The following is a 47293-nucleotide window of genomic DNA, read 5'->3' as shown; positions in this document are numbered from 1 at the left end:
GCTCACCGCCGGCTACTTCGTCTGCGGCTTCCAGGTCGCCTTCATTGGCGTGCACCTGCCCAGCTACCTGCGCGACCAGCGCATGGACCCCACCCTGGCCACCACCGCCCTGGCCCTGATCGGCCTCTTCAACGTGCTGGGCACCTACACGGCGGGCGTTCTGGGCCAGCGCATCAAGAAAAACTGGATCCTCTCGGGCATCTACGCCGCCCGCGCCGTGGTCATGACAGTCTTCCTCCTCAGCCCCATCACGCCCTTGAGCGTCGGCATCTTCGCCGCCGTCATGGGCTTCCTCTGGCTTTCCACCGTGCCGCCCACCAACGCCGTGGTCGCGCAGATGATGGGCATCAAGCACCTCTCCATGCTGGGCGCCGTGGTCTTTTTCTCCCACCAGATCGGCTCCTTCCTGGGCGTCTGGCTGGCGGGCCGCCTCTACGACGCCACCGGCAGCTACCAGCTCGTCTGGTGGATCGCCATCGCCCTGGGCGTGGCCGCCGCGCTCATCAACCTGCCTATCCGTGAGCACCAGCAGCCCGCCCGCCGCCTGCTGGGCACCACGCCCGTTCGCGCATGAGCCCGTGTCGCCGCCTCGCCCCTGTGCTGTGGCGCCTGGCCGCCGTGGCCGCGCTGGCAACAGTCTTCTCCTTATATTGGCGCCCCGGCCTCGTCGTCGACCTGGCCACCCGCATCTGGAGCTGTTTCTGACATGAGCGTGGTCATCCTCACTGGCGCCTCCGACGGCATTGGCGCCGAACTCGCCCGGCAACTCGCCCACCAAGAAGGCGCCAGCCTGCAGCTCGTGCTGGCCGCCCGCAGCGCCGACAAGCTCGAAGCCGTGGCCCAGGCCTGCCGCGCACAGGGCGCCACCGTGCTCGTGCGCCCCACCGACGTCGGGGTCGAAGCCGAATGCCGGGCCCTCGTCGCCGACACCCTCTCCCATTTCGGCCGGCTCGACACCCTGGTCAACAACGCGGGCATGTCGGCCCACGCCCTCCTGGAAGACGTGCCGGACATGGCCTGGTGCGAACAACTCATGCGCATCAACCTCTGGGGCAGCGCCTGGACCACCCACGCCGCCCTGCCCGCGCTCAAGGCCAGCCGCGGTCGCATCGTTGCCGTCTCCAGCCTGGCGGGCCTGGTCGGTGTGCCCGGACGCACCGCCTACAGCGCCACCAAATTCGCCATGAACGGCTTTTTCGAATCTTTACGGGTCGAAATGCAGCCCCACGGCGTCAGCGTCACGATCGCCTACCCAGGCGTGGTGGCCACCGACATCCGCTACCGCGGCTTCAACGCCCAGGGCCAGGCAGCCGGCCAGAGTGGCCTCGACGAACGCGGCGCCATGAGCGTCGAGACCTGCGCCCGACTCATCCGTGAAGGCATGGCCCGCCGCGATCGCGACATCGTCATGTCAGCCAAAGGCAAGCTCGGACGTTGGATGAAACTGATCGCCCCGAGCCTGGTCGACCGCCTCGCGCTGGCCGCCCTGCAGCGCGACGTCCGTCCCCATTGAAAGACGGCGACACCCCACCGTGATTCCCTTCGCGGCCCCTCCGGAGCCGGCCGCCCGCCTGATTAGAATGTCGAGATTGAAGGAACGAGCATGAAACCCATTTTTGGCAGCATCGTGGCCCTGGTCACGCCCTTGTTTGAAGACGGCAGCGTCGATTACGACAGCCTGCGCAAGCTCATCGACTGGCACATCGCCGAGGGCACGAACTGCATCGGCGTCGTCGGCACCACGGGCGAATCGCCCACGGTCTCGGTCGAAGAGCACCGCGAAATCATCCGCGTGGCGGTCGAACAGGCTGCGGGCCGCGTGCCCATCATGGCCGGCGCCGGTGCCAATTCCACCCGCGAAGCCATCGAGCTCTCCGAATACGCCAAGAAGGTCGGCGCCGACTGCACACTGCAGGTCGTGCCCTACTACAACAAGCCGACGCAAGAAGGCATCTACCAGCACTTCAAGGCCATCGTCGAAGCCGTCGACATCCCGGTGGTGCTCTACAACGTGCCCGGTCGCACCGTGGCCGACATGACCCCTGAAACCGCCCTGCGCCTGGCCCAGCTGCCTGGCGTCATCGGCATCAAGGAAGCCACCGGCAACATCGACCGCGCCGCCTGGTTGATCAAGCAGGCCCCCAAGGGCTTCTCCGTCTACTCCGGTGACGACCCAACCGCCTTCGCCCTCATGCTGCTGGGCGGCCACGGCAACATCAGCGTCACGGCCAACGTGGCCCCGCGCGACATGGCCGAACTGTGCAAGGCCGCCATGGCACAAGACGCCGCACGCGCCATCGCCCTGCACATGAAGTTGCTGCCCCTGCACAAGCAGCTGTTCTGCGAGCCCAACCCGATCCCGGTGAAATGGGCCATGGCGCGCATGGGCAAGGTTGGTGGTACGCTGCGCCTGCCCTTGACGCCGCTGTCGCCCGCCTCCGAGCCGCTCGTCGAAGCCGCCCTGCGCGACGCCGGGGTGCTGTAACCCCCTTGACCGGTGGGGCCAGCCTGTCTGAGCCCCCACCTGTCCGAACCTCATTACCCATGTCGATCAAACACCGTCACCCGACCACGCTCGCTCTGAGTGCTGCGCTGGCCACCACGCTCATCACCTCCGGTTGCTCGTCCATCGGCAACGCCCTCACGGGTGACAAGGTCGACTACCGCACCAGCGGCTCGCAGACCGTCAAGCTCGACGTGCCGCCCGACCTCAGCCAGTTGCCCGGCCAAACCAAGTACGGCGTGCAAAGCAGCGGCAGCATCAGCGCCAGCAGCCTGGGCCGCGACGCCGGTCAAGCGGCCGTCGCCACCGACCTGGTCGCGCCGCAAACCAGCGGTGCCGTCAAGCTCGAACGCCAAGGTCAGACCCGCTGGCTGTCGGTCGCCCTGCCACCGGAAAAGATCTGGGACGACGTCCGTCAGTTCTGGCTCGACTCGGGCTTTGAACTCGCCGTCGACAAGCGCGACATCGGTGTCATGGAAACCACCTGGGCGGAAAACCGCACCAAGGTCGGCCAGGACGGCGTGCGCGGCCTGATCAGCAAGGTGTTCGAATCTTTGTACGACAGCGGTGAGCGCGACAGCTACCGCATCCGCATCGAGCGCACCGCCACCGGCAGCGAAATCTACGTGAGCCACCGCGGCCTCGAAGAGGTCTACGAAGACGCCAAGAAAGAGCGCACCACCTGGCGCGCCCGCCCCAGCGACGCGGGCCTGGAAGCCGAGATGCTCTCGCGCCTGATGGCCCGCCTGGGTGCCCCGAAGGACGCCGTCGCCGCCGCCAAGGCCGACAAGGCACCGGCTGCTGCCGGCACGGCCGCCGCCCTGCCCGGCATCGCCCACCTGGGCAGCAACGCCACCTCGCTGACCGTGGACACCGACTTCGACACCGCCTGGCGCCGTGTGGGCCTGGCCCTGGACCGCAGCGGCTTCACGGTCGAGAACCGCGACCGCAAGCAGGCCTTCTATGAAGTGCGCCTGTCGGACACCGATCCGGAAGCCAGCAAGCCGGGCTTCTTTGCCCGCCTGTTCGGCAGCGCCCCGGCCGCCACCGATGGCCTGAGCCGCTACCGCGTGGTGCTCAGCGGCCAAAGCCGCAACAGCACCCAGATCAATGTGCTGGACGACAAGGGCCAAGCCAGCGGCAGCGCCACCGCCAAACGCATCACCAAGCAACTGGTCGACGAACTCAACTGAGTCCGCAGTCCGGCTGAGCCGGCCACCATTGCCGCTCACGCACCATCCCGGTCACCCACAAGGTGGTCGGGATTTTTTTCGCCTGCAGCATCCGACGGAGAAGCGGATCATCCCGACACGCAAATCCTGAACCGGCACCTGGGGGGCGCCCAGTACCACAAATGATCCACAAATGGCCCACAAATGGGCCGCATCACAACCCGATCAGGCCACATCAGGGCAGACCCTGAATCCTCGGCCCTGCGGATCGCCTGATTTTTCGCCCTTGCGCTGTTTTGAGCGACATATGGACGAAAAAAAGCCGCTCCGAAGAGCGGCTCTTTTGGACAATCGAACTACTGATTAGTTCGAAGCAGCGCTGGCGGCTTCAGAAGCGGCCGAAGCGGCTTCAACAGCGGCGGAAGCGGCTTCCGAAGCGGCGGAAGCGACTTCAACGGCAGCGGAAGCAACTTCCGAAGCGGCGGAAGCGGCGTCAGCGGCAGCGGTTTCTTCTTTCTTGCCGCAGGCGGCCAGGGCGATGGCGGCGATCAGCGAAGCCAGCAGGAGCGACTTTTTCATGCTTGTGTCCTCAAAAAGGAATGTCAATTAAACCGGTGTAATGGAACTATGTGCTGAGCCCACAGTCCCATCACAGACAGGACAAGGGCAAAGGATGCGTCGCAACTGACGTTGCATCACATTCAGCCTCGAATTATACGTTGCATCGGGCCTTTCCCTATAGACCCAATGGGCTCGATGATGGGGCCTCTTCCGAGCGTTGCAAAATTGCGTCAATTTCAGCACGCCAATTGGCAATGCGCGCCGATTCTCTCGTCCACCACCCTGTGCCCATTCTCGGCTCTGCCACGCGCAAGGCGAGGCTTTGCCCCAGGATCAGGGTCGGCTTCAGGTCTGCAGCACATTCGGCCGGGGCCTGCCAGCAGCGCACGCGGTGTCCCCAGGTGCGCTGCCAGGCCACCCAGCGCGGGTGGCAGCGGGCGACGCCGTCGTAGCCGCCCGCCAGCACCGTGATCCGATGCCGGGAAGGCGCCACCGCCCACCGGTGCAGGGCCTCCATCACGCTGCGCCGCCCGAGAGGCCACTGCGCAAAGTCGGCATCCACCAGCCAGAGGTCGGCAGGCTCGGCGGCCAGCACGGCCATGGCGGCCTCCACCCGGCTGTGGAAATCGCGCCAACTGCTGACCGGCCCCGACTCGGCCAGGGCATCGTGCGGGGCAGGCTCGGGCGTGTCGTGCATGGCAGAAGACTCCATCAGGGCAGATCGGGGCTGGACGCGATGGCGTGATGAGGTGCGACCTGGGGCCCGGAACTCAGGACTGGGGGTGCAGCCAGCCGTCTTCGGCCCACTGGTCGAGCAACTCGCGCAGGGCCTCGCTGGCCTGGGCCACGGCAGCGGCGTCGAGTGTGCGGGCGTTGGCCAGCTGCTGCAAGTGGCGGGCATCCTTGCCGGCGGCGCGCCAGGATTCGCCATTGACGTAGACACTGCGCTCGTCGTAGACCATGCGGGTGCGGGCATCGAGCACCACGCCCACGCCATCGGGCAGGGGCTCGCCGGCCTGGAACCACACGCGGGGCTTGGGCTCGGTGAGGATCTCGCCCAGCGCGGTGTTCAGCGCAGCCGGGTCTTTCAGCACGCGCGCGACGGCATCGGCCGCAAAGTCTTGCAAAGCCGCAGGCATCTGGCCGGGGGTGCCGGTGGCGGGCTGGCGGGGGTCTTCGTAGAGGCGGCGCTTCTCGGGGCTCTCCATGTTCTCCATCCAGCGGATCAGCAGCTCGCGGGCCAGCTCGGTGCCTTCGGGCACGCGGAAGCCGATGGAGCAGGTCATGCAGTCGTTGCCCACAGCCACACCATCATGGGCCCAGCGCGGCGGCAGGTAGAGCATGTCGCCCGGCTCCAGCACCCACTCCTCGGTGGGCTCGAAGTTCGAGAGGATCTTCAAGGGCACGTCGGGCTGCAGGCTCGTGTCCTTCAGCTCGCCGATGCGCCAGCGGCGGCGGCCATTCACCTGCAGCAGGAAGACATCGTAGGAATCGTAGTGCGGGCCCACGCCACCGCCATCGCTGGCGTAGGAGATCATCAGGTCGTCCATGCGGGCATCGGGCACGAAGCGGAACTGCTTGAGCAGCGCATGGGCCGCCGGCACGTGCAGGTCAAGGCCCTGCACCAGCAGTGTCCAGCCGGGCTTGTTCAGGCCAGGCAGCTGGCGACGGGTGAAGGGGCCGTGGCTGAGTTTCCATCCGGCTTCGCCGGAGGCGCTGGCGCCGGTCTGCACGATGAGGCGGGACTCCACCTCTTCTTCGGCGGCCAGTGCGAAGAGCTTGCTGCGGTCCAGCGGAGGCTGCGCGCCGGGCACGGCCTGGCGGATCAGCAGCGGCTTTTTCTGCCAGTAGCGCGACATGAAAGTTTGCGGCGAAATGCCGCCGAGCAGGGCCGTGGCCTGGTCGATGGCAATGCCGGAGGCGGTGACGGGTGCCGCAGCGGGCGCGGCCTTGGCGGCCCGGGGGGCCTTGGCAGGCTTGGGTGTCTTGGTGGAGCTCATGCCGGCATTGTGCTTGCGCCAGGCAAGGTCTGGGGCTGAGGCAGGACAAGGCGAGCCGGGGCGGCGTGAGATGATCGGGGGATGATCATCACCTCTCCCTGTGTCGTGAGCCTGATGTGGCGTCTGGAAGACGCCCAAGGCCAACTGATTGACGAACTCACCCAGCCGATGGAATTCCTGGTCGGCGGCGAAGACCTGCTGGCCAAGGTGGAGCAGGCGCTGATCGGCCAGACGACCGGTTTCGAGGCCCATCTGCACCTGGAGCCCGAACAGGCTTTCGGCGACTACAACGCCAACCTGGTGTTCTTCGAAACGCGCGACATCTTCCCCAAGGAAGTGGCCGAAGGCATGCAGTTCGACGGTCCGCCCGAGGGCGCCACCACCCCGGACCTGTCCAAGGAAGCCATCTACACCGTGACCGAGGTCTACGACACCCACGTGGTGCTCGACGGCAACCACCCGCTGGCAGGCGTCGCCATCCGCATCAACCTGCAGGTGTGCGACGTGCGCCCGGCCACCGAAGAGGAAGTGGAGCAAGGCTCCGTGGCCGAAACGGCCTTCTTCCTGGCACCGCAGCAGGTGCCGCCGGACGAAACCATCCACTGACGGGATGGCGGGCGGGCTCAGCCTCGCCCGGTCGAACCGAAACCGCCCTCGCCTCGCGCGCTGGCGTCGTCGAACGAATCGACCACCCGGAATGCGGCCTGCACCACGGGCACGATGACCAGTTGCGCGATGCGCTCCATCGGTTGCACGGTGAAGGCCGTGTCGCCGCGGTTCCAGCAGCTGACCATGAGCGGGCCCTGGTAGTCGGAATCGATCAGCCCCACCAGGTTGCCCAGCACGATGCCATGCTTATGGCCCAGGCCCGAGCGGGGCAGGATCATGGCCGCGAGGCCCGGGTCGCCCAGGTGCATCGACAGGCCTGTGGGGATCAGCTGGGTCTGCCCCGGTTCGAGCACGATGGGTGCATCCAGCGCGGCACGCAGGTCGAGGCCCGCACTGCCCGGTGTGGCGTAGGCGGGCAGGCTGTCGGCCATGCGGGGATCGAGGATGCGGATGTCGACGGTGGTCATGCGGGTGCGTGTCTGCAAAGGGGAAAGGTGATCAGCGGGCAGCCAGCCGCGTGGCCAGCTCCTGCATCAGGATGCGGGCCAGGGTGAGCTTGTCGGTGGCTCGGCCATCGGCTGGGAGGGCGTGCTCGGTCTGGGCGTCCACCACCAGCAGGCTGTTGTCGTCGCGGCCAAAGGTGGCCGGGCCCAGGTTGCCGATGATCAGCGGGATGCGCTTGCGCAGCAGCTTGGCGCGGGCGTGGGCCAGCAGGTTCTCGCTCTCGGCGGCAAAGCCCACGCAGTAGGGTGCATCGGGCAAGGCGGCCACGGCGGCGAGGATGTCGGGGTTCTCGGTCAGCTCGAAGGTGGGCGCGACCTTCTTGCCTTCCTTCTTGATCTTGTGCGCGCTCAGCGATGCGGGACGCCAGTCGGCCACGGCCGCGGTCGCGATGAAGACCTCGTGCTGCGGGGCCACCGGCACCACGGCATCGAACATCTGCTGGGCACTCATCACATCCAGACGGCGCACGCCACGGGGCGTGGGCAGGTGAACAGGGCCCGCCACCAGCGTGACCTCGGCGCCGGCCTCCTGGGCCGCGCGTGCCAGGGCAAAGCCCATCTTGCCGCTGGAGTGGTTGGTGATGCCGCGCACCGGGTCGATGGCCTCGAAAGTGGGGCCGGCGGTGATCAACAGCTTGCGACCCGCCAGCAGCTTGGGCTGAAAGAAGGCGACGAGGTCGTCGCACAGCTCCTGGGCTTCGAGCATGCGGCCATCGCCGGTTTCGCCGCAAGCCTGGTCGCCATGACCTGGGCCGAGGAGGGTGGCGCCATCGGCCCGCAGGGTGGCCACGTTGCGCAGGGTGGCAGGGTGCGACCACATCTCGCGGTTCATGGCCGGGGCGATCAGCAGGGGGCAGCGCTCGCGCGGGCGGGCCAGGCACATCAGGCTGAGCAGCTCGTCGGCCCGGCCCGTGGCCAGCTTGGCCATGAAGTCGGCGCTGGCTGGCGCGATGAGGATGGCGTCGGCCTCGCGACCGAGGTTGATGTGCGCCATGTTGTTGGGCTCGCGCGCGTCCCACTGGCTGGTGACCACAGGTCGGCCCGACAGGGCCTGCATGGTCACGGCGGTGATGAAGGCTTCGGCGGCCTCGGTCATCACCACCTGCACGGTGGCGCCGGCCTTGGTGAGCAGGCGAACCAGCTCGGCCGATTTGTAGCAGGCGATCCCGCCCGTCAGGCCCAGCACGATGTGCCGGCCTTGGAGGTCTGTGCGTTCTGACATGGGCGGGACTCTAGCAGGCTATGGCCCCGGCAAGGCCCCGCCCTGCGCAGGCTGCGACAGCGCGCTCAGGAGGCCACCGGCACGCGGGGCGCCATGCTGGGCGAGACGCCCAGGCCCAGCTGGTTGCGCCAGGCGCTGGGGGACAGGCCCGTCCAGCGCTTGAAGGCAAAGGTGAAGGCACGGCGATCGGAGAATCCCAGCTCGTCGCTGATGGACTCCATGCTGATGGCGCGGCGGCGCAGCATCACACGGGCGCGGTGCAGCTTGGCCTCGGACTGGATGTCGACGTACTTGACGCCCTCTCCCTGCAGGCGGCGCTGCAGGGTGCGGGGGTGCAGGCCCAGGGCCTCGGCGGTGGCATCCAGGCCTTCGCGCAGCAGCTCGGGGCGTCGCTCCAGGGCCCAGCGCACTTCGTCGACCACGCGGCGTTCGCCGCCCTCCTGGCTGAGGCGGCGCTCGATCATCTGGCGGGCGCGGCTGAGCACCTGGGGCACGGGCGTGCGCAGGGGGGCATCGAGCCAGCGGCGGTCCATCACCAGTGCGTCCATGCCTTCTTCGAAGAAGACGGGCACGCCGAAGTGGTCGTTGAACTCCTGGTGGTAGTCGGTCTTGGGGCTGGAGACGCGCACGGACAGCAACCACTGCGGTTCACGCGTGGCGCGGCTGATGAGCTGGTGCAGCACGGCCAGCATGACCTCGCGCACCGGCGCCAGCTTGCGGCTCTCCGACTTGGGCACGGTCATCTCGACGCGCAGATGGGCCTCTGCGTTGAACTCGTCGAGTCGCAAATTCATCCACGGCGCGAGCAGTTCGCGGGCCCAACCGGCCACCTCGAGGATGTCGCGGACGGTGGCGCAGGAGGCGATGAAGGCATCGAACTCGGCAAAGTGCTCGAACACGAAACAGTCACCCAGCACGAAGGGGAAATGGCGCCCCTTGGCGCTCTCGACACAGCGAGAAAAGGCCTTGAGCAAGGCATCTGGGGTGACCCTCAGCGGCAGGTGTGACTTCTCCTGTAACCCGATTCCGACATCATGGAGGACGGGCTCGAAGGGGAAACCGCAGACGCTGGCGGCCTGCTTCCAGCTGCCCAAAGCGGGCATCGGGACGGACGACATGGGGGACTGGGTGGCGTGCATGGTGTTCCAGAGAAGTCAGTGAATCGGCGGGACTGCCTCTTTTTTGAACACAAACGTGTTCATGTTCGAGGCCCAATTCAGATCGGCTTTCAAACGGTCGTCTGAATGTCTTAATTTAGACCCGGGGGCGGCGACCGGCAAGGCGAGACAAGCCGGTCACCGGCAGAAAAACCACCACTCCCCCCAAGCAAGTGGGTTCCTCAAGGCCCTTCGCCCCCCGCACTTACCCGAAGTCACCCCAAGGGTGACAAGGTGTAATTCCACGACAGCGTCCTGCCTTTCATTAATTTTCAGTAATTCCTGAAACTTCGATACATACTTGAGCCTGATCAAACCAGCCCCCTCCTCGTCATGACCAGCATGAGCCCCCTCGTCCAGCGTTTCGTCTCGCATTTCGGTGAAATGGGCAGCCGCTGGGGCATCAACCGCACCGTCGGCCAGATCTATGCGCTGATTTTTGTGTCACCCCGGCCGCTGAACGCCGACGAGATCGCAGAAAGCCTGTCCTTCAGCCGCTCGAACGTGAGCATGGGCCTGAAGGAGCTGCAGGCCTGGCGACTGGTCAAGCTGCTGCACCAGCCCGGCGACCGCCGGGAGTACTTCGAGGCGCCATCGGACGCCTGGGAGATCTTCCGCACCCTGGCCGAGGAGCGGCGCCGCCGCGAGGTGGAGCCCACCCTGTCGATGCTGCGCGGCGCCTTGCTGGAGCACCCCAGCAGCGAGGAAGACCGCGTCGCCCAGGAACGCATGCGCGGCATGCACGAGCTGATCGAGATGCTCACGCACTGGTTTGACGAGGTGCAGCACCTCGATCCCAAGACCCTCTCCCAGCTGATGACGCTGGGCTCCAAGGTGGGCAAGTTGCTCGAGTTCACCGGCCAGCTCAAGGTCGTCGGCAGCCGAAAGCCTCGCCCCGATTCACAGGAGTGATGATCCATGTCTCCCTCAGACGCCCTCGACCCTCTGGTGCTGTCGCGCATGCAGTTCGCGGCCAACATCACCTTCCACATCCTTTTCCCCACGATCAGCATCGCCATGGGCTGGATGCTGCTGTTCATGCGCTGGCGCTGGCTGCGCACCCAGGCCCCGGCCTGGCTGGGTGCCTACCGCTTCTGGACCAAGGTGTTCGCGCTGACCTTTGCCCTGGGCGTGGTCAGCGGCCTGACCATGAGCTTCCAGTTCGGCACCAACTGGCCCGGCTTCATGGAAAAGGTCGGCAACATCGCCGGGCCCTTGCTGGGCTATGAGGTGCTCACGGCCTTCTTCCTTGAGGCCACCTTCCTGGGCGTGATGCTCTATGGCCATGGCCGCGTGAGCGAGCGCGTGCACCTGGCTGCCACCTTCCTGGTCGCCTTCGGCACGACCATGAGCGCCTTCTGGATCCTGAGCCTGAACTCCTGGCTGCAGACGCCTGCCGGCCACGAGGTGGTCAATGGCGAGTTCTTTGCGGTCGACTGGTGGGCCATCGTGTTCAACCCCAGCTTCCCTTACCGGCTGGTGCACATGCTGCTGGCCTCTGGCCTGACCGTGTGCTTCCTGATGGCGGGCGTGAGCGCCTGGCAGATCCTGCGGGGCCACGCCAACGTCAGCACACCCAAGGTGATGCGCCTGGCGCTCACGGCGGCGGCCATCCTGATCCCACTGCAGATCGTGGCGGGCGACATGCATGGCCTGAACACCCGCGAGCACCAGCCAGCCAAGATCGCCGCCATGGAGGGCGTGTGGCACACCGAAAAGGGTGCGCCCCTGCTGCTGTTCGCGTGGCCAGACGAGGCCACGCAGCGCAACCATTTCGCCATCGAGATCCCCAAGCTGGCCAGCCTCATCCTGACCCACGATCCGGACGGCGAGATCCAGGGCCTGAGCGAGTTCGCAGGCGCCCATCCCCCGGTCAAGCCGCTGTTCTTCGGCTTTCGCATCATGGTGGGCGTCGGCGTGCTGATGCTGGCGGCCAGCTGGCTGGGCTGCTGGCTGTTGCGGCGCGCCGGCTGGCAGGCCAGCGCCCTGCCCCGCCCCATGCTGTGGTGGCTGCTGGGCATGACCTTCTCGGGCTGGGTGGCCACCGTGGCCGGCTGGTACGTGACCGAAATCGGTCGCCAGCCCTACATGGTCTACGGCCTGCTGCGCACGGCCGACGTGGCCTCTGCCGTGCCCGCCCCCCACATCGCCCTGACGCTGGCCTTGTATGTGAGCACCTACGTGGCCCTGCTGCTGGCCTACCTGGGCGTGCTGCGTTACATGGCGGCCAAGCCCCTGCCCCTGCCCAGCGACATGCTCCCTGGCGCGCCAGCCATAGCGGCCACAGCGGCCTCCCCTGCCTTGCCCGCCACCGGAGCCTGAACCATGACCTTCGACCAATTCCTGCCCGTGCTGTTCTGGCTACTGATGGGCCTGGCCATGCTGGTCTACGTCGTGCTCGACGGCTACGACCTGGGCGTGGGCATGCTGCTCCCCCTCGGCCAGGGTGACGCCGAGCGCGACACCATGGTCTCGTCCATCGGGCCTTTCTGGGATGCCAACGAGACCTGGCTGGTGCTGGGCGTGGGTCTGCTGCTGGTGGCCTTCCCCAAGGCCCAGGGGGTGATCCTGGGGGCACTGTACCTGCCGGTGACGCTGATGCTGCTGGGCCTGATCCTGCGCGGCGTGGCCTTCGACTTCCGCGTCAAGGCGCGGGCAGACCACAAACCGCTGTGGAACCGGCTGTTCTTCGTGGGCTCGGTGCTGGCCTCGGTGGCCCAGGGCTGGATGCTGGGCCGATACGTCATGGGCCTGGGCGAGAGCGCGGCGGACTACGCCTTCTCCACCCTCATCGCGCTGACCCTGCCTGTGAGCTACGTGCTGCTGGGCGCCTGCTGGCTGATCCTCAAGACGGAAGGCGGGCTGCAGCGCCGCGCCGTGGTCTGGGCCAAACGGGCCTGGCCTGCGATGCTGCTGGGCCTGGCGCTGGTCTCGGTGGCCACACCGCTGATCAGCACCACGGTGCGTGAACGCTGGTTCAGCTTCCCCAACATCCTGGCGCTGCTGCCGGTGCCGCTGATGTCGGGCCTGGCCCTGGTCGCGCTGCGCGGGCTCCTGAACTCGCACCGCATCGTGGGCGCGGCACCTGGAGAGGGCAAGCTGTGCTGGCTGCCGCTGACGCTGGCCATCAGCGTGATGCTGGTCGGCGGACTGGGCCTGGCCTATAGCCTGTACCCGTATGTGCTGCTCGACCGGCTCGATGTATGGCAGACCGCCGCCGCACCCGGCTCGCTGAAGATCCTGCTGGCCGGAGCGGCCGTCAGCCTGCCGGCCATCGGGCTCTACACGGTGTTCGTGTACCGGGTGTTTGGCGGCAAGGCCAAGGCGCTCAGCTACGCCTGAAGCGCCATCTCAGAGCAGCTTGTCGCGCCAGGCGGAGGGCGTGCAGCCCTCCCAGCGCTTGAAGGCCGCCGTGAAGGCGCGGCGGTCGGAGAAGCCCAGGCGCACGCTGATGTCGTCGATCGACACCTTGCCTTCCTTCAGCCACTCGCAGGCCAGGCGATGCCGCATGCGGGCCTGCACGTGCAGGTAGCTGTCGTTCTCGTCCTTGAGGCGCCGCTGCAGGGTGCGGGGGTGGAGGTTGAGGCGATCGGCCATTTCCTCCACGCCCAGGGCCAGCAGGGTCGGGTCGCGGGCGATGAGGTCCTCCACCTCGGCGGCCACGCCCTGGCGGCGGGTCTCCTTGCCCAGGCGCTGTTCGGCCAGGAAATGGGCCTGCTCGTGCAGCGCCGGGAAGGCGCCCTCCAGGGGCAGATCAAGGGCGGCGCGGTCGAACACCAGGGCGTCTTCCCGCTGGCCGAACTTCACCGGCACGGGAAAGAAGGCACGGATCTGCTCGGCATACGGCGTGCGGACCTCTTCGATCATGAAGTGGACCTCGCGGAAGCTGTCTTCGTTGCCCGTGAGGTTGCGGCCGAACTTGCGCACACAGGCCATGATGGCGTGGGTGACCAGGTGCAGGGGCAGCCCAAAACCGGCCAGGTTGGGCACCGGCACATCAAAGCCCAACAGCACACGGGCCTCGTCGCCCTGCTCTGCCAGCTCGATGGTGATCCACGGCAACACGACCTTGCGCGCCATCTTGGCCACCTTGAGCGCATCGCGCAGCGTCGGGCTGGTGGTCAGCAGCGTTTCGAACTCGGGCAGGGACTCGAAGGCGAAGGTGTCCCCCAGGATCAGCGGGAAGTACTTCTCCGGCGACATCGCCACGCACTGCTCCAGCACCGAGACGAGCTGCAGCGGCGAAACCCGGGCTTCTTCGAGCCGGATGATGTCGATGGTGATGCCCGCCTCTTTGAAGAGGGGCTGGACATTGAAGCCGCACTTGGCGGCCGCCTTGACCCAGCTGGACAGCATGAACATGGGGATGGGCTTGATGCCCAGCGCCTCCAGCATGGCTGGCGGAAGTGGAATACGCATAAACGAAATCGGCACACTCCCAATGAGTGTGCCGAAGTCTAACCAACTCGGGTGGGCTTGGTGGGGAAATGTGTCCGAGCGGCGCCGCGCATTCAGCGGGCCATGGCGGCGCGCATGAGTTCGCTCGCCTCGATCGGGTCACGGTGCAGGTTGAAGGCCTCGACCCACTGCTCGTATCCCGGTTGATCCGCCTCCTGCCAGGGGTGGAAGTTGCGGCGGTAATAGGTGAAATACGGCATCACCATGGGGGCGACGAGGCCACCACGCGGCTTGAGCGTCCACCACAGGCCTTTGAGGTGCATCTTGCGACGTTGCCACCAGCTGAAGCCGTCCATCTTCAGCATCTCGTCGCAGAAGTAATGGATGGTCAGCGGGAACATCACGCTGGTGTGCAGCATGGCGGCGATGCGCTTGACATAGCCAACCTTGGCATAGTCGTTCATCACGTCGTAGGCCACGCCCTTGTGCTCGACCTCTTCGATGGCATGCCAGGAGTACATGGCGCGCAGGCGGTGGTCGGCGTGCTTCATCACGTCGCGCTCGTCGAACAGGGAGTGCGCGCCGATGGAGGTGAAATGCTCCAGCGCACAGGTGATGGCCAGGGTGTATTCGCGGCTGAAGCGGCCCCGGTAGTTCTTGAAGAGCAGGTCGTCGAGCCACCGGGTCAGGCGGTCGACATCGATGCCTTGCTGGCGCAGGCGCTGGTTGTACTGCTCGTGCACCATGCTGTGCTGGGCTTCCTGGCGGTTGAAGCCCTTGATTTCGTCCAGCAGCTTCGGGTCGGTGATGCGGTCACGGAAATCCCGCACGCTGACCATGAAGAACTTCTCGCCGGGCGGGAAGATGATGGACATGGCGTCGAACAGGCGCGTCTTGAAGGGGTCGCCTTCGAACCAGTATTTGGGGATGTCCTGGTCGTTGAGGTTGAAGTCCAGGCGCTCTCTGGGGACGATGGGATGTTGGGCCGGATGGTGCTGGGTCATGGTGCGTGCCTCTTCGGTTTTGTGATCCACGTCCTGATCGGGTGCCCACGGCAGGCAGCTTGTCCGATCAGTGCATGCATTGTTGAAAATCGAAGGCGTTCACCACAGGATGAACGGTGACAGCAAGGTTTCGCTGGCGACAGCCACGCCCCGGTACTTTCCCTAGGCCGCACCGGGCCCCGCCACAACGCACAAAGCCCCCGGAGGGGCTTTGCGAAGCGCAAGAAGCAAAAAGGCTGGGCTCAGACCAGGGCCATGGCCGAGCGGGTCTGCTCGCTCGCCTTGAGCGGATCGCCGCTGGCGTTGAAGGCGGCCAGCCAGTGCTCGTAGCCAGGCTGCTCGGTTTCCTGCCAGGGGTGGTAGCCGGGCTTGTAGTAAGTCCAATAGGCCTTGAGCATGGGCTGCAGCAGGCCGCCCGGCTTGAACAGCCAGACCATGCCCTTGGCCATGAGCTTGGCGCGCTGCCAGGCGCTGAAGCCATCGTGGATGAACAGCGCACGCTGGATCGTGAAGATCGTGGCCGGGAACATGAAGGTCGCGTGGACCAGGGCCCAGACGCGCATCAGGTAGCCCACCTTGGCGTAGTCCTCCATCACGTCGTAGGCCACTCCCTTGTGCTCGACCTCTTCGATGGCGTGCCAGGCGTACATGGCGCGCACATGGGGGTGCGCCGCCTTCATCACGTCCCGCTTGTCGAACAGGCTGTGCGCGATGATGGAAGTGAAGTGCTCCAGCGCCGAGGTCACGGCCAGGTTGTAGGCCTTGCTGTACTTGCCACGGTATTCCTTGTTCAGCATGTTGTCGACGTAGGCGCCCCAGCGGTCCACATCGACACCCTGCTTGCGCAGCCGGTCGTTGTCCTGGCGGTGCACCATGCTGTGCTGTGCTTCCTGGCGGTTGAAGTCCTTGATGTCCTGCAGCAGCTTGGGGTCGGTGATCTGGTCGCGGTAGTCCCGCACGCAGTTCATGAAGTACTTTTCGCCGGGCGGGAAGATGATGGAGAGGGCATCCCAGAAACGGCTCTGGAAGGCGTCGCCGCCCATCCAGTAGGTGGGGATGTCGTCGGCGTCGAGCTTGAACTGCAGTCGCTCGCGCGGGATGATCGGGTGCTGCGCCACATGGGCGGCAGACGCCTGGGTCTGTTCGCGTCCGTGTTGATGCGTGTTCTGGCTCAGGTTCTCGGGCATGGACATCACCTTCTGTTTGACTTCCTCGGTGTCTGTACTTTAGGGAGGCGAAGTCAAGCCAAACAGGATGTTGCGCGTCACAAAGGATGCGTGCCTGACATTCTGAACACCCTCCCGGCGCTGCGCCAACGAAAAAGGCGCCCGAAGGCGCCTGGTGCGTGAGCAATGCACGCCGATGCGGCGTGCCGTGGTGAACAGGCTCAGAGGCGCTCGGCCACCCAGGCCTGCACGCCGGCCAGTGCCGCGGGCAGACCCGAGGCATCGGTGCCGCCGGCCATGGCCATGTCGGGCTTGCCGCCACCCTTGCCACCGACCTGCTGGGCCACGAAGTTGACCAGCTCGCCCGCCTTGACCTTGGCGGTGGTGTCGGCGGTCACGCCTGCGGCGATCTGCACTTTGCCACCCTCGACCGCGGCCAGCACGATGGCGGCGGTCTTGAGCTTGTCTTTCAGCTTGTCCATGGTCTCGCGCAGGGTCTTGGCGTCGGCGCCTTCCAGCGTCGCGGCCAGCACCTTCACACCCTTGACCTCGACGGCCTGGGCCATGAGCTCGTCACCCTGGGCCGATGCCAGCTTGCCCTTGAGCGCGGCGATTTCCTTCTCCAGGGCACGGATCTGGTCCTGGGCCGAGGCCACACGGGCCGGCACCTCGTGGGGGGCAGCCTTGAGCAAGGCGGCCACGCCCTGCACGGTGGCTTCCAGGTTCTGGGTGTAGGCCAGAGCGGCCTCACCGGTCACGGCCTCGATGCGGCGCACGCCTGCGGCCACACCGCCTTCGGAGACGACCTTGAACAGGCCGATGTCACCCGTGCGGTGCACGTGGGTGCCCCCGCAGAGTTCCTTGGTGTTGCCGATGGTCAGCACGCGCACGACCTCGCCGTACTTCTCGCCGAACAGCATCTGGGCGCCGGTCTTCTGGGCGTCTTCCAGGGCCATCAGCTGCGCCGAGGTGTCGGCGTTGAGCAGCACCTCGGCGTTGACCAGCTGCTCGATCTCGCGGATTTCTTCGGCCGTGAGCGGGGCACCATGCGCGAAGTCGAAACGGGTGCGCTCGGCCGTGACCTGCGAGCCCTTCTGCTGGACGTGCTCACCCAGCACGGTGCGCAGGGCTTCGTGCAGCAGGTGGGTGGCGCTGTGGTTGCGGGTGGTGCGGGCACGCTGCTCGGCATCGACCTTGGCGTTGAGCACGTCGCCGACCTTGAGCGAACCCTCGACCACGCGGCCGTGGTGACCGAACACGTCGGCCTGGATCTTCAGGGTGTCTTCCACCACGAAGCGGCTGGTGGCGTTGCGCAGGTCACCGGCATCACCAGCCTGGCCGCCGGACTCGGCGTAGAACGGGGTGTGGTCGAGCACGACCACGGCGTCGTCGCCGGCCGAAGCCTGCTGCACCGGGGCGCCGTCCACGTAGATGGCGGTGACGGTGCTGCCGTCCACGGTCAGGTGCTCGTAGCCCTGGAAGCCGGTGGGCACGCCGGTGTATTCCAGGCCGGCGGCCATCTTGAACTTGCCGGCGGCACGGGCCTGCTCGCGCTGGCGGGCCATGGCGGCGTCAAAGCCTGCCTGGTCGACGGTGACATCGCGCTCGCGGCAGACGTCGGCGGTCAGGTCGACGGGGAAGCCATAGGTGTCGTGCAGCTTGAAGGCGGTTTCGCCGTCGATCTGCTTTGTGCCAGCCGTTTCGACAGCAGCCAGGGCGCCCTCCAGGATTTCCATGCCGTTGGCAATGGTCTGGAAGAAGCGCTCTTCTTCGGTCTTGAGCACCTCGGTGATGCGCTTCTCGTTGGTGCGCAGCTCAGGGTAGGCCTCGCCCATCTCGGCCACCAGGGCCGCGACCAGCTTGTGGAAGAAGGGGGTGCGGGCGCCCAGCTTGTAGCCGTGGCGGATGGCGCGGCGCGTGATGCGGCGCAGCACATAGCCCCGGCCTTCGTTGCTGGGGATGACGCCATCGGCCACCGTGAAGGAGCAGGCGCGGATGTGGTCGGCAATGACCTTCAGCGAGGGGCTGTCGGCCGGAACGCCCCCTTCCACCGAGGCGCCGCCCGCGGCTTCCACGGCCGCCTTGGCCGCAGACAACAGGGCCACAAACAGGTCGATCTCGTAGTTGCTGTGCTTGCCTTGCAGCACCGTGGCGATGCGCTCCAGGCCCATGCCGGTGTCGACCGAGGGCTTGGGCAGCGGGTGCATCACGCCGTCTTCGGTGCGGTTGAACTGCATGAAGACGTTGTTCCAGATCTCGATGTAGCGGTCGCCGTCTTCATCGGGGCTGCCCGGAGGGCCGCCGGCGATCTCGGGGCCGTGGTCGTAGAAGATCTCGGTGCAGGGGCCGCAGGGGCCGGTGTCGCCCATCATCCAGAAGTTGTCGGACATGTAGCGGCCGCCCTTGTTGTCACCGATGCGCACGATGCGCTCGGCGGGCACGCCCACGACCTTGTTCCAGATCTCGTAGGCCTCGTCGTCTTCGGAATAGACGGTGACCCAGAGCTTCTCCTTCGGCAGCTTGAACTGCTCGGTCAGCAGCTCCCAGGCGAAGGAGATGGCGTCGTGCTTGAAATAGTCCCCGAAGCTGAAGTTGCCCAGCATTTCGAAGAAGGTGTGATGGCGCGCGGTGTAGCCGACGTTGTCCAGGTCGTTGTGCTTGCCGCCGGCGCGGATGCACTTCTGCGAGGTGGTGGCGCGGCTGTAGGGGCGCTTGTCGAAGCCCAGGAACACGTCCTTGAACTGGTTCATGCCCGCGTTGGTGAACAGCAGCGTGGGGTCGTCGCCAGGCACAACGGGGCTGGAGGACACGATGGCGTGCCCCTTGGACTCGAAGTACTTCAGGAACGTGGAGCGGATCTGGGCGGCTTTCATCCGGGGTCTTTCTCGTTGTGTCGAGGTGATCTGGGCTGCGCGGGCCGGGGAGCCAGGCGACAGCGAAGCTTCTGATTATAGATTTCGGGGGGCGACGGCGGGCAGAGCCCTGCCTTGTGAACGTTTTCACACGCCTGCGACAAGGCTGACACACCGGCGCGTCAACCGAACGCTGTGTTGCCACGTTGTAAACCCCATGCGGCCTGCTGTTCAGGCCGACATGGAGCCAAACGATGATGGACAAGGCCGTTGAACGACAACTGTTGCGCTTTTGTGCTGCCCAGCAGGCCGACTTCAACCCGGGCGCCTGGCGCGCCCTTCAGGCACAACGCCCTCAGGAAACCCTCTGCGCCATGCTGATGCTGTCGAAGGCACGCTGGTATGGCCGCCTCAAAGAGCTGGGTGCCCTGGTGCAGAGCAGCCTGCCCGCCGAGCCGGCCCCGAGCCAGGCCGTGGCACTGGCCCAGCAATGCGGGTTCGACCGAGCCCGCTTTGCCGAGCGCCTGCGCGAGCAGATGTGGTTCAGCCAGGAACCGAAACGCTGAGCGACGCCCGGCCCTGGCGGTGCGCCCAGCCATAAAGCAGGGGCAGCACGAACAGGGTCAGCACGGTGGACGACAGGATGCCACCGATCACCACCGTGGCCAGGGGGCGCTGCACCTCGGCGCCCGTGCCGATGGCCAGGGCCATGGGCACAAAACCCAGGCTGGCGACCAGCGCGGTCATCAACACGGGGCGAAGGCGGGTCAAGGCCCCTTCCCGGATCGCCGGGGCCAGGGCCATGCCGCCCTCGCGCAGGCTGCGGATGAAGGCGATCATCACCAGGCCATTGAGCACCGCAACCCCCGACAGGGCAATGAAGCCCACCCCCGCCGAAATGGACAGGGGGATGTCGCGCAGCCACAGCGCGGCCACCCCACCCGTGAGGGCGAAGGGCACGCCGGTGAAGACCAGCAGGCCGTCCTTCAGGTTGCCGAACATGGCGTAGAGCAGCACGAACACCAGCAACAGGGCCGCGGGCACGACGATGGCCAGCCGCTGTGAGGCCGATTGCAGCTGCTCGAAGGTGCCTCCCCAGGTGGTCCAGTAGCCGCTCGGGACCTTGACACTCGCCTCGATGCGCGCCTGGGCCTCGCCCACGAAGCTGCCGATGTCGCGGCCACGCACGTTGGCGGTCACCACCACGCGGCGCTTGCCCGCTTCCCGGCTGATCTGGTTGGGACCGGGGTTGAGGTCGAAGCTGGCCACATCGGACAGGCGCACGAAGAGGGCATGCCCCACCGTGCCGCCGGCCGGCAGGCGCAAGGGCAGCTGCCCCAGTGCGTCCAGGTCCTGACGCAGGGCCTCGGGCAGGCGCACCAGGATCTCGAAGCGGCGGTCGCCCTCGAACACGGCGCCCGCCTCGCGCCCACCCAGGGCGGTGGCCAGGGTGTCCTGGATGTCGGCCACATTCAGGCCCAGACGGGCGGCCTTTTCGCGGTCGATCTGCACCGTGAGCATGGGCAGACCCGTGGTGGCCTCCACCTTCACATCTTCGGCCCCCGGCACGCCTTCCAGCACCTCGGCGATCTCGGTGGCCGTGGCGTTGAGCGTGGCCATGTCGTCGCCAAAGACCTTCACGGCCACGTCGCTGCGCACCCCCGAGATCAGCTCGTTGAAGCGCATCTGGATGGGCTGGGTGAACTCGTAGTTGCTGCCCGGCACCGCCATCACGGCGGCCTGCATGGCCTCGATCAGCTCGGCCTTGGGCCGTTTGGGGTCGGGCCATTGAGAACGCGGCTTGAGCATCACGAAGGTGTCGGCCACGCTGGGGGGCATGGGATCGGTGGCGATGTCGGCGGTGCCCAGCTTGGCGAACACGGCCTGCACCTCGGGGAAGGCCTTGATGGTGCGCTCCAGCTGGGCCTGCATCGCGACCGACTGGCTCAGGCTGGTGCCGGGGATGCGCAGCGCGTGCAGGGCGATGTCGTGCTCGTCCAGGCTGGGAATGAACTCGCTGCCCATGCGCGTGGCCATCAGACCGGCCAGGGCCACCGACACGGCCGTGGCGGCCAGCACCACGGCCGGTTTCGCCAGCACCTTGTCCAGCACGGCGGCGTAGGCCCGACGGGCCCAGCCCATCAGGCGGTTTTCGCGCTCGCTGACCGGGCCGGTGAGGCACAGGGCCAGTGCCGCCGGCACAAAGGTCATCGACAGCACCATGGCGCCCAGCAGCGCGGCCACAACGGTGAAGGCCATGGGATGGAACATCTTGCCCTCGACGCCCGTGAGGGCAAAGATGGGCAGATAGACCACCATGATGATGAGCTGCCCATACAGCAGGGGCCGACGCGACTCGCGGGCCGCGGCAAACACCTCGTGAAAGCGCTCGCTGCGCGTCAGCGGCCGCCCAAGCATCGCCTGGGCGTGGGCCAGGCGGCGCACGCCGTTTTCGACGATGACCACCGCGCCGTCGATGATGATGCCGAAGTCGAGTGCACCCAGGCTCATCAGGTTGGCGCTCACCTTCTGGCTGACCATGCCGGTGAAGGTGAACAGCATCGACAGCGGGATCACCATGGCCGTGATCAGCGCCGCCCGCACGTTGCCCAGGAAGGCAAACAGGATGACGACGACCAGCACGGCCCCCTCGAAGAGGTTCTTCTTCACGGTGGCGATGGCCTTGTCGACCAGCACGGTGCGGTCGTAGACCGTCTTGGCGACCACACCGGCCGGCAGCGACTTGTTGACCTGCCGGAGGCGTTCGTCCACGGCGCGCGAGACGTCGCGGCTGTTTTCACCGATCAGCATGAAGACCGTGCCGAGCACGACTTCGCGGCCGTCTTCGGTGGCTGCGCCGGTGCGCAGGTCCTGGCCCAGCAGCACCTGGGCCACGTCGCGGATGCGCACGCTCACGCCGTCGGCCTGCTTGACCACGATGGCACCGATGTCGCCCAGGCCCTGCACCTGGCCCGGTGCACGGATCAGGTACTGCTCACCGCGGCGCTCGATGTAGCCGGCGCCCACGTTGGCGTTGTTGCGCTCCAGGGCCTCGACCAGGTCGGCCAGGCTCAGCCCATGCGCGACCAGCCGGGCCGGATCGGGCGCGACCTGGAAGGCCTTGCTTTCGCCACCGATGGTGTTGATCTCGGTGACGCCGGGCACGTTGCGCAACTGCGGCTTGATGATCCAGTCCTGGATTTCGCGCAGGTCCATGGGGGTGTAGGCGCTGCCATCGGCCTTGCGGGCGCCCGGCAGGGTCTCGACCGTCCACATGTAGATCTCGCCCAGGCCGGTGGCGATGGGGCCCAGCGCCGGGGCCAAGCCCGCGGGCAGGCGACCGCGGGCCTCCTGGATGCGCTCGTTGACCAGCTGGCGGGCGAAGTAGATGTCGGTGCCATCCTGGAACACCACCGTGACCTGAGACAGGCCATAGCGCGACAGGGAGCGCACCTCTTTCAAACCCGGCAACCCCGCCATGGTCGCCTCGATGGGCACGGTGACGCGCTGCTCGGCCTCCAGCGGCGAGTAGCCCGAGGCTTCGGTGTTGACCTGGACCTGGACGTTGGTGATGTCGGGCACGGCGTCGATCGGCAGCTTCTGGTAGCTGTAGACGCCGATGGCCGCCATCACCAGGGTGGCCAGCAACACCAGCCAGCGCTGGGCCAGCACGCCTTGCAGCACGCGTTCGAAGACGGTGGGGGTCTCAGTGGTCATGGCTGGCTCCTGCCTTGCCGAGCTCGGCCTTGATCACGAAGCTGTTGCCGACGGCGTAACGCTCACCGGCGTTGAGGCCCTCGCGCACCTCGACCAGGCGGCCGTCGCTGCGCCCCAGCGTCAAGGGGCGGGCTTCGAGTTGCTGCCCATATCGGCCGAAGACGACCTGCCAATCGCGCAGCCCCTGGATGGCAGCGGCCTCCACGGCCACCGGCACCTCGGCCTCGCCGGCCGAGACGGCCACGCTCACCGGCAGGCCTGGTCGCCACAGGCCCTTGGGGTTGGCCAGCACCACACGCGCCGTGGCGCTGCGGCTCTGCTCGCCCACCATGGCGCTCACGTGGGCGATGGTGCCCGAGGCCTGCCCTTCGATGCCCGCGGCCTTGACCTGCACGGGCTGGCCGGGGCGCACCGCGGCCAGGTCCTGCGTGGCCACGGGAAGCTCGACCCACACCGACGACAGGTCAGACACGGTGAACACCGCTTCGTTCTCGGCCAGCGACTGGCCCACGGTGATGCGCTGCTCGGTGACGATGCCGTCGATCGGCGAGCGCAGCGCAAAACGCGTCAGTGCACCCGAGCCGCCGGGCTGCACGCCCAGGTTGGCGAGCTTCTGGCGGATGGCCTGCTCGGCGATCTCGGCTTCCTGCAAGGCGGCGCGTGCCTGCAGGTAGTCCTGCTCGGGCGAGATCTTGTCCTGCCAGAGCTGCTTTTCGCGATCGTGGGTGCTGCGCGCCAGGGCCAGGCGGCGCTGGGCGGCCAGGGCTTCGGCGCGCTGGTCGGCCAGAGCGGGGCTCGACAGCACCGCCAGCACCTGCCCCTTGCGCACGCGGGCCCCTGCCGAGACCTCCACCGCCTCGACCAGGCCGGCCACACGGGGCACGACCTGCACGGTGCGGTCGCCGTTGTAACGCACCTCGCCCAGCAGCTCCAGCTGGCTCTGGATGCGTGCGGGGCCAGCCACGGCGAACGTCACACCCGCCTGCTGGAGTTGGGCGTCGCTCATGGTGACGCGGGCTTCTTCCTGCTCGTAGGCAAAGCGGTGGGTCTGCCCGCCTTGCACGGCGGCCAGGGTGACCTTGAAGGAATGGGGCTCGCTCACCTCCGCATCGCCGCGGAGGAAATCACCCTGAGGCTGGAAGCGGATCAGCTGGGGCGCACGGCCCAGGCGCTCCAGCGTGACGGTGGCCGTGAGCCCGCCAGGGGCCACGGGCTTGCCATCCTGCGTGGCATAGAGCCTGAACTCGGGCGGCACGCCCGTTTCAAAAATGACCAGCTCAAAACGGGTGGCCCCGGCCTGAAAAAGACGGCCGCCGTGAGGCCCCTTGTCCGAAGGGGCCTGCTCGTCCGCATGGTCCTTCTCATCGGCATGGTCGCCATGAGCGTGTTCACCGCCGGCCTGAGACGGACCTTTTTGCAGCACGGCCCAGCCCAGGGCCGCGCCCAGCGCGAGCACGGCCGCCACGGCCAGCCAGGAAGAGGTTTTCTTGGGGGTGTTCATGGTGTCAGTCTTTCGTCGGGGTGGGCTCACCCAGCAGCGCATGCAGGTGGGCATCGGCCTCGAAGGCCTGGGCGGCGGCGCTCAGCGCCTGGGTCTCGGCCTCGAACAGCGTGCGCTGGGCATCGAGCACATCGAGGAAACCGAACTTGCCCAGCTCGAAGCCACGGGTGCTGGCCGCAAAGGCCTGGCGCGCGGCGGGCAACACCCGCTCGCGCAGGGTCTGCGCCTGCACCAGGGCCGAGGAGAGCTGCGACAAGGCCTGCTCCGCCTGCGCGCCGATCCGGGCCCGCAAGGCCTCGCTGTCGATGCGGGCCTTGTCCTCCCGGCGGCTGGCCTCCACGATCGCGCCCTGGTTGCGGTCGAACAGGGGCAGCACCCAGCTGACGCCGAGGATGGCCTGGTTGCGGCCCGCCTCGGCATCGCGCCTGGCCCCGAGCGAGACCGTCAGGTCCGGCGTGCGCCGGGCGCGCTCCACCTCGGCCAGGGCCTGCCTGCGGCTCACTTCCTGCTGGGCCTGGGCCACCAGCGGCGAGGCCGACAGCTGCAGGGGCAGCGGCCTCCATCGGTCGGCAGAAGGCAGGCGGGCCAGATCGGCCTCCACCACCAGCGCCTTGGTGCTCGTGGCCAGCTCGGTCGGCTCGCCCATGGCCTGCCGCAGCCGTGCCACGGTGGCGCGCTGCTCGCCTTGCGCCACGGCCACCGCCGACAGCGCCTGGGCCTCGGCCACCTGGGCCTTCAGCGCCTCCACCGGCGAGACCTTGCCGGCCTGCACACGCCGGTCGGCCCCTTCCCGCGCCTGGGTGGCCAGGCGGGCCAGCTCTTCCGACAGGCGCACCCGCTCCTGGGCCACCGCCGCAGCGTGAAAGGCCAGGCGCAGGTCGGCGCCCACCTGGGCCCGCCGCACGGCCGCCTCCACATCGGCCGCCCCTTCTGCGGCCCGGGCCACGCCCAGCCGCGCTTCGCGCTTGCCACCCAGCTCCACCGGCTGGTTCAGCTGGATGGTGGTGCTGCGTGTGGCACGCCGGGTGTCTTCCACCAGCGTGGCAAGCTCGGGGTTTTGCCAGGCCGCAGCCTGCTGGGTGGCCGCCCCAGCGGCCTCACTCTCCATCTGGGACGCGCGCAAATCGGGGTGCTGGGCCAGCGCCGCAGCCAGGGCCTGATCCAGGCTCAAGCCCTGGGCCCAGGCCACCTGGGCGCCCAACACCATCATGGGACCACACAGGGTCAGGCACGCCCGGCGCGCCGCCCTGGAAACATCAAACCTTCGCATCGAATTCTCCGCAATCAGCAGGGGACATTCGGCGAACAGGTCGGGCGCCCTCGCAGGGCTCCCGCATCACTCAGGCATGCGTGTGGCGAGCGGTCGCTCCCGCGCCTCGCAAACCAGGCCTCGCATCACCCGATGCAGGCCACCCGTTTCGCCGGCTCAGTGCGAGCGCGGCCAGTTGGGCCGATCGATGCGGGTCGCGTCGACAGAGGCGTAAGCGGCCAGAGGCGATGCCACAGCGACGTGTGGCGGCATGGTGCCAGGCCAGGGCAGGCTGGCCGGCAGGAGCGATGCCGTCCCACAGCAGTGGTGATCGTGGTCGGCCATGGCATCGGCCTGGCTCAGATCGGCATCGGCCGAGTGCCCAGCCTGGTCGGCTTTGACCTCGGCATGGTGGCGGTGCTCGTGATGGCCCAGATGATGGGACGCACTGGGTGCGCGTTCGTGCAGGCAGTACGGTTCCACGGCAGCCCAGAGGGCCTGGAACGGCAGCAAAGCCAGCAGGAACATGGCGATCCAACGACGCATGCCGCGCAGTATATCGACCTGCCCTCTCCCTGGCGCGCCGCTCACCGTGCACCCGTCACGCGCAAGAGTCGCAGGCCGTTGCCCACCACCAGCAAACTGGCGCCCACGTCGGCGAACACCGCCATCCACATCGTGCCCAGCCCCATCACGGTCAGCACCAGGAACACGAGCTTGATGCCCAGCGCCAGAACGATGTTCTGCACCAGCAGCGCATGGGTGCGCCGCGACAGCCGCACAAACCGAGGCAGCTTGCGCAGGTCGTCGTCCATCAGGGCCACATCGGCGGTGTCGATGGCCGTGCCCGTGCCGGCGGCCCCCATGGCAAAGCCAATGTCGGCCCGGGCCAGTGCCGGCGCATCGTTGATGCCATCGCCCACCATGCCGACGCCGCCCGATCTGCCCAGCCTTGCCTCGATGGAACGCAGCTTGTCGTCGGGCAGCAGGCCGCCCTGCACCTCGACGATGCCCAGCTCGGCCCCGATCGCCCGGGCCACCGCCACGTTGTCACCCGTGAGCATCACGGTGCGCACACCCAGGGCATGGAGTTCGGCCACGGCCTCGCGGCTGCTCTCCTTCAGGGTGTCGGCCACGCCAAACAGGGCCAGCACGCGCCCCTCAACCGTCAGCACCACCACGGTCTTGCCCTGGGCCTCCAGGTCCTGCACGCGGGCGGCCAGTTCGGGCGAATCGACCCCTTGTTCGCCAGCCAGCCGGTGGTTGCCCAGCCAGTAAGTCTGGCCGGCGATGTCGCCGCGCACGCCGCGCCCGGCCAAGGCTTCGAAATGCATCACCTCGTGCAAGGGCAGGCCCGCCACCTCCGCCGCCGCGGCAATGGCGCGGGAAACCGGGTGGTCGGAGCGCGCGGCCAGGCTGGCGGCCAGGCTGCACACGCGGGCCTCCTCCTGGCCCGCCCAGGCCAGCACATCCGTCTGCTCGGGGCGCCCCCGGGTGAGCGTGCCGGTCTTGTCCAGCGCCATCCAGCGCAGGCTGCGGCCCGCTTCGAGGTAGGCCCCGCCCTTGACGAGGATGCCCTGGCGTGCCGCCGCCGCCAGCCCGCTCACGATGGTCACCGGCGTGGAGATCACCAGCGCACAGGGGCAGGCGATCACCAGCAGCACCAGGGCCTTGTAGACCCAATCCAGCCAGCCTCCCCCCATCCACCAGGGCGGCAGCACCGCCACGCCCACGGCCACGGCCAGCACGGCCGGCGTGTAGACCTTGGCAAAGCGGTCGACGAAACGCTGCGTGGGCGCACGCGCGCCCTGCGCCGTCGACACGGCATGGACGATGCGCGCCAGGGTGCTGCCATCCAAGGTGGCCGTCACCGTCAGCTCAAAGGCCCCCGCCCCGTTGACGGTGCCCGCGTAGACCTCGTCCCCCGGGGCCTTGTCGACCGGCATGCCCTCCCCCGTGATCGGCGCCTGGTTCACCACCGAGCGCCCGCTCACCACGGTGCCGTCCAGGGCAATGCGTTCACCGGGCCGGACGCGCACGCGCGCCCCGATGGGCACCTCGCTGGCCGCCACCTCCTGCCACCTGCCATCGGCCTGCCTCACGGTGACCCGCTCTGGCGCCAACTGCAGCAGGCCCTGGATGGCATCGCGGGCACGGTCCAGCGAGCGGGCCTCGATCAGCTCGGCCAGCGTGAACAGCACCATCACCATGGCGGCCTCCGGCCACTGACCCAGCACCATCGCGCCAGTCACGGCCAGGCTCATCAACGCATTGATGTTGAAGTTGCCATGGCGCAGCGCCAAGCAGCCCTTGCGAAAGGTGGTGGTGCCGCAGGCCATCACCGCGGCCACGGCCAGCAGGGCTGCCACCCAGCCAGGTGCACCCCACCCATGCGCCAGTTCGGCCCCCAGCGCGGCCCCGGCACCCAGGGCCAGTGGCCACCAGCGCGGCGGCGCCTGAACCGATGCCTCCACCCGCGTGGGCGCTTCGTCGAGCAGCTCGGGCGTGAAGTCCAGCGAGCGGATGGCCGCCAGCACCTCGCCCACCAGAGCGGGCTGGTGCGACACAGTCAGCACGCGCTGCATCAGGTTGAAATCCATGCCGTGCACACCGGGCATCCCACCCAGCTTGCGGCGCAGCAAGCCCTCCTCGGTCGGGCAGTCCATCTGCATGATGCGGATGGTGGTGCGCACCGCTGTGGCGGGCACAGGCGATGCAGCCTGGGCATCGGGACGACCTTGGGAATCTGGGTGTGTGGACATGTTGGGTGGCCGGGTTGAATCCCGTGCACCCATTACACAAGCTGAAGCTGCTATAGAGTCAAGGGGTTTCTGGAGGCCCCATGAAAATCGGCGAACTCGCTCAGATCGCGCAGTGCACGGTGGAGACCATCCGCTATTACGAGAAAGAAGGCCTGCTGCCCGAGCCCGGGCGCACCGCAGGCAACTTCCGCGTCTATGGCCCGGCGCACACCGAACGCCTGCGCTTCATCCGCAACTGCCGTGCGCTCGACATGAGCCACCACGAGATCCACACCCTGCTGGCCCTTGCCAACCAGCCCGAACAGGGTTGCCATGCGGTGAACGAGGTGCTGGACGCACACATTGCCCACGTGGACGAACGGATCAGGGAACTGGAACAACTCCGCCAACAGCTCACCGCCTTGCGCGGGCGCTGCCGGGACGAACAGGCGATGCCGGCCTGCGGCATCCTGCAGGGTCTGGCCGAGATGGAGACCGAGCCCAAAGCCGGACGTCACACCCACCTGGGTTGACGCGGGACTTGAATGCTGGAGCGGGTGATGGGAATCGAACCCACGTTATTTGCTTGGGAAGCAAGAGTCCTACCATTGAACGACACCCGCAGCATCTGAGATTCTAGCCCAGCTCCCGCCACTTGCAGCCCCGGCTTGCCGCACTGAGGCCCCTGCCCCACACAAGATGAGGCACACTCTCGCCTTCGTTTTGATCCCACCCCAGCCGCATGTCCAGCAGCGAGTCCACCCCGCCCGAGCACCCCACCGGCGCCGATGACGCCACCGAACCGCTCACCGAGCAGCCCCAGGAACACGGCGGCCCGGCCTTCCCGCGCGCCATCCGCAGCTATGTGATGCGCGCTGGCCGCACGACCGAGGGCCAGGCCCGCGCCCTGGCCGAGCTGGGCCCGCGCTTCGTCCTGCCCTTTGCAGAGCAGGCACTCGACTACCCCACCGTCTTCGGCCGCCAGGCTCCGGTGGTGTTCGAGATCGGTTTCGGCATGGGCGACGCCACCGCCAAGATCGCCGAGGCGCTGCCCGATGTCGACTTCATCGGCTGCGAGGTGCACGAACCCGGCGTGGGCGCCCTGCTCAAGCAGATCGGCGAACGTGGCCTGAGCAACCTGCGCATCTGCCAGCACGATGCGGTCGAGGTGCTGGCCCACATGGTGCCCCTGGCTTCGCTGTCGGGCATCCACATCTACTTCCCCGACCCTTGGCACAAGAAGCGCCACCACAAGCGCCGCCTGATCCAGCCCGAATTCGTGGCCAAGCTCTGCGCCCACCTGGCACCCGGCGGCTACATGCACCTGGCCACCGACTGGGAGCCCTATGCCCAGCAGATGCTGGAAGTGCTGAGCGCCGAGCCCTCGCTGCAAAACACCGCCGAGGGCTATGCCGAGAAGCCCGCCTACCGCCCGCTGACCAAGTTCGAGAACCGCGGCCTGCGTCTGGGCCATGGCGTGTGGGACCTCGTCTTCCGCAAAAAGGCCTGAAAGGCCATGAAAAAGGGCGCTGCCTCGAGAGAAGCAGCGCCCTTTTTGTTGCCCCGGGGCCGACGAGACGTCAGCCCGGCAGCCCAGCTCAGTTGCTGAACTTGTAGTCGGTCTTGGCCTTGGCCTTGAGGTCGTCGCGGAACTTGGCCAGCTTGGTTTGCGTCTGGCGCTGCAGGATCTGGCCCTTCACTTCGTCGTAGCTCGGGAAGGAGGCGGTGCGCACGTCTTCCAGCTTGATGATGTGGAAGCCGAACTGCGACTTCACGGGCGCATCGGTGATCTGGCCCTTTTGCAGCTTGGTCAGGGCTTGCGAGAACTCGGGCACGTAGTTGCCGGGATTGGCCCAGTCGAGGTCGCCACCGTTTTCGGCAGAGCCCGGGTCCTTCGAATTCTTCTTGGCCAGGTCTTCGAACTTGGCGCCGGCCTTGAGTTGCGAGATCAGGGCCTTGGCCTGGTCTTCCGACTCGACCAGGATGTGGCGGGCACGGTATTCCTGGCCACCGTTGGCGGCCTTGATCTTGTCGTACTCGGCCTTGGCTTCGGCTTCGTCAGGCGGGTTCTTCTTTTCGAAGTCCTGGAACAGGGCGCGGATCAGGATCGACTGACGCGCGAACTCCATCTGGGTCTTGTAATCGGCGGTGGCCTGCAGGCCGCGCTTCTCGGCTTCCTGCAGGAAGATTTCGCGCAGCACGATTTCGTCCTTGACCTTCTGCTCCAGGTCCGGCGTGCGGGTCTGGGGCGGCTGGCCGGGTTGCTGCTGCTTGAGGATCTGGTCGATCATCGCCTCGGCGCGGGCCTTGGGCACAGCCTTGCCGTTGACGATGGTGATGTTCTGCGCGAACACCAGCGGAGCGGCCAGCGTGAGCGAAGCAGCCAGCAAGGCAGCCTGAGCGATACGGGAGGTCTTCATGATGAGCGAAAAGTCTTTCTTGGATTGTTCAGACAGGCTCGGCTTTGATCACCAGGGCATGGATGCCTTGGGCGATCAAATCGCGCAGGGCATCATACACAAGGCGATGCCGCTGAACGTGTGTCAAACCGTTGAAGCAGCGACCCTTGATCTGCACTGTAAAGTGGGTGCCATGGTCGGCGCCACTGTGGCCCGCATGGCCAGCGTGCTCATGGCTGTCGTCGGTGACGACCAGGGTTTCCGGTTGCAAAGTAGCGTGAAGCACTTGCTCCAGCTTGGCGGCGGTCACGGCGTTGTCGCTCATGGTGGGATCCCTTCGAGGCAATGTGAGGTGCGGGGTCAGGCGGACTTGTCGGCGGCGGGCTCGGCCGGGCTCATGTGCTTGCCCAGGTAGAGGCCTTGCGCGAGCGTGAAGACCAGGGTGAGACCCAGGCTACCCCACATCTTGAAGTTGACCCAGACGTCGGTCGGGTAGTTGAACGCCACGTACAGGTTCAGCACGCCCATGCCGGCAAAGAAGGCCACCCAGGCCCAGCCCAGCTGGCGCCACACGGCATCCGGCACATCGACCTGGCCGCCCATCATCTGGCGCAGCATCTTCTTGCCCAGCAGCACCTCGCTCACAAAGAGGCCGCCGCCCATGAGCCAGTAAATGGCGGTGGGCTTCCACTTGATGAAGGTCTCGTCGTGGAACCACAGGGTGAGCCCGCCCAGCACGACCACGATCACCAGACCGGCCCAGAGCATCTTGTCGACGGGCTTGCGCAGGGCCTTGAGCACGATCACCTGCAGCAGGGTCACGGCCACCACCACCAGCGTGGCCAGCAGCGTGGGCGCTTCGGTCGGGCCCACCACGCCGCCCGAGACGGCAAAGCCCAGGTAGTGGGTCATCCACTGCGCGGCCTGTTCCCGGTGCCCCTCACCCCACTTGAAGGCGGTGAAGAACAGGATGATGGGCAGCAGGTCGAAAAAGATCTTCATGTGAAAGCGGGCCCCGTGGGGCCCGTGGTTGGCACGCTCACTCCGGGCGCGGCTCGAAGTCTAGCGCGGCGGAGTTGATGCAGAAGCGCTCACCCGTGGGGGCGGGGCCGTCGTCGAACACATGGCCCAGGTGGGCGCCGCAGTTCTGGCAGCGCACCTCCACGCGGGTCATGCCGTGGCTGTGGTCCATCACCCGCTCGACCAGGGCCTGCTCGGTGGGCTGGTAATACGAGGGCCAGCCACAGCCGGCATCGAACTTGGTCTCCGACTCGAAGAGCTTCACGCCGCAGCAGATGCACTTGTAGTCGCCCTGGGCGAAGTGGTCCCAGTAGCGGCCGGTGAAGGCGCGCTCGGTGGCGGCGCGGCGGGTGACTTCGTAGTCGATGGGCGCCAGCTGGGCGCGCCACTCGGCGTCGGTCTTCTTGATCTTGTAGTCGCTCATGATGAACAGGACACCTCGATGGATGTGGCCCAGTCGGGCGGGAAGCCGGCATCGGCCTCGGCCCCGGGCTGTTCGTCGAAGGGGTTTTGCAGGAGGCGGTGCAGGCGCTGGACCTCACTGTAATCGCCCGCCTGCGCCTGCTTGATGGCCACTTCGGCCATGTGGTTGCGCAGCACGTAGACGGGGTTGACGCGGCGCATGCGCTCGGCGCGTTCGGCGTCGATGCTGCCCTCGGCCTGCAGGCGGGCGTTGTAGCGCAAGGCCCAGGCGTCGAAGGCGGCGCGGTCGAGGAAGAGGTCGCGCACCGGGGCGTTTTCGGGGGCCTCGGGCGGCAGGTCGCTGCGCCAGCCAGCCAGGCGGCGGAAGGCGATGGTGAAGTCCACCGCCCCCTGGGCCATCACCTCCAGCAGGGCCACGGCCAGCTTGCCGTCGTCATCCTGGTCGGTGGCCAGGCCCAGCTTGGCCCGCCAGCGCGCGCGCATGGCCGCCGGGAAGTGCGTCTCGTAGCCCTTGAGCACGTTGACCACCACCGGGTTGTCGCCCTTGGCCTCGGGGATCAGGGGCAGCAGGGCCTGGGCCAGAGCGCGCAGGTTCCAGTAGCCGATCTGGGGCTGGTTGTTCCAGCTGTAGCGGCCCTGGGTGTCGGAGTGGTTGCAGATGTGGTCGGGGTTGAAGCCATCGAGGAAGCCGAAGGGGCCGTAGTCGATGGTCAGGCCCAGGATGGACATGTTGTCGGTGTTCATCACCCCGTGGCAGAAGCCCACCGATTGCCAGGCGGCCATCAGCGAGGCGGTGCGCTGTAGCACGGCCTCGAGCAAAGCCAGGGCGCGGTTGGGGGCATCGAGCAGCTCGGGGTAGTGGTGGGTGACCACGAAATCGACCAGGGCCTGCAGGGCTTCGCGCTCTGCCGGGTTCTGCGTGTACGAGAAATGCTCGAAGTGGCCGAAGCGGATGAAGCTGGGGGCCACACGGGTGACCACGGCGGCGGTCTCGACGGTCTCGCGCATCACCGGCTTGGGCGAGGCGCTGAGGGTCAGCGCCCGCGTGGTCGGGATGCCCAGGCCGTGCATGGCCTCGCTGCACAGGAACTCGCGGATCGACGAGCGCAGCACGGCCCGGCCATCGGCACGGCGTGAATACGGCGTGCTACCCGCCCCCTTGAGCTGGATCTCCTGCGGGCCCAGCGGGGTGTCGAGCTCGCCCAGCAAGAGCGCGCGGCCATCGCCCAACTGGCCGGCCCAAACGCCGAACTGGTGGCCGCTGTAGACCGTGGCCATCGGCGCCATGCCAGGCCACTGGGCGTTGCCGCTCAGCACCTTCAAGGCGGAAGCGCCCTGCCCTGCCTCGGCATGGTCCCAGTGCTCAGGCCAGCCCAGCTCGCGGGCCAGGTTGGCGTTGGTCGCGACCCAGCTGGGGCGGGGCAGCGGGTCGCCCTCCCAGGGGGTGCCCAGGGGCACGGACAGGCGTTCGCCCAGCTCGCGGCTCAGGCCGGCAAAACGGTTGAGCCAGAGGGCCGGTTCTGGGGCCCAGGAGGCGGGCGCGGCGGAGGGAGGGGTGTCAGCGGGCATGTGGCGCAGTGTAGACAAGCCCCCCTGTCCCTGGGGCAGGGTCGGGCAATGGCGTCATGGGGGGTGACCTAAGATGCGCGTTTGCCAAGCTGTCGGAAAGCACGCCGTGGAAGTCATCCTGTTCGTGAAAGCGGCCCTCATGGGCATCGTGGAAGGGCTCACCGAGTTCCTCCCCATCTCCTCCACCGGTCACCTCATCCTGGCGGGATCCCTGCTGGATTTCGGGCAGAGCGTGGGCGCCGACAAGGCCAAGGTCTTCGACATCGCCATCCAGACCGGCGCCATCTTCGCCGTGATCCTGGTGTACTGGCAGCGCATCCGTGACACCGTCACCGGCCTGGGCTCCGACCCCAAGGCCCAGCGCTTCACCCTGAACGTGATCCTGGGCTTCATCCCCGCGGTCATCCTGGGCCTGCTGTTCGGCAAGGCCGTCAAGGCGCACCTGTTCACGCCCACCGTCGTGGCCACCACCTTCATCCTGGGCGGCGTGATCATCCTGATCGCCGAGAAGCTGGCCGCCAAGCGCCCCGCCCCCCGCGTGCAGACCGTCGACGACCTCACGCTGATGGACGCGCTCAAGGTGGGCCTGGTGCAGTGCCTGGCCCTGGTGCCCGGCACCAGCCGTTCGGGCGCCACCATTATTGGCGGCATGATGCTGGGCCTGTCGCGCAAGGCCGCGACCGACTTCAGCTTCTTCCTCGGCATCCCCACCCTGGTGGGCGCGGGCGCCTACAGCCTCTACAAGGAACGCGCACTGCTGAGCCTGGCCGACCTGCCCCTCTTCAGCGTGGGCCTGGTGTTCGCCTTCCTCTCGGCCTGGGTGTGCGTGCGCTGGCTGATCAAGTACGTGTCCAGCCACAACTTCGTGCCCTTCGCCTGGTACCGCATCGCCTTCGGCCTGGTGATCCTGGCCACGGCCCACTTTGGCATCGTCACCTGGGCAGAATGAGCCTTCGCCGCCGAGCCCTTGACATCCTGCTGATAGCGTCGCCTGCCGACAAGGCCCAGGCCGCCAGGGCCTTGTTGGACGCCGCGGGGGCCACCGCGACCCTGCATTCAGAAGACCTGGGGGCGGTGATCGCCCCCACTGAGGCCGAGCAGGCCCTCATGCCAGGCCGGCCCGAACGCCCTGCCCTGGTCTCGGCCACCCAGGTGCCTTCGCGCTCGCCCTTCACGCAAGAGGGCCGCGCCGCCCTGCTGCACGCCATCTGCCACATCGAGTTCAATGCCATCAACCTGGCGCTGGACGCCGTCTGGCGCTTTCCCGGCATGCCCCAGGCCTATTACCTCGACTGGCTGCGCGTGGCCGCCGAAGAGGCCCTGCACTTCAGCCTGCTGCGCAGCCACCTGCAGACCCTGGGCCACGACTACGGCGATTTCGACGCCCACGACGGCCTGTGGACCATGTGCGAAAAGACCCAGGACGACATCCTGGCCCGCATGGCCCTGGTGCCACGCACGCTCGAAGCCCGGGGCCTGGACGCCACCCCGCTGATCCAGGACAAGCTGCGCCGCGCTGGCGACCTGCGCGCCGTCGAGATCCTCGATGTGATCCTGCGCGACGAGGTGGGCCATGTCGCGATCGGCAACCACTGGTTCCGCCACCTGTGCGACGCCCGCGGGCTGGAAGCCACCGCGATCTACCCCGGCCTGGTGAAGCAATACGAGGCGCCACGCCTGAAGCCGCCCTTCAACGAGGCCGCTCGGCGCGCCGCCGGTTTCACCGAAGCCGAAATGGCCTGGCTGCTGGGGCTGGACTGAACCAGCCACCCCAGCGACCCCATCAGCCAACACCTCAGCCCCGCGGGTGGTGCTTTGCGTGCAGTTGGCGCAAGCGCTCGCGCGCCACGTGGGTGTAGACCTGGGTGGTGGAAATGTCGGCATGGCCCAGCAGCATCTGCACCACGCGCAAATCGGCGCCATGGTTGAGCAGGTGCGTGGCAAAGGCGTGCCGCAAGGTGTGGGGTGACAAGGCCTGGGTGATGCCCGCGTGCATCGCGTGCTTGCGGATCAGCTTCCAGAACATCTGCCGCGTCATGGGTCCACCCCGGGCGGTGACGAACAGCGCATCGCTCACCTGCCCGCCCAGGATGGGGCCCCGCGCCTCGGCCAGGTAGCGGGCCAACCAGTTGCCAGCCTCTTCGCCAAAGGGCACCAGGCGCTCCTTGCTGCCCTTGCCCGTGACGCGCAAGACCCCATCGCTCTGGCTCACGTGCACCGATTTGAGCTCCACCAGCTCGCTCACCCGCAGGCCGCTGGCGTACATCAGCTCGAGCATGGCGCGGTCGCGCAGGCCCAGGGGCTCGTAGACATCGGGCGCGGCCAGCAGGGCCTCGACCTGGTCTTCGGTCAGGGTGCCAGGCAGACGGGCGTGCTGGCGGGGGGCGTCCATGCGCAAGGTGGGGTCGGTGGCACTCAGGCCCTCGCGCACCGCCCAACGGAAAAAACGCCTGAACACGCTCAGGCGCCGCCCCACCGACGAGGGCTTGGACTCGGCATGGCGGGCCGCGGTGAAACCGTGGAGATCGAGTTCGGTCGCCTGCACCAGCCCGTGGCCCGAGCCGCTCTGCTTCAACCACTGCGCCAGGCCTTGCAGGTCGCGCCGGTAGGCGGCCAGGGTGTTGCTGCTCAGGCCGTCTTCGAGCCAGAGGGCATCGATGAAACGGTCGAGGTGCGGGTCCAGCACGGGGGCCAAGGCCAGGGTGTCGGCCACTCAGGCGCCCCCTTTGAGCAGGCCCTGCTTCATGCGGCGGTCGACCGGGTGCTCGCCCACGAAGATCTTGAGCACCGTGCGGTAGAGGTCTTCACCCGGCACGGCCTCGCCCACCGGCTTGTCATTCAGGCGCAGGTGGGTGCCCTTGTCGGGCAGGAAATCGAGGTCGATGCTGTCGCCGGTTTTCAGTTCACCCAGGCTGTCGATCTGGGATGCGAGTTCGTTCAGCCGAGGTGCCAGCTGTTCGCGCACGGTTTGGGGTTCGTGGTCTTCCACCCGGCCGGTGAGCGATTTGCTGAGCTCGTGGCTGGGCGCATCGATCATGATGCGCAGCCTCAGGCGCTTGGGGCCTGGCATGGCAAGCACCTGAGCCGCATCTTTGGTGGGCGCGCTGAGGTAAAGCCCCGCCACAAAGGCCTTCACCCAGGCCACGCCGCGCAGCCCCAGGCCATTGAGCCGCAGGGCACGGCCCCCCAGCTGGGCGCTGTCGTCGAAACGCTGGCCTTCGAGGGTGGCGGCTTGCGCCTCGCCCGCGCCCAGCAAGCCCCCCACGGGCAGCAGGGCGCCCCCCAGGCAGGCGCACAGCGCGAGAGAGCGGGCCAGGCCGTGGCGCCACAAGAGGAATGAAGACTTCATGCGAGGTGTTTCCCTGGGATGACTGGCAAATGGGGCCCCGTGGCCGGAAAACAAGCCTGACCGGGCTCACACCACCAACGCGGCAGGCGCGCAATTGGCCGACAGCCTGCTGCATCGGGTTCACAGCATGTCGAGCGGGCTCTGCACACCGCCACCACCCAGTTTGAGGATGTGGGTGTAGACCATGGTGGTACTGACGTCACTGTGCCCCAGCTAGTTACTGGACCGTGCGGATGTCGTAACGGGCCTGGAGCAGATGGGTTGCAAAAGAGTGCCGCAGGGTGTGGGGCGTGGCAATCAATCCTTCCATCGGGCGAAGACCGGTGCCGTAAAGCAACTGCCCCAAGAGACGATGGGGCGCATCGAGCGCAGGCAAGACCTGCTGGACCTCCTGCTGCGACAGGACCACCGGCAGGCGCTTGACCACCTTGGGCCGCCCAATGTTGGCCAGCCAAGGCACCTCCAGGCCCAGAACACGCTCATACATGAACGTGATGGCGGCCAGCGCTTGTTTGTGGGTGGACGGGGCAACCTGCCGATCAACCGCCAGGTGAATGAGGAAACGCTCCAGCTCGGAAAACCCCACCTCGCGAGGATGCTTGAGGCCGACAAACCGCACAAAAGCCTTGACCCAATACACATAGGCCTGTTCGGTACGCAGGCTGTAGTGCATGAAGCGCAAACGTTCACGCAACTGATCGAGCAGGCGCGTGGACTGCAGAGGGGGAAGGCTTGTGTCCACCATGTTCACTGTGTTTATCCACAGCATGGTGGCAGATTGGCCTCACCACGGCTACCCGCTTCGGGGGGAGCCCACGCGATCCGTTTGACCGCTTCCTGGCCGCCCCGCATACTGAAACAAATGACACAGGCAGCCTAACCTTGTGCATAACCTCGCGCGATGTACGACGTAGAACTTGGCTGCACAACGAGGGAGCTACGAAGTTATGCGTCAGTGTGCGCCGCGAACGCCGGACAGATGCCCACAGGTTCGGCATCACCTGTGCCGAAGCCCTGGCCAGACACCAACAGACGAAGAAGGCCGGAGAGACGCAACTCGACAGAAAAGACGGCACAGATGACGTCGAAATTACAGTTAGGCTTCTAAGAAACGCGCGCCTTTAATGCGTTAGGCGCACTGAAACACGGGAGAGAGCAGCGAATGAAGAACGTATCCCTGAATGGATGGTGGCGACTTTATGTTGTATTCACTTTTATTTGGCTGGCCGCGACCGTTGCTAGCTATTACTACAGCCTACCCAAATTCGATGAAGATCCTGAGCAGATCGCTTATGGCGAGCTTCGAAACCAGATTGAGGCCGTGCAACGCATACGCGACCCATTAGAGTTGCATAAAGAGGCAGATCGCCTCTGCGAGGAGGCCTACAACCTCACAAAAATTAACAAGAATTCTTGCATGAGCTTCATGATCACACCAGATGCTAAAAAAGCATCATCAAATGTCCTCATGATGATTCACGTCACAAAGCCACTGCTCGCAAACAAAATTCAACAGGTCAAAGAACGAATCGCAGAAGAACAGAAGCCGCAGATAATTCACGAGTCCATAAGGCATCTCAGAATTGCCTTAACTGTCCCAATCATCACACTCATTGCTGGCCTATCCTTGGCCTGGATCAGGCGTGGGTTTAAAGGACCGCAAGCCGGAAACTAGTGAACTGCATGTTGCGCGACTTCCATGAACGCGCAGATCTTACGAATCTGGAGTGAACTTGCACTTTCCTGCCTACGCGCACCAGCCTAACTGTAGGTTCAACTCGGACAAAAATGCTTCGCATTTTTGCCGGCTAACCTGGGCGTTAGACAGCAAAAACACTATCGGGGACTCTCAAAGAATGACTCTCGAAATATACACAGACGACTCATCCCATTCCGCTATCTGCCGTGAATATTGGCAAATTGGTGGCGACGGGGCGTTTTCTAAGACGATATCCGAAATTGCTAAGACCTACAAAATGACCACTACGGAGGTCAACAAGATCGTCAAAGCGAATTGCGCATTCTTCTCGCCTCACATATTTTGCGAAGCATGCGAGGAGCCGTACCAATTCGAGGGCCGGACAGACTTCACAAGTAAAGCACTTCGCGAAAAGTGGACGTGCCAAGACTGCAAGACCCACATAGCGACAACCGCATTGGAGGCAAAGCACAACTGCGTCACAAGGCATGCCCAAGCTGCGCTCAGCAAGCCGATAGATCCATACACAATGTCCGTGCGGCAGTTGGTTTCCCTCGCTGCGCTATCAAGGTTCGGCGCCGACGAATCCCTGACCTACATTCACGCGTTTGACTCAATCCGCGACAACGAATTAACCCCTAGTACAGAATACAGCATCGCAATCATCAAAGAGCTATACTCATCTAAACTGCTAATTGTTAGTCCAAATTCCGATTTGGGCCGCATTACACTAAATGAAAATGGAGGCTACTCCTTTTATATGAGTGAAGTTGAATTCCTGCTACCTCACCCAAATCCGGCAGGCTTCATAACTGCAATTGAAGAGGATCTACTAACTCCTGGATTTTTTGAGGAGCACAAAGCGGAGTTGGAATTTCTTGCGCAAGAAATCGCGCTGCAAGAATGTCTGGCATTCCTAGAGCGCGTATTGATGGAGCATCAACTTCAGTATTCCCCAGGCGAAAAGACTTTTCTTGTTCTAAACAAGGGGCTTGAAAGCTACTCCGTTGCACAAATGTGCAATTTTATTTGGCGTGCGGCCAAAGATGCAGCGGCATTTTACATTCGAAACAGAGTTTCGAGGGATCATGCGGCAAAAACGGTGGTTGGCAGCATTGAGCGCCAAATTGAACGAGCGTCGGCCAACGGATGGAGTGTCACAGCCTACCGCCGCAACTATGATCACCCCCAGTCAGTCCTAAGTAGAACCTTATACAACACCGTACTCAAAACCGATGATGGGGGCTTTTCTAAAAGAATTTCCGATCTGTTCCAAATGCCAACTAGACCGCCAGCAGTTGATGACTCGATGAGCAGCCCAGATGCACCAGACAATCTTCACTGAACAAGAGTATCGTGCGGTTGCTGTCTAACTGTCGGTTCAACGCGGACGCCAACACTGGCCATGGCTTCGCCATTTTCCTGGCCAGTGTTGGTGCCCTACGCGCTTCGCGCTCCGGCGCCGGTTAACCTGGGCGTTAGGCATACTGCACACATAATAGCTATGCGGATAAAAATCAAAACCGAGGATCAAGGAAGCCTTTTGCCATCAGCGGCACATGTGATTGCAGGCATACCAGAGGATTTCATCTTCAATAATGAGCATGGCCTGAAACACCCCTCTTCCGCCTATGCAACATCATTGAGGCTGATTACAAAAGAATGGACTGTGGTGCTAAACAGCATCGATGCACTGCGCTACGCCTTAACTGAAGAAACAAGAACACACAGATTACTCGACACAACGGCTGCCTATGTTCAGTTGCTCCACAAAATACACGAGCATCACGATGCCTGCACGTCAGTTGTTAGATCTCTTTGTCGCGCCTCCGAGGCCAAGGAAAACAAGATCAACTCCGTATTCCTTAATTCCGCAAACCCAATAGGGTGGAAGCAATTTAGAACCTCTACAAAGCCGCATAGAGATGATCTTGTTGGAGCCATAGTCAACAAAATCAAGCATGACCAAGCCGAACTCAATTCAGTTTATTTAACATCGGCAAGGGATTCCCGCTTTGGGTATTACCTTAAAGGCCTTATTTCGCCTAACACCCTTGGGCCGGACCCTGTAGTTCATGCCGGAGCAAACACTGCATTCTCATTCTTTCGCGACATGCTCATTCATCTATGGTGGATATATAAAACCGGGGACCTCCTCAGGGACTGCGTGCGTTCAGTGATTTATTCAAAGTATGGGGAAAAAATTACCCCCATGAAAAAGGATTTCCCAGAGATGCAGTGGGCCTCCGTAGTTGCGCGATGTAGCAAGCTGCCTCCGGACTTCTTTCCCGATGAGATTGACAAGCCACATCCAAGGATTATTTATGCAAATTCACCGGAGTGCTTGACATTGGAGTTCCCTTCTTCAGCACGAGCCCACAGATTGTTGGGCGAATACAGGATCAGCGCATTTTCGACTGTGGATGGTGCCCACCTAACCGAGCAAGCCCCCTACTTTAACTATTCCGCAAAATAGTTATGGGCATGCCTAACAGTACGTTGCACGCGGACGCAAAAACCGGCCATGCCTTCGGCATTTTCATGGCCGGTTTTTGTGCCCTCCGCCCTTACGGGCTCCGGCGCCGGTGAACTAGGCGTTAGGCGCAACGAGCACCAGCCTGCTACCGCAAGGCCCAATTCAGAAAGCTACATGTGAACAAAGAATTCCGCCTCTCAATTGAAAAATCTTGGAATCACACAATCTAGCTTTCGATCTAGGAAGCAAGATAAATCCGTCGGCCCAGGTTGTCTATATTCAACCGAAAGGATTGATGCTCGTCGTCTTGAGTAGCACCTTAGAAGACAACTCCATAGAAAAAGTGGCTAATATTTTGGCCGAGCAATCAAAAGAATGGTGGCTACAAGATTCCGAAATCACACTCACCCCTCAGCTTGAGCTGAAAGGAATGTAATGTTCAAGTTTTTCAAGAAGAAGGAAGGCCCGCGCGAAATAGCCGATCGAATTCACGTCGCGACTCAAGACTTGTTTAAGGAAATTGGGGCAACCCCCACTTTGGCCGAAATGCACAAGGCTGCACTTCACGGAAAATTGTCAGAAAACGAGTGCAACGACCTCGCCTTGGGAGCCTACAGGACTTTAATCCTGGCGGCTGGCGTAGCGCGCTATCGAATGATCCAAGCAACAGGCGACGAAGAGGCCGCAGACAGGCTCGCAAACTCATTCTCCGAATCAAGCGGGCTTTCTAATATCGTTCAAATTATTCTTGAGTCCATCCCGTTCAACAAGACAGAACTAAACGCGGTGACAGACGAAGCCAATTTTCTTTTTCAGGCGGCCACATTGGTTGATCGCGCCTCGCGCAACAAGCAGCTTAAAACTGCGCATGAACTTTGGCTCACATGCCTAAAAGGCGCATATATCGAACTACCCATGGTTTATGCAGGCATGTAAAGTGGAAAATTTCGTACTTATAAGCATCGCTAATGCGCGCCTAACTGGCGGTTCAACGCGGACAAAAATGCTCCGCATTTTTGCCGGTTAACCTGGGCGTTAGGTTTCCTTGGCCAAGCCACGTGACCACCAGAACATTGAAAGAACCAAATGCAGGTTAGCGTCTATTTCTCTGATTACTTTGGTGTTGCGCCTGAAGTGCTAGACGCATACGGCGCCTTCAATGTTTCGCTAATTAACGACCTTCCGGTATTCATTGATCCATTTTTGCTATTCAATAGTGATAAGCCAGAATATCAACACCTTCACTCCGGAATCATAAAATACGTTCGGTTCTTGCGCGAGATGTCGGCAGAAGGCGATATATCGCCGGGACTTTTGAGATCTTGGTTCAGATTCCCAGAAGTAAAGCAAACTTGGCTGGGGTACAGCAAAGTTGGAAATGGAGGCTCCGGGCTTGGCCAAGCATTTAGCACAGCACTCAACGACAACCTTCACTCAATCTTCAGAGATTTTGGAGAAGAGAAAATCACAAAGAGCAGCCATCTTGAAAAGCTCTGCTTAATTAAAGATGGTGTGGGAAAAGACAATATCAGCGACTTCGCAACAAACCTAATCAAAGGTTTTCTTTGCGATTACACGCAAACATTTGCAAAACAACATTTGCCAGCGAACAGAATCAAACGCGTTCCTGTAACCCACACAAAGTTCAATTACGAAACGCGTAGCTGGCAAACCGCGCACTATGAATTGCCGTTTATCGATGGCGACTTTGTCTTGCTAACACCAAAAGACATCCTCACTAAGGATGAAGCGTGGATAAACAAGCATGATCTCATCGGCGACTTCGACGAAGTATCCGCATCGCTGCCGAACGAAGTTCTTCGTAGCCAGGTCAACGAATATCTTGCTCGACAAATTCCTGACGACGCAAATCAAAAAGACATAAATCGAGCAGTTGCGGCCACACTTAGAAAATTCCCAGAACTCATCGACTATTACATCAAGTTCAAAGAGGATAACGGTGCAGACGCTGTAAAGATCAGCGATGAGAAGATCAAGGAAACAGAATCAGTTTTCATTAGTCAAGTTAGCAGCCTAATCACAAAGCTTCATTCTGAGAAAAATTTCTATGCTGAGAAAGATGGGACGTTCGACGAAACGATCAAGCGAGTTCACTTTCTAAAGCAAGTGATTGAAAATAATGACGGCTATAGAGTTTTTTATGTCAAAGGCCAACCCGTTAAGCGTGAATCTGATCTTCAACTTATGTTCCGCCTCACTTGGTATGCCGCTCAAGATGACGTAAACAGTGAGGTAAACAACGGGAGAGGCCCAGTAGACTACAAAATATCGAGAGGCTCTAAGGATAGTACACTTGTTGAATTCAAGCTTGCAAGCAACTCTAAACTTAGGCAGAACTTGGAGAATCAAGTCGCGATTTATGAGGCAGCAAATCAAACAAAGCAATCCATCAAAGTCATCATGTGCTTTTCAGATGTTGAGCTTGCAAAGACCGTACGCATTTTGAATGAGCTAAAACTTACTGGCTCAAAATCCGTTGTCGTCATTGATGCAAGTCGAGACAATAAGCCTTCAGCATCCAACGTCAAGACCGATGAATAAGCAACCTCCATCGCCATTGCCTTCGCGTGAAAACCTAACTGTCGGTTCAACGCGGACGCGAACCTTGCCTGACTTTTGTGGACACTCCGACCTAACGGGCTCCGGCGCCGGTTAACCTGGGCGTTAGGCTTTTCAAAATGAGCGCTTGCCGTCTGCAACACTTGCGGTTAACACTATGGAAATGAAGAACAGCTTCGGTGGTACCACCGAACAGGAAGTGCTAGCTTTTGAGCAGAAGCTAAATGCTCAATTGCCCGAAACATATCGGCAGTTCTTGATCCGTCATAACGGCGACGAGCCAAGCAATTGTTACCTTGCCGTACCCGGGTGGGGAGACTCATTGGTTAACTTCTTCTTTGGCATCGGATTCACTGACTTCAGGTCACTTGAGCGCTGCCTTCGGTCTTGGGTTGACGTCGCGGAAAACAGTCGGACTATCCCAATCGGCGCCGACCCAGGTGGGAACATATTTTTTATTGGCGTCAACGACACCAATCTTGGTCGCGTGTATTTTCTTGATCATGAGCAGTTTGATGAAGCGCCCATTCTGATTGCCGACAGCTTCATGGAATTCGCGGCCAAGCTAACGACGAGTACTACAAGATGAGTAACTCAGCTGCCTTTGCGTCTGTCACCAGCCTAACCGGCGGTTCAAGAGGGACGTCGCTGCTTCGCAGCGCCGCCCCTTAACCTATTCGTTAGGCTTTTTGCGGCACGCAAAAAAATAAAGGGAACCATGGCATCAACAACAACCTCATCCAAAAGCAATCAGATCGTCTTGGGCAAACGCTTGACCCGTAATGAGTTTCTGGCTTCTGAAGCCATCCTTTTCGTTGCGCAGACGCTGACACTTTTCGTTGTAGCGGTGCTAATGTCCAAGCTGCTTGCAGACGAAAAAGCAGTCGTTGATTTTCTGAATTCAAAAATCAACAAGGACACGATGACAGAGTTTTGGTCAACGCTTGGAGCAATTGCACTCGTAGTTGGAGCCCTGTCAATAGCCAAGGCCGGCGCAAACAGCAGCACATCTTCATTCCTCCATCGGATCGCTGACGAAATCACTTTGGAAGTGCCTCGCATCATTTACGCTTCGGGCGCATCCATCACATCAGCCGTATTAGCTGGAGGAGTTTTCATAGCCAATCATCCTAGCGTCAAGGCACCTCAGCCGGCATGGTGGTTTGCTATGGCTGCATTTTTTTCTCTGTTCTTTGGCGGGCTTGGCATAGCGTTGAGCTACTACCTAAAGCGACAAACCCACGTCCGCAAGAATTAAATTACTCACCAAAAGGAAAAATCATGCCTTCGCGCCACAGCCTAACTGTAGGTTCAACGCGGACGCGAACCTTGCCCGACTTTTGTGGACACCCCACACTCACAACCATGCACCCCACCACCGTGGCCCTTCAGGAATGGGCAGCCAGCGCCACCGAATACCCAATTTCGGTGCTCAGCCAACTCACCAACCCGATGGCGAGTGGCGAGGTCTGCCTTTGGCCGTGGCGGGTTGACGAAGACCGGTCGTTTGGCCATGCTCATCAGCCCACCCCAGGTTCACGCCCTCCTGCGCCCCAGGGCCTCGCGATCCACTATCTGGTCTTCGCGCCCGATCTGCTCACCTTGGAGAGCATCAGGGCCGCCATTTGCCAGAACCCCGTGCGGCCAGCAGGAGGCCATTGCGTGATAGCCCTCCTTCATCCGCTCGAGGCCTCGCTCCTGGTCAACCTGTTCCTGGCTTGTCAGGTGAAGCCTGTGCCGTGTTTGAGTCTGGTGTTGAGCGCACAGCCCGATTGAAACGACCTCATCGCCCAACCCGGGAGGAAACCATGAACCCTTGGCAAAACGTTTGGGCACCGAACGTCCATTTCCCCTTGAGCGGGAGTGTGGCCCAGCGCATCGAGCCCACGGCCAACTGGTTTTTTGACGCGATCGATGCGAACGCAGGCAACGCCCGGGTCGAGAAGCGGGTGTTCGCCAAGGCGTCTTACGGGCGGCAGATCAGCTGGCTCACCGACGTGGTGCTGGGCCTCGCGGAAGACGGCGCAAAGCTCGATGACAAGGCCAGTTCGTCCTTGGCGAAACTGAAGGAGCTCAGGCAGGTCAAGGAAACCATCAAGGCCGAAGACGCCGCGGCCACGGCGGCCGAGATCGAGCAAAACCTCGAATGGCTGAAGCAATCCAACCAGGACGAATTCGAGAAGCTGGCCAGGAAGCTGCGGGCGATCCTCCAGGGTACCTGAGCGCTCCTGCACGCGCCTGTGTGCCCCGCAGCGCCCTCATTGGCGCAGCAAGGCCCGCCGCGCCTGCGTGATCCGCACGAACTCCTCATGGGTGCCGCCCACATCGGGGTGGAGCTTTTGGGCCAGCCTGCGGAAGGCGGCCTTGATCTGGGCAGGGGTCAGGGCGCCTTCGGCCGGCAACGCCAGCGCCTCGCGGTGGGCGCGTTCTTCGCTCGGGCGCCATGAGGCGCCACCGCCCTGCCCCGCGCCCGATCCAAAGCGAGCCTGTTGCGAGGCGTTGAAGCGGGCCTGGGCCGCCTGCCTGGCTTCAAACGCCGCCTGGCGCAGCACCGTCTGGTCGGCCTGCCACCGCGGGCGCGACATCACCCTGCACGCGGCAAACTCGATCCAGCCATCGCGGGTCAGGGCATGCAGGTCAAAGGGGCCCACCATGTCGAAAGGGGCTGCCAGCCAGGCCTGCGGCCCCGCAGGGCCCACCTCGACCCGGCCGAGGCTGGCCATGGCCAGCAGCCCCGCCGTGCCATTCCACACCACCCACTCTTCGGCCTGTGAGGTCGCCGTGGTCAGATCAGGTTCGATTGAAGCAAACACCACAATGCGGCCCGTCCTTGAGGGGTTGAGAGGGGGTTGGGGCGGCGGCATGCAATTCGCGCACCAAGATGGCCGCAGAATTGCTTCCTCGCTCGCCCAAGACTCCCACACCTCGGCCCGTCTCCCCTCCAGGCGGGCCGGCCCATGCATGCGTCACTCGATCACCGTCGGCCTCCTGGCATGTTGCCTGGCCATTCCGCCAGCGGCTCACGCCACCCCGCTTTCCCCCGCCCAGCGCGACGCCGCAGAACGGGCCTCGCTCGACTACGCCGAATGCGCGGCTTTCTTCCGCGTCGTGCAAGCCGGCTTCGCCAGCGCCAAGCGCTCGGCCGAAGCCGTGAAGTTCAAGGCCATTGCCGACAAGGCAGAGCGTTTTGCGGTGATCGCAGCCCAGCAAAGCCGCAGCGAAGTGCGGGCCGAGCGCGTCATTCAGGCTCGCATCGACCTGAACCTGAGCACGATGAACAAAGCCGTGGGCCCCGACTTTGGCCAGCTCTCGGCCCTGATGGACCGCCACGCTGCGCGCTGCATCCAGGCTGTCACACAAGACAAGGCACCCGAGGTGCGCTGGGGCGCGGTGGCGCCACAATCCCGCCCATGACCCCAGCGC

The 47293-nt window shown here is 64.3% G+C and carries 47 protein-coding genes, 1 tRNA gene and 1 pseudogene; 24 read left to right on the top strand and 25 right to left on the bottom strand.

Translation table 11 applies throughout. The annotated features are described in order from the left end of the window. The 5 genes from QZ994_RS02935 to bamC form a co-directional block, all read left to right on the top strand. Positions 1-574 (top strand): MFS transporter (locus QZ994_RS02935; RefSeq protein WP_290867966.1); only part of this gene is annotated, 574 nt, incomplete at its 5' end. Beyond that, on the top strand, positions 571-705 hold the full coding sequence (locus QZ994_RS02930; protein ID WP_290867963.1) for a hypothetical protein: 135 nt from the start codon (positions 571-573) through the stop codon (positions 703-705). The genes QZ994_RS02935 and QZ994_RS02930, both read left to right, overlap by 4 nt. A gap of 1 nt (position 706) precedes the next feature. Beyond that, positions 707-1513: an SDR family oxidoreductase gene (locus tag QZ994_RS02925; RefSeq protein WP_290867960.1), complete on the top strand. Its 807-nt coding sequence runs from the start codon at positions 707-709 to the stop codon at positions 1511-1513. A 90-nt stretch (positions 1514-1603) separates the two neighbouring features. Continuing rightward, on the top strand, positions 1604-2485 hold the full coding sequence (gene dapA, locus QZ994_RS02920; protein ID WP_290867957.1) for a 4-hydroxy-tetrahydrodipicolinate synthase: 882 nt from the start codon (positions 1604-1606) through the stop codon (positions 2483-2485). Between the two features lie 59 nt (positions 2486-2544). Further along, positions 2545-3696, top strand: coding sequence for an outer membrane protein assembly factor BamC (bamC, locus tag QZ994_RS02915; protein WP_290867954.1), 1152 nt, complete (start codon positions 2545-2547; stop codon positions 3694-3696). A 342-nt stretch (positions 3697-4038) separates the two neighbouring features. On the opposite strand, the gene QZ994_RS02910 is transcribed toward bamC, so the two are convergent. The 3 genes from QZ994_RS02910 to QZ994_RS02900 all read right to left on the bottom strand — a co-directional run bounded on the left by QZ994_RS02910 (position 4039) and on the right by QZ994_RS02900 (position 6095). Then, the gene (locus tag QZ994_RS02910; protein WP_290867952.1) at positions 4039-4254 is read right to left on the bottom strand and encodes a hypothetical protein; all 216 of its coding nucleotides are present in this window, start codon (positions 4252-4254) and stop codon (positions 4039-4041) included. Positions 4255-4411: 157 nt separating this feature from the next. Next, on the bottom strand, positions 4412-4933 hold the full coding sequence (locus QZ994_RS02905) for a hypothetical protein (protein WP_290867949.1): 522 nt from the start codon (positions 4931-4933) through the stop codon (positions 4412-4414). Positions 4934-5006: 73 nt separating this feature from the next. Then, positions 5007-6095, bottom strand: coding sequence for a cupin domain-containing protein (locus QZ994_RS02900; RefSeq protein WP_290867972.1), 1089 nt, complete (start codon positions 6093-6095; stop codon positions 5007-5009). Between the two features lie 222 nt (positions 6096-6317). Between QZ994_RS02900 and QZ994_RS02895 the strand changes: the two genes are divergently transcribed. Further along, the gene (locus QZ994_RS02895) at positions 6318-6842 is read left to right on the top strand and encodes a peptidylprolyl isomerase (protein WP_290867946.1); all 525 of its coding nucleotides are present in this window, start codon (positions 6318-6320) and stop codon (positions 6840-6842) included. Positions 6843-6859: 17 nt separating this feature from the next. Here QZ994_RS02895 and dut read toward each other — a convergent pair whose 3' ends face one another. From dut to QZ994_RS02880, 3 genes are all read right to left on the bottom strand, one after another. Continuing rightward, complete coding sequence (gene dut, locus QZ994_RS02890) at positions 6860-7312, bottom strand: dUTP diphosphatase (protein WP_290867943.1); 453 nt, start codon at positions 7310-7312, stop codon at positions 6860-6862. A gap of 31 nt (positions 7313-7343) precedes the next feature. Further along, the gene (coaBC, locus tag QZ994_RS02885; protein ID WP_290867940.1) at positions 7344-8570 is read right to left on the bottom strand and encodes a bifunctional phosphopantothenoylcysteine decarboxylase/phosphopantothenate--cysteine ligase CoaBC; all 1227 of its coding nucleotides are present in this window, start codon (positions 8568-8570) and stop codon (positions 7344-7346) included. A 65-nt stretch (positions 8571-8635) separates the two neighbouring features. Beyond that, a complete protein-coding gene (locus tag QZ994_RS02880) occupies positions 8636-9709 on the bottom strand; it encodes an AraC family transcriptional regulator (RefSeq protein ID WP_290867937.1) in 1074 nt (357 codons plus the stop codon). Positions 9710-10060: 351 nt separating this feature from the next. Between QZ994_RS02880 and QZ994_RS02875 the strand changes: the two genes are divergently transcribed. Genes QZ994_RS02875 through QZ994_RS02865 form a run of 3 tightly spaced genes read left to right on the top strand, consistent with a single transcriptional unit; the run spans position 10061 to position 13069 of the window. Next, entirely contained in the window at positions 10061-10639 is a 579-nt protein-coding gene (locus QZ994_RS02875) for a GbsR/MarR family transcriptional regulator (RefSeq protein WP_290867934.1), read from the top strand. A 6-nt stretch (positions 10640-10645) separates the two neighbouring features. Beyond that, positions 10646-12049, top strand: coding sequence for a cytochrome ubiquinol oxidase subunit I (locus tag QZ994_RS02870; protein ID WP_290867931.1), 1404 nt, complete (start codon positions 10646-10648; stop codon positions 12047-12049). Positions 12050-12052: 3 nt separating this feature from the next. After that, the gene (locus QZ994_RS02865) at positions 12053-13069 is read left to right on the top strand and encodes a cytochrome d ubiquinol oxidase subunit II (RefSeq protein WP_290867928.1); all 1017 of its coding nucleotides are present in this window, start codon (positions 12053-12055) and stop codon (positions 13067-13069) included. 9 nt (positions 13070-13078) lie between these two features. Here QZ994_RS02865 and QZ994_RS02860 read toward each other — a convergent pair whose 3' ends face one another. From QZ994_RS02860 to alaS, 4 genes are all read right to left on the bottom strand, one after another. Further along, entirely contained in the window at positions 13079-14146 is a 1068-nt protein-coding gene (locus QZ994_RS02860; RefSeq protein ID WP_290867925.1) for an AraC family transcriptional regulator, read from the bottom strand. 92 nt (positions 14147-14238) lie between these two features. Next, positions 14239-15129 (bottom strand): metal-dependent hydrolase, encoded by an 891-nt coding sequence (locus QZ994_RS02855; RefSeq protein WP_290867922.1) that lies wholly within the window; start codon positions 15127-15129, stop codon positions 14239-14241. Between the two features lie 242 nt (positions 15130-15371). Continuing rightward, the gene (locus QZ994_RS02850) at positions 15372-16316 is read right to left on the bottom strand and encodes a metal-dependent hydrolase (RefSeq protein WP_290867919.1); all 945 of its coding nucleotides are present in this window, start codon (positions 16314-16316) and stop codon (positions 15372-15374) included. A 200-nt stretch (positions 16317-16516) separates the two neighbouring features. Next, positions 16517-19168 (bottom strand): alanine--tRNA ligase, encoded by a 2652-nt coding sequence (gene alaS / locus QZ994_RS02845; protein ID WP_290867916.1) that lies wholly within the window; start codon positions 19166-19168, stop codon positions 16517-16519. Positions 19169-19404: 236 nt separating this feature from the next. Between alaS and QZ994_RS02840 the strand changes: the two genes are divergently transcribed. After that, a complete protein-coding gene (locus tag QZ994_RS02840) occupies positions 19405-19713 on the top strand; it encodes a hypothetical protein (RefSeq protein ID WP_290867913.1) in 309 nt (102 codons plus the stop codon). Here QZ994_RS02840 and QZ994_RS02835 read toward each other — a convergent pair. The 5 genes from QZ994_RS02835 to QZ994_RS02815 form a co-directional block, all read right to left on the bottom strand. Then, complete coding sequence (locus tag QZ994_RS02835) at positions 19691-22864, bottom strand: CusA/CzcA family heavy metal efflux RND transporter (RefSeq protein WP_290867910.1); 3174 nt, start codon at positions 22862-22864, stop codon at positions 19691-19693. The two genes, QZ994_RS02840 and QZ994_RS02835, sit on opposite strands and share 23 nt — an antisense overlap. After that, positions 22854-24365: an efflux RND transporter periplasmic adaptor subunit gene (locus QZ994_RS02830; protein ID WP_290867908.1), complete on the bottom strand. Its 1512-nt coding sequence runs from the start codon at positions 24363-24365 to the stop codon at positions 22854-22856. Before QZ994_RS02830 ends, QZ994_RS02835 begins: the two co-directional genes overlap by 11 nt. A 4-nt stretch (positions 24366-24369) precedes the next feature. Further along, positions 24370-25575, bottom strand: a complete 1206-nt coding sequence (locus QZ994_RS02825; protein ID WP_290867904.1) for a TolC family protein — start codon at positions 25573-25575, stop codon at positions 24370-24372. Positions 25576-25791: 216 nt separating this feature from the next. After that, entirely contained in the window at positions 25792-26160 is a 369-nt protein-coding gene (locus QZ994_RS02820) for a hypothetical protein (protein WP_290867901.1), read from the bottom strand. A 41-nt stretch (positions 26161-26201) separates the two neighbouring features. Beyond that, complete coding sequence (locus tag QZ994_RS02815; RefSeq protein ID WP_290867898.1) at positions 26202-28376, bottom strand: heavy metal translocating P-type ATPase; 2175 nt, start codon at positions 28374-28376, stop codon at positions 26202-26204. A gap of 80 nt (positions 28377-28456) precedes the next feature. Between QZ994_RS02815 and cadR the strand changes: the two genes are divergently transcribed. Continuing rightward, positions 28457-28888 carry a Cd(II)/Pb(II)-responsive transcriptional regulator gene (gene cadR / locus QZ994_RS02810; RefSeq protein WP_290867895.1) on the top strand — a complete coding sequence of 144 codons (432 nt, stop codon included), beginning with the start codon at positions 28457-28459 and terminating at the stop codon, positions 28886-28888. Positions 28889-28904: 16 nt separating this feature from the next. Here cadR and QZ994_RS02805 read toward each other — a convergent pair. After that, a tRNA-Gly gene (locus QZ994_RS02805) sits at positions 28905-28978 on the bottom strand. A 245-nt stretch (positions 28979-29223) separates the two neighbouring features. Here QZ994_RS02805 and trmB point away from each other — a divergent pair. Then, positions 29224-29865 (top strand): tRNA (guanosine(46)-N7)-methyltransferase TrmB, encoded by a 642-nt coding sequence (gene trmB, locus QZ994_RS02800; protein ID WP_290867969.1) that lies wholly within the window; start codon positions 29224-29226, stop codon positions 29863-29865. A gap of 88 nt (positions 29866-29953) precedes the next feature. Here trmB and QZ994_RS02795 read toward each other — a convergent pair whose 3' ends face one another. Genes QZ994_RS02795 through QZ994_RS02775 form a run of 5 tightly spaced genes read right to left on the bottom strand, consistent with a single transcriptional unit; the run spans position 29954 to position 33766 of the window. Then, positions 29954-30775 carry a peptidylprolyl isomerase gene (locus QZ994_RS02795; RefSeq protein ID WP_290867892.1) on the bottom strand — a complete coding sequence of 274 codons (822 nt, stop codon included), beginning with the start codon at positions 30773-30775 and terminating at the stop codon, positions 29954-29956. Between the two features lie 28 nt (positions 30776-30803). Beyond that, positions 30804-31079, bottom strand: coding sequence for a BolA family transcriptional regulator (locus tag QZ994_RS02790; protein WP_290867890.1), 276 nt, complete (start codon positions 31077-31079; stop codon positions 30804-30806). Between the two features lie 35 nt (positions 31080-31114). After that, positions 31115-31756 (bottom strand): septation protein A, encoded by a 642-nt coding sequence (locus tag QZ994_RS02785; RefSeq protein ID WP_290867887.1) that lies wholly within the window; start codon positions 31754-31756, stop codon positions 31115-31117. Between the two features lie 37 nt (positions 31757-31793). Then, positions 31794-32198 carry a peptide-methionine (R)-S-oxide reductase MsrB gene (msrB, locus tag QZ994_RS02780; RefSeq protein WP_290867884.1) on the bottom strand — a complete coding sequence of 135 codons (405 nt, stop codon included), beginning with the start codon at positions 32196-32198 and terminating at the stop codon, positions 31794-31796. After that, positions 32195-33766, bottom strand: a complete 1572-nt coding sequence (locus tag QZ994_RS02775; protein WP_290867881.1) for a YdiU family protein — start codon at positions 33764-33766, stop codon at positions 32195-32197. The genes msrB and QZ994_RS02775 overlap by 4 nt, the downstream gene beginning before the upstream one ends. A 106-nt stretch (positions 33767-33872) precedes the next feature. On the opposite strand from QZ994_RS02775, the gene QZ994_RS02770 reads away from it, so the two are divergent. Next, positions 33873-34715, top strand: coding sequence for an undecaprenyl-diphosphate phosphatase (locus QZ994_RS02770; RefSeq protein ID WP_290867878.1), 843 nt, complete (start codon positions 33873-33875; stop codon positions 34713-34715). Then, a complete protein-coding gene (locus QZ994_RS02765; protein WP_290867875.1) occupies positions 34712-35527 on the top strand; it encodes a ferritin-like domain-containing protein in 816 nt (271 codons plus the stop codon). Before QZ994_RS02770 ends, QZ994_RS02765 begins: the two co-directional genes overlap by 4 nt. A 34-nt stretch (positions 35528-35561) precedes the next feature. Here the strand turns inward: QZ994_RS02765 and xerD are convergent, their stop codons facing one another. The 3 genes and pseudogenes from xerD to QZ994_RS02750 all read right to left on the bottom strand — a co-directional run bounded on the left by xerD (position 35562) and on the right by QZ994_RS02750 (position 37860). Beyond that, positions 35562-36479, bottom strand: coding sequence for a site-specific tyrosine recombinase XerD (gene xerD, locus QZ994_RS02760; RefSeq protein WP_290867872.1), 918 nt, complete (start codon positions 36477-36479; stop codon positions 35562-35564). Beyond that, positions 36480-37115 (bottom strand): chalcone isomerase family protein, encoded by a 636-nt coding sequence (locus tag QZ994_RS02755; RefSeq protein ID WP_290867869.1) that lies wholly within the window; start codon positions 37113-37115, stop codon positions 36480-36482. A gap of 120 nt (positions 37116-37235) precedes the next feature. Beyond that, positions 37236-37860 (bottom strand): annotated as a pseudogene (locus QZ994_RS02750) (phage integrase N-terminal SAM-like domain-containing protein). A 417-nt stretch (positions 37861-38277) separates the two neighbouring features. Between QZ994_RS02750 and QZ994_RS02745 the strand changes: the two are divergent. The 9 genes from QZ994_RS02745 to QZ994_RS02705 all read left to right on the top strand — a co-directional run bounded on the left by QZ994_RS02745 (position 38278) and on the right by QZ994_RS02705 (position 46092). After that, positions 38278-38790 (top strand): hypothetical protein, encoded by a 513-nt coding sequence (locus tag QZ994_RS02745; protein ID WP_290867867.1) that lies wholly within the window; start codon positions 38278-38280, stop codon positions 38788-38790. Between the two features lie 559 nt (positions 38791-39349). Continuing rightward, positions 39350-40159 carry a hypothetical protein gene (locus QZ994_RS02740; protein WP_290867864.1) on the top strand — a complete coding sequence of 270 codons (810 nt, stop codon included), beginning with the start codon at positions 39350-39352 and terminating at the stop codon, positions 40157-40159. A 60-nt stretch (positions 40160-40219) separates the two neighbouring features. Further along, positions 40220-41290, top strand: a complete 1071-nt coding sequence (locus tag QZ994_RS02735; RefSeq protein ID WP_290867861.1) for a hypothetical protein — start codon at positions 40220-40222, stop codon at positions 41288-41290. A gap of 435 nt (positions 41291-41725) precedes the next feature. Then, positions 41726-42226, top strand: a complete 501-nt coding sequence (locus QZ994_RS02730; RefSeq protein ID WP_290867858.1) for a hypothetical protein — start codon at positions 41726-41728, stop codon at positions 42224-42226. Between the two features lie 150 nt (positions 42227-42376). Next, entirely contained in the window at positions 42377-43852 is a 1476-nt protein-coding gene (locus QZ994_RS02725) for a hypothetical protein (protein WP_290867855.1), read from the top strand. A gap of 175 nt (positions 43853-44027) precedes the next feature. Beyond that, on the top strand, positions 44028-44459 hold the full coding sequence (locus QZ994_RS02720; protein ID WP_290867853.1) for an SMI1/KNR4 family protein: 432 nt from the start codon (positions 44028-44030) through the stop codon (positions 44457-44459). Between the two features lie 171 nt (positions 44460-44630). Further along, on the top strand, positions 44631-45128 hold the full coding sequence (locus QZ994_RS02715) for a hypothetical protein (RefSeq protein ID WP_290867850.1): 498 nt from the start codon (positions 44631-44633) through the stop codon (positions 45126-45128). A gap of 107 nt (positions 45129-45235) precedes the next feature. Next, positions 45236-45646: a hypothetical protein gene (locus QZ994_RS02710; RefSeq protein ID WP_290867847.1), complete on the top strand. Its 411-nt coding sequence runs from the start codon at positions 45236-45238 to the stop codon at positions 45644-45646. A 32-nt stretch (positions 45647-45678) separates the two neighbouring features. Further along, positions 45679-46092, top strand: a complete 414-nt coding sequence (locus tag QZ994_RS02705) for a hypothetical protein (RefSeq protein ID WP_290867845.1) — start codon at positions 45679-45681, stop codon at positions 46090-46092. A gap of 36 nt (positions 46093-46128) precedes the next feature. Here QZ994_RS02705 and QZ994_RS02700 read toward each other — a convergent pair whose 3' ends face one another. Further along, positions 46129-46683: a J domain-containing protein gene (locus QZ994_RS02700; protein WP_290867842.1), complete on the bottom strand. Its 555-nt coding sequence runs from the start codon at positions 46681-46683 to the stop codon at positions 46129-46131. A 148-nt stretch (positions 46684-46831) separates the two neighbouring features. Here QZ994_RS02700 and QZ994_RS02695 point away from each other — a divergent pair, with 148 nt between their 5' ends. Next, positions 46832-47284 (top strand): hypothetical protein, encoded by a 453-nt coding sequence (locus tag QZ994_RS02695; protein WP_290867840.1) that lies wholly within the window; start codon positions 46832-46834, stop codon positions 47282-47284. Positions 47285-47293: the final 9 nt, after the last annotated feature.

The sequence above is a fragment of the Aquabacterium sp. genome, from assembly GCF_021768455.1.
In the GTDB taxonomy this organism is placed as follows: Bacteria; Pseudomonadota; Gammaproteobacteria; order Burkholderiales; family Burkholderiaceae_C; genus Aquabacterium.
Note: the sequence above shows the minus strand (reverse complement) of the source record. Positions and strands in the feature narration are given on the sequence as shown.

What these genes read in the sequence shown, in the direction of transcription:
- QZ994_RS02895 (WP_290867946.1), top strand. Translation starts at nt 6,318, where the DNA reads ATGATCATCACCTCTCCCTGTGTCGTGAGCCTGATGTGGCGTCTGGAA.
- dapA (WP_290867957.1), top strand. Translation starts at nt 1,604, where the DNA reads ATGAAACCCATTTTTGGCAGCATCGTGGCCCTGGTCACGCCCTTGTTT.
- QZ994_RS02775 (WP_290867881.1), bottom strand. Translation starts at nt 33,766, where the DNA reads ATGCCCGCTGACACCCCTCCCTCCGCCGCGCCCGCCTCCTGGGCCCCA.
- QZ994_RS02850 (WP_290867919.1), bottom strand. Translation starts at nt 16,316, where the DNA reads ATGCCCGAGAACCTGAGCCAGAACACGCATCAACACGGACGCGAACAG.
- QZ994_RS02815 (WP_290867898.1), bottom strand. Translation starts at nt 28,376, where the DNA reads ATGTCCACACACCCAGATTCCCAAGGTCGTCCCGATGCCCAGGCTGCA.
- QZ994_RS02870 (WP_290867931.1), top strand. Translation starts at nt 10,646, where the DNA reads ATGTCTCCCTCAGACGCCCTCGACCCTCTGGTGCTGTCGCGCATGCAG.
- QZ994_RS02795 (WP_290867892.1), bottom strand. Translation starts at nt 30,775, where the DNA reads ATGAAGACCTCCCGTATCGCTCAGGCTGCCTTGCTGGCTGCTTCGCTC.
- trmB (WP_290867969.1), top strand. Translation starts at nt 29,224, where the DNA reads ATGCGCGCTGGCCGCACGACCGAGGGCCAGGCCCGCGCCCTGGCCGAG.
- alaS (WP_290867916.1), bottom strand. Translation starts at nt 19,168, where the DNA reads ATGAAAGCCGCCCAGATCCGCTCCACGTTCCTGAAGTACTTCGAGTCC.
- QZ994_RS02735 (WP_290867861.1), top strand. Translation starts at nt 40,220, where the DNA reads ATGGCTTCGCCATTTTCCTGGCCAGTGTTGGTGCCCTACGCGCTTCGC.
- QZ994_RS02705 (WP_290867845.1), top strand. Translation starts at nt 45,679, where the DNA reads ATGAACCCTTGGCAAAACGTTTGGGCACCGAACGTCCATTTCCCCTTG.
- QZ994_RS02695 (WP_290867840.1), top strand. Translation starts at nt 46,832, where the DNA reads ATGCGTCACTCGATCACCGTCGGCCTCCTGGCATGTTGCCTGGCCATT.
- QZ994_RS02730 (WP_290867858.1), top strand. Translation starts at nt 41,726, where the DNA reads ATGTTCAAGTTTTTCAAGAAGAAGGAAGGCCCGCGCGAAATAGCCGAT.
- QZ994_RS02835 (WP_290867910.1), bottom strand. Translation starts at nt 22,864, where the DNA reads ATGACCACTGAGACCCCCACCGTCTTCGAACGCGTGCTGCAAGGCGTG.
- QZ994_RS02900 (WP_290867972.1), bottom strand. Translation starts at nt 6,095, where the DNA reads ATGTCGCGCTACTGGCAGAAAAAGCCGCTGCTGATCCGCCAGGCCGTG.
- QZ994_RS02875 (WP_290867934.1), top strand. Translation starts at nt 10,061, where the DNA reads ATGACCAGCATGAGCCCCCTCGTCCAGCGTTTCGTCTCGCATTTCGGT.
- QZ994_RS02855 (WP_290867922.1), bottom strand. Translation starts at nt 15,129, where the DNA reads ATGACCCAGCACCATCCGGCCCAACATCCCATCGTCCCCAGAGAGCGC.
- QZ994_RS02725 (WP_290867855.1), top strand. Translation starts at nt 42,377, where the DNA reads ATGCAGGTTAGCGTCTATTTCTCTGATTACTTTGGTGTTGCGCCTGAA.
- QZ994_RS02785 (WP_290867887.1), bottom strand. Translation starts at nt 31,756, where the DNA reads ATGAAGATCTTTTTCGACCTGCTGCCCATCATCCTGTTCTTCACCGCC.
- bamC (WP_290867954.1), top strand. Translation starts at nt 2,545, where the DNA reads ATGTCGATCAAACACCGTCACCCGACCACGCTCGCTCTGAGTGCTGCG.
- QZ994_RS02755 (WP_290867869.1), bottom strand. Translation starts at nt 37,115, where the DNA reads ATGAAGTCTTCATTCCTCTTGTGGCGCCACGGCCTGGCCCGCTCTCTC.
- cadR (WP_290867895.1), top strand. Translation starts at nt 28,457, where the DNA reads ATGAAAATCGGCGAACTCGCTCAGATCGCGCAGTGCACGGTGGAGACC.
- QZ994_RS02860 (WP_290867925.1), bottom strand. Translation starts at nt 14,146, where the DNA reads ATGCGTATTCCACTTCCGCCAGCCATGCTGGAGGCGCTGGGCATCAAG.
- QZ994_RS02910 (WP_290867952.1), bottom strand. Translation starts at nt 4,254, where the DNA reads ATGAAAAAGTCGCTCCTGCTGGCTTCGCTGATCGCCGCCATCGCCCTG.
- QZ994_RS02765 (WP_290867875.1), top strand. Translation starts at nt 34,712, where the DNA reads ATGAGCCTTCGCCGCCGAGCCCTTGACATCCTGCTGATAGCGTCGCCT.
- QZ994_RS02825 (WP_290867904.1), bottom strand. Translation starts at nt 25,575, where the DNA reads ATGATGGTGTTGGGCGCCCAGGTGGCCTGGGCCCAGGGCTTGAGCCTG.
- QZ994_RS02745 (WP_290867867.1), top strand. Translation starts at nt 38,278, where the DNA reads ATGAAGAACGTATCCCTGAATGGATGGTGGCGACTTTATGTTGTATTC.
- QZ994_RS02880 (WP_290867937.1), bottom strand. Translation starts at nt 9,709, where the DNA reads ATGCACGCCACCCAGTCCCCCATGTCGTCCGTCCCGATGCCCGCTTTG.
- QZ994_RS02925 (WP_290867960.1), top strand. Translation starts at nt 707, where the DNA reads ATGAGCGTGGTCATCCTCACTGGCGCCTCCGACGGCATTGGCGCCGAA.
- msrB (WP_290867884.1), bottom strand. Translation starts at nt 32,198, where the DNA reads ATGAGCGACTACAAGATCAAGAAGACCGACGCCGAGTGGCGCGCCCAG.
- QZ994_RS02930 (WP_290867963.1), top strand. Translation starts at nt 571, where the DNA reads ATGAGCCCGTGTCGCCGCCTCGCCCCTGTGCTGTGGCGCCTGGCCGCC.
- QZ994_RS02830 (WP_290867908.1), bottom strand. Translation starts at nt 24,365, where the DNA reads ATGAACACCCCCAAGAAAACCTCTTCCTGGCTGGCCGTGGCGGCCGTG.
- QZ994_RS02790 (WP_290867890.1), bottom strand. Translation starts at nt 31,079, where the DNA reads ATGAGCGACAACGCCGTGACCGCCGCCAAGCTGGAGCAAGTGCTTCAC.
- coaBC (WP_290867940.1), bottom strand. Translation starts at nt 8,570, where the DNA reads ATGTCAGAACGCACAGACCTCCAAGGCCGGCACATCGTGCTGGGCCTG.
- QZ994_RS02720 (WP_290867853.1), top strand. Translation starts at nt 44,028, where the DNA reads ATGGAAATGAAGAACAGCTTCGGTGGTACCACCGAACAGGAAGTGCTA.
- dut (WP_290867943.1), bottom strand. Translation starts at nt 7,312, where the DNA reads ATGACCACCGTCGACATCCGCATCCTCGATCCCCGCATGGCCGACAGC.
- QZ994_RS02865 (WP_290867928.1), top strand. Translation starts at nt 12,053, where the DNA reads ATGACCTTCGACCAATTCCTGCCCGTGCTGTTCTGGCTACTGATGGGC.
- QZ994_RS02710 (WP_290867847.1), top strand. Translation starts at nt 45,236, where the DNA reads ATGCACCCCACCACCGTGGCCCTTCAGGAATGGGCAGCCAGCGCCACC.
- QZ994_RS02840 (WP_290867913.1), top strand. Translation starts at nt 19,405, where the DNA reads ATGGACAAGGCCGTTGAACGACAACTGTTGCGCTTTTGTGCTGCCCAG.
- QZ994_RS02820 (WP_290867901.1), bottom strand. Translation starts at nt 26,160, where the DNA reads ATGCGTCGTTGGATCGCCATGTTCCTGCTGGCTTTGCTGCCGTTCCAG.
- QZ994_RS02905 (WP_290867949.1), bottom strand. Translation starts at nt 4,933, where the DNA reads ATGCACGACACGCCCGAGCCTGCCCCGCACGATGCCCTGGCCGAGTCG.